At 35.9% G+C, this 55,884-nt stretch carries 60 protein-coding genes, 2 tRNA genes, 3 pseudogenes and 1 riboswitch; of the genes and pseudogenes, 15 read left to right on the top strand and 50 right to left on the bottom strand.

The genetic code is table 11. The features are described from left to right. Positions 1–529: 529 nt before the first annotated feature. The 11 genes from NQ185_RS18660 to NQ185_RS18610 form a co-directional block, all read right to left on the bottom strand. The gene (locus NQ185_RS18660; protein ID WP_257583564.1) at positions 530–1,063 is read right to left on the bottom strand and encodes a helicase; all 534 of its coding nucleotides are present in this window, start codon (positions 1,061–1,063) and stop codon (positions 530–532) included. A gap of 434 nt (positions 1,064–1,497) precedes the next feature. Continuing rightward, positions 1,498–1,959: a DUF2628 domain-containing protein gene (locus NQ185_RS18655; protein WP_257583563.1), complete on the bottom strand. Its 462-nt coding sequence runs from the start codon at positions 1,957–1,959 to the stop codon at positions 1,498–1,500. Positions 1,960–2,130: 171 nt separating this feature from the next. After that, complete coding sequence (locus tag NQ185_RS18650; RefSeq protein ID WP_257583562.1) at positions 2,131–3,153, bottom strand: DUF4871 domain-containing protein; 1,023 nt, start codon at positions 3,151–3,153, stop codon at positions 2,131–2,133. 1 nt (position 3,154) lies between these two features. Beyond that, positions 3,155–3,697: a sigma-70 family RNA polymerase sigma factor gene (locus tag NQ185_RS18645; RefSeq protein ID WP_257583561.1), complete on the bottom strand. Its 543-nt coding sequence runs from the start codon at positions 3,695–3,697 to the stop codon at positions 3,155–3,157. 404 nt (positions 3,698–4,101) lie between these two features. Continuing rightward, positions 4,102–4,749, bottom strand: coding sequence for a hypothetical protein (locus NQ185_RS18640; protein WP_257583560.1), 648 nt, complete (start codon positions 4,747–4,749; stop codon positions 4,102–4,104). A gap of 162 nt (positions 4,750–4,911) precedes the next feature. Next, positions 4,912–5,424, bottom strand: a complete 513-nt coding sequence (locus NQ185_RS18635) for a GNAT family N-acetyltransferase (protein WP_257583559.1) — start codon at positions 5,422–5,424, stop codon at positions 4,912–4,914. Between the two features lie 131 nt (positions 5,425–5,555). After that, positions 5,556–5,972 (bottom strand): NUDIX hydrolase, encoded by a 417-nt coding sequence (locus NQ185_RS18630; RefSeq protein ID WP_257583557.1) that lies wholly within the window; start codon positions 5,970–5,972, stop codon positions 5,556–5,558. Between the two features lie 121 nt (positions 5,973–6,093). Further along, positions 6,094–6,528, bottom strand: a complete 435-nt coding sequence (locus NQ185_RS18625; protein WP_257583556.1) for an NUDIX hydrolase — start codon at positions 6,526–6,528, stop codon at positions 6,094–6,096. A gap of 205 nt (positions 6,529–6,733) precedes the next feature. Then, positions 6,734–7,486, bottom strand: a complete 753-nt coding sequence (locus NQ185_RS18620) for an SDR family NAD(P)-dependent oxidoreductase (RefSeq protein WP_257583555.1) — start codon at positions 7,484–7,486, stop codon at positions 6,734–6,736. Positions 7,487–7,927: 441 nt separating this feature from the next. Beyond that, a complete protein-coding gene (locus NQ185_RS18615) occupies positions 7,928–8,503 on the bottom strand; it encodes a histidine phosphatase family protein (RefSeq protein ID WP_257583554.1) in 576 nt (191 codons plus the stop codon). Positions 8,504–9,269: 766 nt separating this feature from the next. Then, on the bottom strand, positions 9,270–9,584 hold the full coding sequence (locus NQ185_RS18610; RefSeq protein WP_257583567.1) for a GNAT family N-acetyltransferase: 315 nt from the start codon (positions 9,582–9,584) through the stop codon (positions 9,270–9,272). Here NQ185_RS18610 and NQ185_RS18605 point away from each other — a divergent pair. Further along, positions 9,530–9,676: pseudogene (locus NQ185_RS18605) on the top strand (LysR family transcriptional regulator); the annotation flags it as partial. The gene NQ185_RS18610 and the pseudogene NQ185_RS18605 overlap by 55 nt on opposite strands. A 326-nt stretch (positions 9,677–10,002) precedes the next feature. On the opposite strand, the gene NQ185_RS18600 reads toward NQ185_RS18605, so the two are convergent. The 3 genes from NQ185_RS18600 to NQ185_RS18590 all read right to left on the bottom strand — a co-directional run bounded on the left by NQ185_RS18600 (position 10,003) and on the right by NQ185_RS18590 (position 11,545). Further along, positions 10,003–10,467 (bottom strand): hypothetical protein, encoded by a 465-nt coding sequence (locus NQ185_RS18600; protein ID WP_257583553.1) that lies wholly within the window; start codon positions 10,465–10,467, stop codon positions 10,003–10,005. Positions 10,468–10,653: 186 nt separating this feature from the next. Then, positions 10,654–11,091 carry a VOC family protein gene (locus tag NQ185_RS18595; protein ID WP_257583552.1) on the bottom strand — a complete coding sequence of 146 codons (438 nt, stop codon included), beginning with the start codon at positions 11,089–11,091 and terminating at the stop codon, positions 10,654–10,656. Next, entirely contained in the window at positions 11,078–11,545 is a 468-nt protein-coding gene (locus NQ185_RS18590) for a hypothetical protein (RefSeq protein WP_257583551.1), read from the bottom strand. Before NQ185_RS18590 ends, NQ185_RS18595 begins: the two co-directional genes overlap by 14 nt. Positions 11,546–11,748: 203 nt before the next feature. On the opposite strand from NQ185_RS18590, the gene NQ185_RS18585 reads away from it, so the two are divergent. After that, positions 11,749–11,883 carry a YjcZ family sporulation protein gene (locus NQ185_RS18585; RefSeq protein ID WP_257583550.1) on the top strand — a complete coding sequence of 45 codons (135 nt, stop codon included), beginning with the start codon at positions 11,749–11,751 and terminating at the stop codon, positions 11,881–11,883. A 346-nt stretch (positions 11,884–12,229) separates the two neighbouring features. On the opposite strand, the gene NQ185_RS18580 is transcribed toward NQ185_RS18585, so the two are convergent. Further along, on the bottom strand, positions 12,230–12,712 hold the full coding sequence (locus NQ185_RS18580; protein WP_257583549.1) for a DUF4367 domain-containing protein: 483 nt from the start codon (positions 12,710–12,712) through the stop codon (positions 12,230–12,232). A 96-nt stretch (positions 12,713–12,808) separates the two neighbouring features. After that, positions 12,809–13,216 (bottom strand): NUDIX hydrolase, encoded by a 408-nt coding sequence (locus NQ185_RS18575; RefSeq protein WP_257583547.1) that lies wholly within the window; start codon positions 13,214–13,216, stop codon positions 12,809–12,811. A 322-nt stretch (positions 13,217–13,538) separates the two neighbouring features. On the opposite strand from NQ185_RS18575, the gene NQ185_RS18570 reads away from it, so the two are divergent. Then, positions 13,539–13,670, top strand: coding sequence for a metallophosphatase family protein (locus NQ185_RS18570; protein ID WP_257583546.1), 132 nt, complete (start codon positions 13,539–13,541; stop codon positions 13,668–13,670). Positions 13,671–13,730: 60 nt separating this feature from the next. Continuing rightward, the gene (locus NQ185_RS18565; protein ID WP_257583545.1) at positions 13,731–14,537 is read left to right on the top strand and encodes an AAC(3) family N-acetyltransferase; all 807 of its coding nucleotides are present in this window, start codon (positions 13,731–13,733) and stop codon (positions 14,535–14,537) included. 358 nt (positions 14,538–14,895) lie between these two features. Here NQ185_RS18565 and NQ185_RS18560 read toward each other — a convergent pair whose 3' ends face one another. Then, entirely contained in the window at positions 14,896–15,897 is a 1,002-nt protein-coding gene (locus tag NQ185_RS18560) for a phosphotransferase enzyme family protein (protein ID WP_257583544.1), read from the bottom strand. A gap of 327 nt (positions 15,898–16,224) precedes the next feature. After that, positions 16,225–16,593 carry a VOC family protein gene (locus tag NQ185_RS18555; protein WP_257583543.1) on the bottom strand — a complete coding sequence of 123 codons (369 nt, stop codon included), beginning with the start codon at positions 16,591–16,593 and terminating at the stop codon, positions 16,225–16,227. 175 nt (positions 16,594–16,768) lie between these two features. On the opposite strand from NQ185_RS18555, the pseudogene NQ185_RS18550 reads away from it, so the two are divergent. Beyond that, positions 16,769–16,997, top strand: a pseudogene (locus NQ185_RS18550) (IS110 family transposase); the annotation flags it as partial. Between the two features lie 53 nt (positions 16,998–17,050). Here the strand turns inward: NQ185_RS18550 and NQ185_RS18545 are convergent. Next, positions 17,051–17,440: an alpha/beta fold hydrolase gene (locus tag NQ185_RS18545; protein WP_257583542.1), complete on the bottom strand. Its 390-nt coding sequence runs from the start codon at positions 17,438–17,440 to the stop codon at positions 17,051–17,053. Positions 17,441–17,840: 400 nt separating this feature from the next. Between NQ185_RS18545 and NQ185_RS18540 the strand changes: the two genes are divergently transcribed. Together NQ185_RS18540 and NQ185_RS18535 are read left to right on the top strand one after the other, a co-directional pair. After that, the gene (locus NQ185_RS18540) at positions 17,841–18,341 is read left to right on the top strand and encodes a hypothetical protein (protein WP_257583541.1); all 501 of its coding nucleotides are present in this window, start codon (positions 17,841–17,843) and stop codon (positions 18,339–18,341) included. A 476-nt stretch (positions 18,342–18,817) separates the two neighbouring features. Continuing rightward, the gene (locus NQ185_RS18535) at positions 18,818–19,255 is read left to right on the top strand and encodes a GNAT family N-acetyltransferase (RefSeq protein ID WP_257583540.1); all 438 of its coding nucleotides are present in this window, start codon (positions 18,818–18,820) and stop codon (positions 19,253–19,255) included. Positions 19,256–19,894: 639 nt separating this feature from the next. Here NQ185_RS18535 and NQ185_RS18530 read toward each other — a convergent pair. Together NQ185_RS18530 and NQ185_RS18525 are read right to left on the bottom strand one after the other, a co-directional pair. Then, complete coding sequence (locus NQ185_RS18530) at positions 19,895–20,710, bottom strand: hypothetical protein (RefSeq protein WP_257583538.1); 816 nt, start codon at positions 20,708–20,710, stop codon at positions 19,895–19,897. After that, the gene (locus NQ185_RS18525; RefSeq protein ID WP_257583537.1) at positions 20,703–21,242 is read right to left on the bottom strand and encodes a sigma-70 family RNA polymerase sigma factor; all 540 of its coding nucleotides are present in this window, start codon (positions 21,240–21,242) and stop codon (positions 20,703–20,705) included. The genes NQ185_RS18530 and NQ185_RS18525 overlap by 8 nt, the downstream gene beginning before the upstream one ends. A 328-nt stretch (positions 21,243–21,570) precedes the next feature. Here NQ185_RS18525 and NQ185_RS18520 point away from each other — a divergent pair, with 328 nt between their 5' ends. Both NQ185_RS18520 and NQ185_RS18515 read left to right on the top strand, forming a co-directional pair. Continuing rightward, positions 21,571–23,226, top strand: a complete 1,656-nt coding sequence (locus tag NQ185_RS18520) for a S41 family peptidase (RefSeq protein WP_257583535.1) — start codon at positions 21,571–21,573, stop codon at positions 23,224–23,226. Between the two features lie 577 nt (positions 23,227–23,803). Further along, entirely contained in the window at positions 23,804–24,418 is a 615-nt protein-coding gene (locus NQ185_RS18515; protein WP_257583533.1) for a uridine kinase family protein, read from the top strand. A 684-nt stretch (positions 24,419–25,102) separates the two neighbouring features. Here the strand turns inward: NQ185_RS18515 and NQ185_RS18510 are convergent. After that, positions 25,103–26,098 carry an SGNH/GDSL hydrolase family protein gene (locus tag NQ185_RS18510; RefSeq protein ID WP_257583531.1) on the bottom strand — a complete coding sequence of 332 codons (996 nt, stop codon included), beginning with the start codon at positions 26,096–26,098 and terminating at the stop codon, positions 25,103–25,105. 395 nt (positions 26,099–26,493) lie between these two features. On the opposite strand from NQ185_RS18510, the gene NQ185_RS18505 reads away from it, so the two are divergent. Then, a complete protein-coding gene (locus tag NQ185_RS18505) occupies positions 26,494–26,697 on the top strand; it encodes a tyrosine-type recombinase/integrase (RefSeq protein ID WP_257583530.1) in 204 nt (67 codons plus the stop codon). Positions 26,698–27,483: 786 nt separating this feature from the next. Here the strand turns inward: NQ185_RS18505 and NQ185_RS18500 are convergent. From NQ185_RS18500 to NQ185_RS18470, 7 genes are all read right to left on the bottom strand, one after another. Then, positions 27,484–27,984 (bottom strand): DinB family protein, encoded by a 501-nt coding sequence (locus NQ185_RS18500; protein ID WP_257583528.1) that lies wholly within the window; start codon positions 27,982–27,984, stop codon positions 27,484–27,486. A gap of 706 nt (positions 27,985–28,690) precedes the next feature. Continuing rightward, positions 28,691–29,374 (bottom strand): hypothetical protein, encoded by a 684-nt coding sequence (locus NQ185_RS18495; RefSeq protein ID WP_257583527.1) that lies wholly within the window; start codon positions 29,372–29,374, stop codon positions 28,691–28,693. A gap of 134 nt (positions 29,375–29,508) precedes the next feature. Further along, positions 29,509–30,750, bottom strand: a complete 1,242-nt coding sequence (locus NQ185_RS18490; RefSeq protein WP_257583525.1) for an ABC transporter substrate-binding protein — start codon at positions 30,748–30,750, stop codon at positions 29,509–29,511. Positions 30,751–30,885: 135 nt separating this feature from the next. After that, positions 30,886–31,458 (bottom strand): uL29 family ribosomal protein, encoded by a 573-nt coding sequence (locus NQ185_RS18485; protein ID WP_257583524.1) that lies wholly within the window; start codon positions 31,456–31,458, stop codon positions 30,886–30,888. Further along, positions 31,439–31,897, bottom strand: coding sequence for an S-layer homology domain-containing protein (locus NQ185_RS18480; protein WP_257583523.1), 459 nt, complete (start codon positions 31,895–31,897; stop codon positions 31,439–31,441). Before NQ185_RS18480 ends, NQ185_RS18485 begins: the two co-directional genes overlap by 20 nt. A gap of 151 nt (positions 31,898–32,048) precedes the next feature. After that, complete coding sequence (locus NQ185_RS18475) at positions 32,049–32,660, bottom strand: response regulator transcription factor (protein WP_257583522.1); 612 nt, start codon at positions 32,658–32,660, stop codon at positions 32,049–32,051. After that, positions 32,657–34,465 (bottom strand): sensor histidine kinase, encoded by a 1,809-nt coding sequence (locus NQ185_RS18470; RefSeq protein ID WP_257583521.1) that lies wholly within the window; start codon positions 34,463–34,465, stop codon positions 32,657–32,659. Before NQ185_RS18470 ends, NQ185_RS18475 begins: the two co-directional genes overlap by 4 nt. A gap of 296 nt (positions 34,466–34,761) precedes the next feature. Beyond that, a riboswitch (cyclic di-GMP riboswitch) is annotated at positions 34,762–34,844 on the bottom strand. A 614-nt stretch (positions 34,845–35,458) separates the two neighbouring features. Here NQ185_RS18470 and NQ185_RS18465 point away from each other — a divergent pair. Then, a pseudogene (locus NQ185_RS18465) lies at positions 35,459–35,599 on the top strand (site-specific integrase); the annotation flags it as partial. A 906-nt stretch (positions 35,600–36,505) separates the two neighbouring features. On the opposite strand, the gene NQ185_RS18460 reads toward NQ185_RS18465, so the two are convergent. From NQ185_RS18460 to groES, 10 genes are all read right to left on the bottom strand, one after another. Further along, a complete protein-coding gene (locus NQ185_RS18460; RefSeq protein ID WP_257583520.1) occupies positions 36,506–36,808 on the bottom strand; it encodes a hypothetical protein in 303 nt (100 codons plus the stop codon). Positions 36,809–36,951: 143 nt separating this feature from the next. Next, complete coding sequence (gene mnhG / locus NQ185_RS18455; RefSeq protein ID WP_257583519.1) at positions 36,952–37,290, bottom strand: monovalent cation/H(+) antiporter subunit G; 339 nt, start codon at positions 37,288–37,290, stop codon at positions 36,952–36,954. Beyond that, entirely contained in the window at positions 37,274–37,558 is a 285-nt protein-coding gene (locus NQ185_RS18450; protein ID WP_257583518.1) for a Na(+)/H(+) antiporter subunit F1, read from the bottom strand. Before NQ185_RS18450 ends, mnhG begins: the two co-directional genes overlap by 17 nt. Further along, complete coding sequence (locus NQ185_RS18445) at positions 37,558–38,034, bottom strand: Na+/H+ antiporter subunit E (protein ID WP_257583517.1); 477 nt, start codon at positions 38,032–38,034, stop codon at positions 37,558–37,560. The genes NQ185_RS18450 and NQ185_RS18445 overlap by 1 nt, the downstream gene beginning before the upstream one ends. Before the next feature lie 46 nt (positions 38,035–38,080). Then, complete coding sequence (locus tag NQ185_RS18440) at positions 38,081–39,562, bottom strand: Na+/H+ antiporter subunit D (RefSeq protein ID WP_257583516.1); 1,482 nt, start codon at positions 39,560–39,562, stop codon at positions 38,081–38,083. Then, complete coding sequence (locus NQ185_RS18435; protein WP_257583515.1) at positions 39,555–39,896, bottom strand: Na(+)/H(+) antiporter subunit C; 342 nt, start codon at positions 39,894–39,896, stop codon at positions 39,555–39,557. Before NQ185_RS18435 ends, NQ185_RS18440 begins: the two co-directional genes overlap by 8 nt. After that, a complete protein-coding gene (locus NQ185_RS18430; protein WP_257583513.1) occupies positions 39,896–40,318 on the bottom strand; it encodes a Na(+)/H(+) antiporter subunit B in 423 nt (140 codons plus the stop codon). Before NQ185_RS18430 ends, NQ185_RS18435 begins: the two co-directional genes overlap by 1 nt. Then, positions 40,315–42,720: a Na+/H+ antiporter subunit A gene (locus NQ185_RS18425; protein WP_257583511.1), complete on the bottom strand. Its 2,406-nt coding sequence runs from the start codon at positions 42,718–42,720 to the stop codon at positions 40,315–40,317. Before NQ185_RS18425 ends, NQ185_RS18430 begins: the two co-directional genes overlap by 4 nt. Positions 42,721–43,885: 1,165 nt before the next feature. Next, positions 43,886–45,514 (bottom strand): chaperonin GroEL, encoded by a 1,629-nt coding sequence (gene groL / locus NQ185_RS18420; protein WP_257583510.1) that lies wholly within the window; start codon positions 45,512–45,514, stop codon positions 43,886–43,888. 50 nt (positions 45,515–45,564) lie between these two features. Beyond that, positions 45,565–45,852 (bottom strand): co-chaperone GroES, encoded by a 288-nt coding sequence (gene groES / locus NQ185_RS18415; RefSeq protein ID WP_257583508.1) that lies wholly within the window; start codon positions 45,850–45,852, stop codon positions 45,565–45,567. 247 nt (positions 45,853–46,099) lie between these two features. Between groES and NQ185_RS18410 the strand changes: the two genes are divergently transcribed. Continuing rightward, entirely contained in the window at positions 46,100–46,831 is a 732-nt protein-coding gene (locus NQ185_RS18410) for a CPBP family intramembrane glutamic endopeptidase (RefSeq protein WP_257583507.1), read from the top strand. Next, positions 46,831–47,031 carry a YdiK family protein gene (locus NQ185_RS18405; protein ID WP_257583505.1) on the top strand — a complete coding sequence of 67 codons (201 nt, stop codon included), beginning with the start codon at positions 46,831–46,833 and terminating at the stop codon, positions 47,029–47,031. The genes NQ185_RS18410 and NQ185_RS18405 overlap by 1 nt, the downstream gene beginning before the upstream one ends. A 12-nt stretch (positions 47,032–47,043) precedes the next feature. Here NQ185_RS18405 and tatC read toward each other — a convergent pair whose 3' ends face one another. The 4 genes from tatC to moaC form a co-directional block, all read right to left on the bottom strand. Beyond that, positions 47,044–47,796: a twin-arginine translocase subunit TatC gene (gene tatC, locus NQ185_RS18400; RefSeq protein ID WP_257583503.1), complete on the bottom strand. Its 753-nt coding sequence runs from the start codon at positions 47,794–47,796 to the stop codon at positions 47,044–47,046. Positions 47,797–47,811: 15 nt separating this feature from the next. Continuing rightward, positions 47,812–48,000, bottom strand: coding sequence for a twin-arginine translocase TatA/TatE family subunit (locus NQ185_RS18395; protein WP_257583565.1), 189 nt, complete (start codon positions 47,998–48,000; stop codon positions 47,812–47,814). A 76-nt stretch (positions 48,001–48,076) separates the two neighbouring features. Beyond that, complete coding sequence (locus tag NQ185_RS18390; RefSeq protein ID WP_257583502.1) at positions 48,077–48,739, bottom strand: redox-sensing transcriptional repressor Rex; 663 nt, start codon at positions 48,737–48,739, stop codon at positions 48,077–48,079. A gap of 18 nt (positions 48,740–48,757) precedes the next feature. After that, the gene (moaC, locus tag NQ185_RS18385) at positions 48,758–49,261 is read right to left on the bottom strand and encodes a cyclic pyranopterin monophosphate synthase MoaC (RefSeq protein ID WP_257583501.1); all 504 of its coding nucleotides are present in this window, start codon (positions 49,259–49,261) and stop codon (positions 48,758–48,760) included. Positions 49,262–49,391: 130 nt separating this feature from the next. Between moaC and abc-f the strand changes: the two genes are divergently transcribed. Then, the gene (abc-f, locus tag NQ185_RS18380; protein WP_257583500.1) at positions 49,392–51,320 is read left to right on the top strand and encodes a ribosomal protection-like ABC-F family protein; all 1,929 of its coding nucleotides are present in this window, start codon (positions 49,392–49,394) and stop codon (positions 51,318–51,320) included. 218 nt (positions 51,321–51,538) lie between these two features. Here abc-f and tsaD read toward each other — a convergent pair whose 3' ends face one another. From tsaD to NQ185_RS18345, 7 genes are all read right to left on the bottom strand, one after another. Further along, positions 51,539–52,555: a tRNA (adenosine(37)-N6)-threonylcarbamoyltransferase complex transferase subunit TsaD gene (gene tsaD / locus NQ185_RS18375; RefSeq protein WP_257583499.1), complete on the bottom strand. Its 1,017-nt coding sequence runs from the start codon at positions 52,553–52,555 to the stop codon at positions 51,539–51,541. Next, positions 52,552–53,019 (bottom strand): ribosomal protein S18-alanine N-acetyltransferase, encoded by a 468-nt coding sequence (gene rimI / locus NQ185_RS18370; RefSeq protein ID WP_257583498.1) that lies wholly within the window; start codon positions 53,017–53,019, stop codon positions 52,552–52,554. Before rimI ends, tsaD begins: the two co-directional genes overlap by 4 nt. Further along, entirely contained in the window at positions 53,012–53,713 is a 702-nt protein-coding gene (gene tsaB, locus NQ185_RS18365; RefSeq protein WP_257583497.1) for a tRNA (adenosine(37)-N6)-threonylcarbamoyltransferase complex dimerization subunit type 1 TsaB, read from the bottom strand. The genes rimI and tsaB overlap by 8 nt, the downstream gene beginning before the upstream one ends. Continuing rightward, the gene (gene tsaE / locus NQ185_RS18360) at positions 53,694–54,164 is read right to left on the bottom strand and encodes a tRNA (adenosine(37)-N6)-threonylcarbamoyltransferase complex ATPase subunit type 1 TsaE (protein WP_257583496.1); all 471 of its coding nucleotides are present in this window, start codon (positions 54,162–54,164) and stop codon (positions 53,694–53,696) included. Before tsaE ends, tsaB begins: the two co-directional genes overlap by 20 nt. 197 nt (positions 54,165–54,361) lie before the next feature. Further along, a tRNA-Asp gene (locus NQ185_RS18355) sits at positions 54,362–54,437 on the bottom strand. A gap of 22 nt (positions 54,438–54,459) precedes the next feature. Continuing rightward, positions 54,460–54,533, bottom strand: a tRNA-Met gene (locus NQ185_RS18350). A gap of 276 nt (positions 54,534–54,809) precedes the next feature. Then, positions 54,810–55,289 (bottom strand): C40 family peptidase, encoded by a 480-nt coding sequence (locus tag NQ185_RS18345; protein WP_257583495.1) that lies wholly within the window; start codon positions 55,287–55,289, stop codon positions 54,810–54,812. A gap of 354 nt (positions 55,290–55,643) precedes the next feature. On the opposite strand from NQ185_RS18345, the gene NQ185_RS18340 reads away from it, so the two are divergent. Continuing rightward, on the top strand, positions 55,644–55,884 hold a 241-nt coding region (locus NQ185_RS18340), incomplete at its 3' end, for a hypothetical protein (protein ID WP_257583494.1).

The following is a 55,884-nucleotide window of genomic DNA, read 5'->3' as shown; positions in this document are numbered from 1 at the left end:
CAGGGCGTTACCCCTTCATTTGGCTCTTCGATATAACCCTTCAGTTCCGACAGGAACTGTCTGACCTTTACCTAAGTATTGTTACCAATCTCAACTTAAGCCAGAAACATTTCGCACGACTATCGCACCATTTAGTTAAAGTACATTTCTTCACAGCCTTTCCTTGTTCTATTGTGTCCAAATTTTATAGATCTGTATTTTTGTTTTTTCTGTACAGATATCGACTTGCAAATTGTTATAATCAGCCCATTAAGGAAAAATGGATGCTAAATATTTTATTACTTTTCATCAGGTGTTGCATATCCTACATTAATTTGATTATCTAAATAAGCAACAAAATCCCGATATAAAGCATCTGTCCATTCTTAAGCTTCATACTCCGAACTAAAAATACGGTGATCCTCATTGTAGCCACCATTTATCTATTTAGCATTATCCATTTGCAGAAACGCCTGCTTTAGTTAAAGAAAAGCGGGTGATACATTCTCTAAAAAAGGATAAATTACAAATTACCATTTTCAAGTCATTTTTATTTGCAAAAGATAAAATAGTCATCGGGGTTCCAAACATACAAATGATCGGCGTGGTACCCTCGTAGCCATAATTCGCCGTTAATTCGTCTAAGGTAAAACCCTTTTGGAAAATCATAGTCTTCAGTTAGTATTTCTGATGCTATTGTGATGGAACCAAATGGAGCCTGATGTTGCCTTATAGGCTTCCCAAAATAACCTTCGGGTTGATCCAGAAACTGCAGTCTAAGGTAGGGTCCCAGCTCAAGAGGACACAATTCCAAACCAAGGTCACTCGCTCTTTTAAAGAGCTGAGCCGTAGTAGCTCCGGCAGGAAAGCCAAGATCGCCAACAGTTATTTCAACCGTCTGTATACTGTACTTTGTTTCAGATGTGGTAAATTTATTATCATTTAATAACTTTTCTCCAGACTCATTCATCAAGATAGAGTATTGTTTCATTTTCAGCATAAGCTGCGATTTTGTAAGTCCACTAACCTCTACTGTCCTCGTAATAATTGGGCAATTAGGATATACTTTTTCATTTTCACGCATTCGTACTCACTCCTAAAGTTTCATTACATAATCTTAATAACAACTAGTAGACTGTATTTTAATTTTTAACGACTCCCCATAAATTTCCTTGTTCGATTAACCTGCCTCGTTACTTCAATAAGAAAAAGCGCCCTCCGTTGTTGAAGTATTGCCCCCTTTAGTTTAAGTGCAAACTTTGACAAACTTGATTACATTATCCTAATGATGTTTCGTTTACCAAGGAACGACTTCGAGTTTCGGCCACTTCACAAACTATCACCCTTGCAGAATCGGCAAAAATCAGACTAATAGGACATGCTTTTTAGTGAAACTGTTGGTAGTTAGAAAGGTTCCATCACCCCATTTTATACTTATTAATATTGTAAAAAGAAAAAAGACAGTAGACAAACTCGAATTCTTCGGGTTTATCTACAGTCTGAGAAGGGTTTCCCCTACTAATAGAGTAATGTGCTTGCAAGGAAGCCATATGCCATATATAAAACGATTCCAATTAGTACCCCTTTGAAACTCGTTCCGCCTACACGATCAATTTCATCCCAAAAATTTTGCGAATTTCTATTAAGTTTTCTAATTTTCTTTTTTGCATGTTTGTAATAAAGGTAATTTCCAAACAAGCCCAGAAATAATCCTACTGTTCCCCATACAATAAGTACATATAAAACATCATTCATTCCTGTACTACTTGCGATAATATCAATAATGAAAAACGCTATTAATATACCAATAGCCAACCCATACATTTTGCGATAAGCTGCCCAAAAAACCGTTAAAAAGAATGCTGAGAAGTTCCAACTAGTCTTTGAAACTTCTCCCAATTCTGTTTCCCATCTTCGAAAATACAAATCTGATTTTTCCCCAACATAATATTTCAATTCTTTTTTATCTGTTTCAGACATTGCCCCATCCCCTCAATTAATTCTTAGATTGAAAAAAATAACCTTATTCAATAAGATTAATATAATTGGGTTAATTGGGAAAGGGTTGGTTTTTTGAATTCAAAGAACCCCCTTGCTGTTGCTGGTCTTTCCGTCTCCATAATTCCACTCCTTTTTGGCAATAAAATATTTCTATTCCACTATGTTATAAGCCAATATATCGAATAACTTTCCATCAACATAAAGTAATATCGCCCATTCTCCTGCCACTGGAAAATTTACGCTTGATGGTATATGAGCATCTGCTCCATTATTCGTTCCACCAAGACCTATAGACCAATCTGTTGTAAGAATCTGATGGACAGTTCCAGTTTCTTTATGAAAACCAACGACAGTTAGCATCTTTTCTTTTGGACTTTCTGTCCACCAAAGATGCCACATCCACTTTTGGTTGATGTTTACGCTTGGCATATCGGCGCCAATAACTCCCGATTTATTTTCATTACCTAAGATATTGTGATCTATATAGACAGCTTTTTGGTTCCAGTCAATCTTTTCAAAGTCACTTTTTTGGACAAAATTAGGTATATTTATTGGTAAAAATGTTTCTTCCTCAACACTTAATACAACATCACCATACAATTTATTATTTAAATAAACCTGGTATTTCCAAATTCCACCTTTTGGTAAAGTTAAAGTGGTAGTAAAACTATCCAAACTCGAATAACCGGGGGAAGGTTCGGAAATCTTTTCTGAAGTTAATACATTAAAACGCTCACCTGTCTCCTTATGGATCGCGTATATTTCTATATATTTTCCCTTATAGGCATCAAAAGGTTCCTTAAAACTAAACAAATAGCTTAAAGGCTTTCCAGCTGACAGATAAGTATGTGGGAGGACAGTAAATAGTATCTTGCCATTTCTTTTGTATACCTTTCTAATCTCCCATTCACTTTTAATATCCTCGTTTGTCCCTTGCTTTCCGCCATCTTTTGAGGATAAGTATAGTGTTAATTCAGAAGAGAATAGCAGGACAAATAAAAATACTGCCGCAGAGGAGATTAAGTAAATATATAACTTTGGCTTTCTATGCACAGTTATTTTTTCCTGTCGTACACCGGCCCAAATCTTTTCTCTCTGTATTTCTGTAAAACGTACCCCTTTGTGAGTGGAAGAATTCATTGCTTTTCGCAAGTTCCTAAGTTCTTTCTCCATTTTATCGCCACCTTTCTAGTAATATTTTCAATTTCACCCTTGCCCTGCTCATTCTAGTTTTTATCGTATTTTTATTTATCTTCAGGATTTCACTAATCTCTTCAATTGATAATTCTTCATAATAATATAGAGTAATAACTTCACGATATTTAATTGGCAGTTCTAACACACAAGTAGATAAATATTCTTCCTCACTATTCTTTATTAGAACCATTTCCGGTGGTAATTCCGATGATTTTGTAAATGTAAGCAAGTTAGAATTCGTAACAACTCTTTTAAAAAGCGAACTCTTTAATAAATCTTTACACTTGTTTATCGTGATCCTAAATATCCAAGCTTTAAATGATATAATTTTATCGATGTTCTCATATTCTTTATAACAAGCAATGAATACATCCTGTACTATATCCTCTGCAAGATTCCAATCCTTTGTATAGTTATAGGCAAGCTTAGTTAACCTATCTCCATATTCACTCATAATCCCTTCAAACCATACATCTTTATTTTCTGGAAATATATTATCTTTGCTAATTACTTTACTCAAACTTATACCACCCCATTTCTCACTTACTGCTAAGACGACTGAATCAAGCTTAGGTTTCATTTTTCAGTTAAAAAGAAAAAAGCCACTCATTAGAGTAGCCTTAACATTAAGTTCTATGAAATAAATCTCTTTTCTTTAACCTTTTTTACGCCTTCTGTTGCTCGGTAACAGCTGCAGCAGTCATTGTAAAGGTCTAGCATCTGTTGAACAAGCACCATAAATTCCACTTGGGAACCAAGCTACATAGTATGCTGTATGCATAAACAAAATTGCACTACAATTGTCATTAAGCATTTCCGATTAATCATAGTCGATTAACGCATCCCTTTACTTTAAGTACATTCTGTCACAATAAAGATTATCTGAATAAAATCCTCAACTATTCCTATTATATAAAACGGATCTTAGTTAACTTCAATCTGTATTAAATTTGTATCAAGGTTTAATCGTTCTTTCAATTCATCCGTAATATTAAAGGAAATCCGTTCTCCTGCTTTGACATTTGTTGTTTCATAACCTTGGGCTGTACTGACAGTGCCATCTCTTCCAGCTGCTGTCCAATCTGTAGTATCAAAATTTAATATATGGTCAATATAGTTCCCATTAACTTTTCCCTTTTCTAACCAATCAGGTTGTAAAAAATCGTACCCCATACTTCTTTCCGATAATAAGATTTCCATATTGCCTGAAGCAATAGACATCTCTCCATTTTTGGGAATAGATTCACCATTAACTTGTAAATCATATATAAATTGACTTCGGGAAAACTCCAACATTTCTTCATCCGAAAAATCTTCTGATACTTTTTTAATAACATCCACTAAATATTGATTTTGCTCATTCAAAAATTCTGTTTGCCTTTGCAGCGAATCTATTTCATTTATGTATTCTGAAATATTTACTTCCATATTTTTTACATCGATATCAACTTCATCTGTCGAAGTTGGCTTAAGTTGTAAATCATCACTATTATTGCACCCTAATAATATGGTACTTATTAATAAAAACGAAAATGATAAGATAATAACTTTCGATTTTCTAATACCTTTCATATAGATATATCCTTTCCCCTTATGTAATGTAAATAAATGATTTCAACACTTCTTTTATAAACCTTCCCCGTTCGTACAATATCTTCAACAAAAATAAGCGATAATCCTTCTTGCATTACCGCTCCAGTGAACTAACTCCCATTTCTCATTGCATTTATAACTTTAATTTGATTGAAAAACCATAACTGGTCCATGCCACAGTTCATTTTCTAACATCTCTTCTTGATATGAAGAGTCTTTCGTAAACTCTGAAATTACTTTTTTCCAAAAAGTATAAGCAGGTTTATTTTCATAAGTTTGCCTCACTTCCCATACCCCCTTAAACTGTTCAAATATAGAAAAGGCAACTTGCCTGCCAATACCTTTACGTCGAAACTTTCGCATTATGAAAAAGTCACTTATCACGTTTGTTTTTTCAGCGTTACTTAGTTTTGTGAAGTCTCTTGGTATATCAAGGGAAATTAATGCGAAACCCGCAATTTCTCCGTCAACTTTAACTATCAATGGACGACGATGATCTTCTGTCCATTGATGATCAAGGTACTTATACAAATATAGACCGTGCTGACCTAATATGTAACCATCAAATTCACTACTGTCATAACGATATAATTGAATTAAATTAGAAAGAACCACTTTATCCTCATAAGGAACAATTGATAATGTTATATTCATTAGAAATCTTCCTCCGAAATCTCATTAGCTTAAATCTCTTATCTTACATTAATTTTGACGTAGTTTGACATTTATCCTTCGTTGCTTCAATGGGGAAAAAGCCGTTCTTCGTTATTGCAGCAACGAGATTATTATAATAGTTTCTCACCAAGTTTTATATTTTCTTTTAAATATGCGGGCAATCCATCGTGTGATAATATCTCTTTTGTTGTCATCCATATGACATCATCAACTTCTTCCGAGCTTTTAGCAAATGGTTCACCGGATTTATGACGACATATAAAAACTATGTCAATAACATGAAGCCCCGAATCAGTAACAAAAGAAGAGCTATTTACATATCTTAGATCTGTCACTTCGATCCCTACTTCTTCAAATATTTCTCTTTTCAGAGTTCTTTCTAAAATATCAGAAGAATTCCCTTCAATTTCACACTTCCCACCAACAAGAGAAAGAGAGCCTCCTGCGTGTTCCTCTTTTTCACTTCTAAGGATCAGAAGCCATTTGTTATTTCGATGAATTGCACCTTCTACATTTACAATGAACATTCAATTCCCCCCAGACATATATTCATACGCATTTTTTATAATCTTCTTAAGCTTCTTTTCAACAAAAAAGAGCAATTCTCCTTCTTGAAGAAATTCACCCCGATACTTGAATACGTTATATTTATTTGCGTAACCCTTCTTTTATCGCCCAATAATGGTGTTCATGGATTAGAAGTTGTTCAGCATTCACCATATCAATCCAACTAATGTAGTGGTCTTCTTCTATCGGTTCCTGAACCTTGTCCGACAATACAATTAAATAAAAATATCCATTATTAAGTAGTGGCTCATCTTTGGTTGATTTGAAATATTTCATAGCGTTACCAATATAAGGACCTATCGCTATCTTAAATCCCGTTTCTTCTAACATCTCTCTTTCTAAGCAACTTACATTATCTTCGCCGTTTTCAATTCCGCCACCCGGTAAAAAATAATCACCTTTGGAATTTCGTACAGTTAAAACTTTATCCATTGTAGAATTAAAACAAATAGCATAAACCCCTTTTCTTATTGGATAATCATATCCATCTATCTTCTCCCCAAAAACTTTAACCACTATTTCACCTACTATATGACTATTCTTGTTATAACTAACTGCCCTATTAACATTTTAATAAGAAATAATTTACTATATGGAGTAAATTGTTTAATAGAGAATCTAAATCTTCAAGATAAACGTGTTTTTACTTTTTTTATTTCAGATGCAGAGAGACCATAAAAAGTTAAACTCTTTATGGTCTCATATAATCATATTTATCAAGTTAAATTGTGTAAGGATTTGCTTCTATCTTTTCTGCTTTTTCCACCGCTTCTACAAGTGACAAACCATAAAAATTCGAAGCGTGGAAAAACCTTCCGCTCTTCTTATCATCTACAAAAGCACCGACTGCAACGCCAGGAACAGCGCTTTCTACAGAATTAGGTGCTTGTGAGCCTCCTAAATCTGTTTTACACCAATTCGGATCCGTGATATTAATCATCACATTCGTTCCTTCCAGTCTTGATGCTAAATCTTTTGTGAATTTATCAAGTGCTGCCTTACTTGCCGCATAAGCTGATTGCTCCGGTTCATTTTTTATTCCACTTGTTGTGTTGATCACACGACCAAAGCCACGTTCAATCATCTTTGGAATTAATCGATTACAGATTGTAACAATAGAAATAAAATTAATTCGGAAGCTCATTTCAAAATCTTCAATTGGCGTTTTCCAGTAATCTTTTCGGTAGGCTATTTGTACAGCAGCATTATTGAAAACAATATCAACAGCTGTCCCTTTCGCTTCAATTTCATCAAGCATTGCAACCACTTCATCATGATTAGCAAGCTCCGCTTGAACTGTATAAGCTTCAACACCAAGTGCCTTTACCTCTTCCAACACTTTTTTTGTATGTTCTAGACTTCTACTATGTAAAATAAGGTTACAACCTTGTTTTGCCATAAAAAGAGCTGTTTGATAACCCACACCTCTACTTGCACCAGTAATCAGTGCCCATTTTCCTTTTACATCTATCATAGTAAACCTTCCTTTTTAAATGTATTTTCATTTCACAGATTGACTAAAACATCGATCATATATCAACCAACTGCCATATTCATAGAACCTCCAAGAATGTTCTAATTTGATCCTTTCAATTTTTTAACCGCTATCCATTGAGAAAAGTCTTACAAAAAAAGTATATGATGTCCATTATTTTATTTCAATTACTGAAATTTTCTTGCGATAATTAAATGAACAATAGATACTTTATAATTTATAGTTACTATATGATAAAGAAGGGCAATAGGAACAAGTAAAGAAATCATTGCATAAACGGTCAATTTGTTCCGCCACTTTAGTAAAAAACGACTCTCATAAACTAGAAAAAAGTGCATCTCCATCTTGAAGGAGGGCACCCATTACTTTTAATAGATTTATTCACCTATCAACTTCTATGAATTGACTGAAAGTATCTCTTTATTCATTTGCTAGGTGTTTTGCGCAGTTGAAAAGTTCACATTTCCAATCTGAACCATTGAAATTTATTGTTGTCATGGATGTATTATGAAAAAACACAATATTTGTAGAAGGGATTAATTTCTTTAATGTATTGCCGATTAAAGCTCCATGACTAACAACCAATATTCTTTTGCCTTTAAATTTATTCATAATTTCTGTTAGAAATGAAGTTCCTCTAAGGGTTATCGATTTATCATCTTCAATTCCCAGGGATAAACTTTCCCACTCACTCCCCCATCTATTTATTCTCTCTTCAAGAGTGGTTCCTTCTGTTTCACCTTTATGCATTTCTCTTAATCTGTGATCTGTTTGAACGTTCAATCCAAGTGTTTGAGCCAGAATTTCTGCCGTTTCTTTAGCTCTTGAAAGATCACTGGAAAAAATCAGATCCCATTTCTCACTATTCAATCGATTTGCCAATGCACGGGCTTGTTTACGTCCCTCTTCATTTAGTGGTATGTCACTCTGTCCTTGTGCTCTTCTTTCAGTATTCCAGTCAGTTATCCCATGTCTAATCAAAACAACTTGAGTCATAATATCGAATTTCCCCCTTATTTATAGCAGTATAGATGTAAAACTCAAACCGTAAAAATAAATACCTAATACAATCTGGAAATCGTTCCCTATTAAAAAAGGCTGCTGAACAGTCTTTTAAAAAACTCATTCATTTCTTCCACTCATACTCCATAAGATTGGCTGCTTCCATAGCTCTTTTTTCCCCTAATAGCTTCCCATCGACATACAAGGACATATCGATACATGCGGAACCCCCTGCCGATAGAATAACTTTCCGTTATCCCTTTATAGAAGGAAACAGATTTATTAGGGAAAGTTATTTAATTCTAGCAGTTACTAAGTGATGATAATTAATTAGCTAATCCCATTGATTTGTAAATTCACCGTGTCCACATCCAACATCAAGAATACGAAAATTGTCATTTAAATACGATTTAATCTTTTCCACTAACATCATAGATGCTGTAGGTTCTTCGAATAGGAATTTCCATGGATAATTGCATTTTACACCTAGTTGAGAATACCATTTGTCGCTATGGGGAGGTATCCATTCTGGATGTTTCATCACATCATACAATACTTTTGGATTACCATTTCTTTTTAATCCCTCCAGACACAAGGTTATCTTGAATATTCTGTTTTCTCTTTGAATCCCTTCTTTATGTAAACTAGGTAATACAAAAAGCAATTAATATCAGTTTATATACAGCTTGTGTGGGCAAAGTAATTCATTAAGCTTACTAAACATACGGCGAAATCATACATCAATTTAATAACAGAGCACCTATTTCGATCTTCCCTTCAATTCTTTTCTATATTCACATAAAAATCGTTCAACGCCTGGATCCTTTTCACCCAAGTTTGTTATTATGAAGCCATATTTTCGATAAAAGTCCACTGCATCTTTATCCGTTTCAGCACTAATGAATGGATATTGTTCAGATAAGAAGTTAATCATTTTGCTACCAAAACCTTTGCCTCTTTGTTCTGAAGATACAGCAATATGTCTAATTACACATTCTTTAGAATTGATAATTTCTATACCTATACATCCTTCCCCGGCAAGTTCCAGACTTGCACGTAGATAAACATATGGCATGTCATAAAGACAAGTGGCTTTCACCAATCATATTATCTTTCATAGAAACAGCAAAGGAGGTTATAGCTATAGAGGAGAATAAAAATTTTTAGCCTATTCAGCGATATTTTCCTTACTTCTGTTGATTATCTAATTAGAACTTTTTATCATCAGAAAATTCAATACTTACAGACAGTAGTAAGGTATCTTGGTGTGATAACTAAGGTGCCTTAATTTTGCTCTTTTATAACAATGAGCTATTTTTTGAAGTTTCACTTAATAGAAAATTCTAACAGCCATTTACTAAGGGTTCGTGAATAGTTTAACTTAAACCATACTACATAGTTAATACAACAAGAAAAAGATGTTCTTGTGACAGCTCTGATCTTTAACTCTTGCACCCGTTAGTTCAATATGAATTTATAATAATGGAGGACTATCAGATAGACAAATCGATAAATTCTAGTTCAGTTTCTGCTTCTGCTTTCGAACTATAAACGGTAATTTTATCATAGGGTTTCATGTTGTCTTGCCACGTTCCTATATTACTCAGAAAGTCTTTTTCGTTTTCAGAAATTATAAAGCACTCTAAATCCCTATTGATATAACAAATTGGTGCGTCACTTTCCGAATCACACTGTTGATAAACAGTTCCGATAAATCCACCTTTACTATCTTTTGCCATAATATCTACATGTGGAACCGTAAAAAACTCTAAATGTGGAATATCATCGTCAAAGATAAATTGAATATCATAATCGCTAGCACATTTTTGATACTCTTCATTTTTATAGTGAGCACTCATAGGAAAAATTGTTGTCCCTGCTAGTATAACTTCAGTATCTTCTATATTTACACCCACGGCTCCAATTAATTCTGTTCTATCTAGATAAACTTTTCGCATATAAACCCCCGTTTAATCTATTTTAAAATAAATGCTCATTACTTTTGTGATTTCTTATTGAACCTGCTCCGTTAGTCCAATAAAAATAAAAGGTCGTAATCTACTCTTCCTAACTCATGCACAGGTTAGTTTAAGTAGAAATCTTTAAAGTTAGAGATCTAAATCATTTAAAGTCCCATTCAATATTTATCTGATTTTCTCCGCCAACTCTAAAATAATTCCCTCTGGACCACGAACGTAGCATAACTTATAACTTTCTTCATATTGCTCTATCTCACTAAAGATTTCCGTGCCCTTCTCTTTCAATTTTGCAACAATAGCTTCAATATCTTCAACAGCAAAGCAAATATGTCGGATACCCAGCGTATTTGCAAAAGGTTGCTGAATATCTTTTTCATCTGACGGCGTATAATATTTGACTAACTCTATCCATGTCTGACCATCTGGCATCCCCAATCCTACACATGCCGTTTTAACATCATTAAGCCCAACTATTCTGTCCAACTGTTCTCCATCCAATTCCCATTCCGCTTGGACTTCAAGTCCTAAATCAAGAAAAAACGCTTTAGCCTTTGAAAGATCATTTACGTTTATACTCACATGATCTATTCTATTGATCTTCATAACTCATACCTCCTATGTTCCTGTTATTTAAAATACCTGTATTCGTGAAAGGTTTGTTTGAATTTCTATTTCGCTTAAAACAGAAATATCCTTCTTCAATTAACGCCCCCGATAGTTTAAGTGCATTTCTCCACAACTTCACCTTACTTATTCCTTTAGTTAACAAGGAATAGCTTATAATATACACTTTGTTTGCAGTGCGACTTAACTTTGGGGCTTCGTAATCCAAATCAACCTTGTAAACTGTTAGAGTACAACCTTCAAATCCTTCACTTTTCGCCACTGCTTCCCCATACCATTCTCCATCATCATTAACCACGATTTTTATTGTCGTTAATGTTTCTTTAATTAATGGCACGACATAATTACTTGTTTTATCAACATCATTACTAGCTTGATTTAAAAATTCATCTACATCTAAAAAATTTATTACTTCACTTAAAACCATCTCCATCCCAATTTTCCTAAAAAATATCAAGTACATCTCTCTTCATTTCTATCACCTTTACTTTCTTCGCTTTTTTTGTCTCATCCGTCACCATTTCTAATAAATAACCATTTTTCGCCTTGTCCGCATTTCACTGACTCTTTTATCTTCAATTCACATATACTGAAGTATCCTTTCGAATGGCGATTAATATAAAAGGATGTGATATTATGAGAGGCTGCGGAGGTTACGGTGGCTATGGTGGTGGCTATGGTGGCGGTATGGGATTCAATTTTGCGTTGATCGTTGTACTGTTCATTTTGTTAATCATTGTTGGTACAGCGTTTGTGCATAATAACTATTAAAGCTAAGGACGTACCAAAACTATCCAAAAATATACTACTTACCTCACGAAGAGCGCTTTAGCCAGGCGCTCTTTAACCATCTAAATTCTCCAGTTAAACATCCCCCTAAAACCAAAAAATTCTAGCACTTATTCGTTGTATTTGTGTCGCTCTTTATGTCAACAGTTCAATACATTACACTCCCAGTTTTAGAATTATGATACTTGTTTATTTCTTAAATCATTACAAATATACCTTCTTTCGTTAACTATCTTTTTACTAAAAAAAGCATTACTCTTTTTCCAGTAACGCTTCCGTTAGTGTAAGTCCATTTTCCCACAAACTTACCTTACAATTTTAACTTGGATTAATTCATTGACCGGGCAATATCTATCATTTGTGCTTTTGTTAATATAGAACTATTCATCTGTACATAGGTACCGTTTTGTACCCAATTCAATAAGCCTCCAGTAATGATATTCCCATTTTCATCAACTTCGCCATTATCTTCCCATTCCTGAAAATATCCTTTGTTTCCGTTGATATCAACTTTCTGCCTATAAGGAAAATCCTCGTCAGATAATGGAAACCCTTTTCTCAAATGAATAGCAACCATCAACTTGGTATCGTTACTGTCCATATAATGTAGCATTAGCCAAGGAGATGTTTTGGTATCTAATGTCCAATCATCTGGAATCCTTTTTGGGGTTAAAACAGTAAAATCAACTTCCTTCTTTATTTCAGATATAGTTTTGCTGTTGTGATTATACTTAATTTCCTTAGCAGTACTTACTATGGGGTAACTATATAACAGGTTTTGAATGATGAACAAACAAGTTAAAAATCCCAATTCACTACCTCCACGTTAACTCGAATTTCAGAAGTAGTTTCTCCAAACCAGCGATACATTATCGTATTAACCTGCTGTATAGTTGAATAAGATCTGTTAAAACGAGATACAAAAAGGATGTTCTCCCTCATCTACTATTTTTATTATTCGTTCTTTAAAGTTTGACCATGTGACCATTTGCAAGGCCTCTTCAATGGAAAAGAAACCTACCTCTAGACTTTCACTACTGGTTTGTAATTCCCCACCTATTACTTTTCCTTGCCAACAAGTCGCACAAACACTTGATGTTAAATTGTGATAAATCCCACAGAACTTGATTATCTCTATATCTATCCCTGTTTCTTCTTTTACTTCTCTGATAATTCCATCTTGAATGGTTTCCCCTAATTCAATTATTCCACCTGGGAATTCCCATCCCCTACGAGGACCTCGAATAAGTAAGATTTTTCCTTCATCATTAAAGACAACCGCTCCAGCAGAAAGAGTGTGTTTAGGACTAGACACGTTATCATACCACCTTTTTACAAGTTTTAATTTTTTTGTCCTATTAACCTCAAATTCTTGTATTGTTCTTTTAACATCATTTCCACTTCCTACATAACATTCAATTTCAAGATGCACTATGTCATTTCCTTCCTTAGATACTTATATTTGTGTTAATCCAACTGTGTTTCTTGTATTAACGGGAGGTTTAATAAAAACCATAGACAAACGACAAGAGAAGGAAATTTCTTTTCTATTAAAGAATATGTAATTCATTACACATTGTTTATTTGCTAACATATGCAGCTATAGTAAAGGGACTTTTATTTCAGGAGAGATAGAAATGCGAATTGGTATAATAACAGATATCCACGATAATGCAGCTGCACTAAAAGCCGTACTTGACGAACTTAATCATTCGAAACTTGTTATTGAAACGAATATACATTTGTTCTTCAACGAAGAAACAAGTTGATTAAAGCTCGGTTCAAACATTAGTCGTGATAATACTTTTTTAGGAGGCGTAAGTGCTGCAATGTATAAAACTATTCCAGACACTTTAATTAATTTGGGACATCCAAATAAACCTGTATGTCTACATACATCGTTACGTTCTTTTGGATGGGTTGAAGGGGGAGCAGAAACGATTATTAATTCCTTTCTAGACCTAGACTGCACAATATTAGTTCCAACATTTTCTTATGATTTTTACGCAGCTCCCCCTGAGAATCAAAGATTAGTACGTAATGGTTGCGGTGACTATAGTTCGTTTATTAATAATTCAGATACTAAAATATTTACTACTGATACTAATTTAATAGATGAAGACATGGGTGTTATCCCAGAAACGATCCTAAATATGAAAGGTCGTATACGAGGCAATCATCCTATAAACTCTTTTACAGCCATTGGTCCTCTTGCAGAAGAGTTAATATCTGAACAGCATCCTACAAATGTTTATGGACCACTTAAGAAACTCGTTGAATTAAATGGTAGTGCTATACTCATGGGAGTGGGATTAGAAAGCTTAACTTTGCTTCATCTTGCTGAGGAAATGGCTGGCAGAGAATTGTTTCGGAGATGGGCAAAAGATTCTAATGGTTCCACAATAATGGTTGAAGTCGGGGGATGTTCTGAAGGTTTTCATAAATTCAATCAAATTCTTTCAGACATTACCAAGGATGTAAAAGTTGGTAAAAGCTCTTGGCGGATTTTAGAAGTGGAACCACTGCTAGATGTGGCACAACAAGCAATAAAAGAGAACCCACAAATAACTCATTGTGATGATCCCGATTGTGGACGATGTAATGACGCAGTAGAAGGAGGACCAATACAACTTTAATTAGTTATTAAGCTAGAACATAAGTTATGAAGTTGATAAAAACACTTAAACTTTATTTTCCGATTACCCAGAAATCATCATTTTGAAGGCAAAATAAAAGAACCAATTTTAGTGTTGAATAGGATCTTTAATATTTTTCGGGAAATGGTATTTCTTTTAAGCGGCTTTCCTTGCGTTCTCCTTTCTTTGTAACGTTCATCCTCTGCTTAAGGTAGTAGAACCTTTCTAAAAGATTCCGTCTATTAATAATTCAAATAATCATAAAGCAAAAAACTCTTCTTTTATCATGAAAAAGTAGAGTTTTATTATAATATGATATTTCTTAGGGTTGTTGGGTAAACGTGTCGACTTAGTCGTCCTATATCAGGTTACTAATCAAATCAGGATCTACAATCGCCTCATTTTTTTCAATACGTTCCTTGATTTCAGCAATCCAATGCTGAATTCGTTCTGTTCGTTCCTCAGCAGGCACTTTTTTACTAAAAACAGAATATAACTCAACATCCCTTAGCTTCAAAAACAATGGAATCGTTTCGATACATTCTTGTGAAAGCTCATTTTCCTCACGATATCCTTCCAGAAAAGCTTGCATGAACTCTCTTGCAAATTCATTGCGCTCCTCTCTAGTTCCATATAAATGCTTACTAATGAGAGAATAATAAAGCGGAATGGCAATATCCGATGCAAAAAAGTGATAGCTTGCATCATCAAAATCGAAAATATGAATTGAATCTCCATCATAGAAAAAGTTTCCAGCATGGATATCTGTATGGATAAGTCCATAAAAATCTTTCATTTTTGGCAATTTCTCGATTTCTCCCACGACATTACGAGCTGCTTTCAAGGCTTCCTGGTCAGACTCAGAATAGTAATATTCTAAACGCAATAAATCATTTTCATACCATTGATAACGTGGTTGTATGTTCTCTCCTAGTTGATAGTTTTTTGTAAAATGATGCATTTTCCCAATCACCTTTCCCCAAATATGGAAAAGCTTCTCATCAAAATCAACTAGCTTCACAGGATTTCCCGGTGCTTTTTCAAACAAAGAGGCATAGAAAACGGAATCCTCTGCCTGAAATGCCTCCACTGTATTTCCGTTCGAAGATAGAAACACCGCTGGAATACTGATTCCACAATCATGTAAATATTGAATCCAATCCAACTCCGATTCTAATTCCTTTTGCTTACGATGTGAGCTATGCGTAACCCTTAATATTTTTGCTTCTCCCTCATGATAAACTTCAAAAGCATAGTTCTCAAAATCACCGAGCTTTTTAAATTTAGTGTCTAAATGAAAGGTACTCAAGATTTTATTCATGATTTCAGAAGTGAATTGTTTTTCTACTAAATGCTCCAAGTTTGTTTCCCCCAATGTTCCTGTGATAACCAAATTATATATAACGAAAGGTTATTTCGCATGCTTATTTTTATTCTCTGAGACCCATTAAGTTCACTTCCTTTTTCTCCGTCAAAAATAAAACAAAAATAATACCTTTATATTTTTAAACCTCCGTTAGTTCGGAAAAAATGAAAAAGTCCTCCATCAGTTCAGTATCCTGATGGAAGACCTTTAACAATAAAAACTTACCAGAAAAATTTGAGCCACAGCGATCACTTCAAAAGTGAGCCACCCCATTCTGTTTTATTACCATATATGAGCCTCACAAGTGTAAATTCACTTACCCTATATCGCTTCGCCGAAGTACAGCGTGTGTCCTTGGTCGTCCTCAATCACAAATTCCCTCGTGCTCCAGGATGTCTCGTGCAAATCCTTTACCAGATTCACCCCATTGTCCTTTAATACCTTGGACAAGGAAGTTGCATCGTCAGTTTCCAGGTAGAGATGGAAGTGCTCACACTGACTGATATAAGCGATGGACGGGTCCTGCACATCTACTTGCTTGAGGTGGAAGATCTGATTGCCTGCACGAATGCCAGCATAGAAATTCTGATGGCGGAATGCGAGTTCCATACCCATCTGCTTAGTGTAGAAGCGTATGGAACTTTCGAGGTCAGTGGTTCGTAATTGTGTAATGACACCTGAAATTTTCATTGTTCTCCTCCTAATGGATCCAATTCTTTTAATTATTTTTTAATAATAACTTCTTCATTACTATTAAAAAATCCTGTTTAAATTTAAGTTGCATTATAAACTTACTAGGTACAAGCGAGCCAATCATATATGCCACCAAAATGTTCTGCTATAATTCTTTGAATAAGATCGAGGATATTTATTGATTATCATAAATCCATTAAATTCATATAAGGCTAGAGGATCAAGTTAAAGAAAAGTAAAAACAGATGCCATTGATGAATATCTACTTTGTGAGTTGTTCTATAAAAAGGAGTTTTTGGTGACTTGTATTCGGTGGTGTCTCTTCTACTCCTTTGGAGTACCCTTCTTCTGAAGATATTCTGAGAAACAGTGAAGAATCAATCGTAAACAAAATCTCTGATTTATATATACTGTTTTTTTTAGGGGGTGGCGTTAGCAAAGTGTTAGCACTCGATTAAAAAGTTTTTAAGAGTTCTATAGCATCGAATACTTTCTCTGGATGGTTTTCTGGAATCATGTGCCCTACATTAGGTAACTTTAAAACCATTGAATTAGAAAGGTCCCGATGAAGCCTTTCCCCCATTGAGATAGTACGAAATGGGTCCTTGTCTCCTACTACAATAATAGTTGGTTGTTTTATTTTAGGATAATGCGGGCTGGGATCTTTAGAGGTTTTTGGGAACGCAAGAATATCCTCTCTGTTTGCTTTAAATTGCCCCGGTCTTCTCCACATGGCAAGAAGCTTTTCCTCATAGCCATCAGGTGGTTCTTCCGGTGAAAAGGTTTGCCTTGTTGATACTTTCCCCATGTTTTTCCCAAGGGATGTTGCTAATAAAGTATTCATAATAATATCACCCACAACAGGGGTCGTAACTATTTTTGAAAGGATATCCGCATTTTCAGCAGGATATCCCAAATTTCTAAAAATTATTTTCTCCACGTAACGTAGAAATAAAAAAGAACCCCCCACAAGTTCAATGAACTTATGAGAAGCCATCGTAAAAATACTTTATGTTAGCATTTTTTACACTAAAATGCTTGTAGCTTTGAATTAAGTCGTACCATATGGAAAAAAGTTAAACTCTTTTCTCCATGTAATTTTGAAGAGATTTCTTATGTTAAAATTAATATAAGATTTTACCACCAACGGGCCATTTAATGGAGTCGCACTTCATAAAAAACACAGAGTATCCAAAGCTTTGATAGTATTTTTAAACAAAATACTATTACGGGAGGTAAGAAGTATGTCTTTATTTTCACAAACGATAACTAACTTTTGGTGGGGGCAATTCTTGAACGGAGACGTCCTCTATAGTGATGAGGTTTTTACTGCTGCCATCAATCCTAATCTGAGCATAGACAGACGGGTCATGATGCTAGAAACTTCAGACGGAAAGGTTATGGCGGTCCTGACGCCTGCTATGGCAGATAAATTAGGCTTGTATCAACTTAAATATCTGTCTAAGAGGACCTTCCTGCAAAAATTGAATGTAGAGGGAATCATACTGCATGGGGCAGATTATCTTTTTTACTTTTCCGAAACCGATAAAAACGCATTGCTACAAGAGAATATGGAGAGTGGGTTGCAACAATTAACAGAGAAAGATGATGCTGTTTTCTCCGAATTCCAATCCTCTGCCTCAGAACAAGACTTGGATAATGCTTATGTGGAATTGGATCACTGGGCGGTGTTCGGCTCTTTTGAACAAGACCGCTTGGTCAGCGCCGCAAGCATGTATCCCTAGGGGAATGCACAAATTGCGGATCTTGGTGTATTGACTCTGGCTCCTTTTAGAGGAAAAGGGCACGCCCGCAAAGTGGTACGTTCAATCTGCAAATACGCCTGTATTCATGGATACGAACCCCAGTACCGATGTCAGCTTGATAACCAGGAATCTGTGTCTCTAGCTAAAGCTGCTGGTTTGACGTTATTTGGAAAGTGGGATGTGATATCTCCCGACTCCAATGATTAAGAGCTACATTTAGGGGGAACATAAATATTCTTTGAAGGATATACATTTGATTTAAAAAGCATAAGTGAGTAACTGGTGCGTATTTGAACAATAATTAAGTAATTTTAGGATGGAGTACATATTTTAGTTATTCCATTTAAGGACGAGTTAGTTCAATAAAAAAATAAACTAATCGACCGTATTGTATTATATTTCATCTCATTATTAATTTATACAATAAATATTATAAAAAGAAGAGAGGGAACAATATGATAATTAGAACTGTAGAACACTATGATTTAAACAATTTAACCGATTTAATGTATCAATATATCGTAGATTTTTATAAAAGACCTAAACCACCGATTGAAAAGATACATAATTTAATTGAAACATTAATTGAAAAGAACAAAGGTATTCAATTTGTTGCTGAACAAGATGGTAATCTTATTGGCTTTGCCACATTATATTTTAGTTTTAGTACAACGAAAGCAGATAAAATAACAGTTATGAATGATTTATTTGTGGTAGAAAACTTTAGAGGGACAGGAGTAGCCCAAGAATTGTTTAAAAGTTGCGAGACGTTTACAAAAGAAAATGGATATGCAAGTATGTCCTGGGTAACCGCAACTGATAATTACCGTGCCCAAAGATTTTATGAAAAGATGGGTGGTTCTCTTGGAAAGTGGTTGAACTATTCGATATAACCCAAAATGACATTATCGGAAAACACCTCTAAGGTCTTATTTTTATACAATTTTGTTTCCTTGGATAATTTAGTCGATCTGACTTATTCCTATATATATATCTTTGTTGGCAGAAGCGGTGTGAAACTGAAGCGAATCATGGAAGATTAGGGCATGCTAATGATGAGATTACTAAGAGAATATACTTGCACATTACCAAGCTAGTATGAGAAAGAGACGCCCTATTATGAATTAAGTACTTCAAACCTAATAGCAGAAAAACATCCTTCACCCATAGATTGAGTAAAGGATGTTTTTTAATGTTATCACAATGCTGCCAAAAACAGGTTGGCATCCTCGCTTAAAAGGTTCAGAGAACGACTTACATCATGCACCCTAACATATTCACTTCCATACATTTTTATAAAGTAATATAATCACTGATAAATAATGTATTTGTAACTTCTTATAATAAGATTACTTCTACCAATTTATCCTGTTTCATATATGATTGTAGCTGATATGTTGTTGCCAAAAGTTGCTTTGCTTTATTGTCTTTTTTTCGAAATCTAGGAACTATCTCAATGATTCTTATTTCACTAACATTTTCTCCTTTATTTCTTATTCTCATTTTTCACGGTTTCGCTATGGCAATAATTCTCATTTGAACACATCAAAAACTACGCTCTCACCATCTTCATACTGGCATATAACGATTTGTAGGTTTTTCATATTCCAGTCTGAAGAGCGTAGATAGATAAACGAATTATCCAATTCTACAATATTGTCACCTGTGAGATATAGTAAATCGAAATATTTATCGTATTGCTCATTGTAACCAGGTGTTTCGATATTTACAGGACTATATAAGCTTGATGGTTGTCGTGTAGTTTTTTTGATTACTTTCGTATTTATATTGTATTGATCGGTATATATAAATTCATTATTCATATCATCATTTCCAATAAAAATTGTTTTGCCATCTTCCGATACAGTTGCCATCATCGCTGGAATTCCATATGACTTAATTTGCTCATATGAAATTCGATTTGTAACTATCGAATCCTGCATATTGTATACCACTACTCCAAATGTCCCCTGCATAACCACTATGTTGTTATCCGCATATAAAAGTCTGGGCATTTCGGAACCAATATTCATTTGTTCAATGTCAGACATGTCTACCGATAATTTTTCACCCTTAGGTAAAGTGATATTCTCATTACCAGAACCTTCTAAAGCATGCTTGTTTTCTAGACCAACAGTTGGACCTTTTAGAAAAGATAAGCTTAATATGAGTAAAATAGTCGCAGCCGAAGCCAAAACTGTCCAATATAATGAATTAAACTTTTTTGATTTGTAATAACCTTGTTGAATTCTTAGATGAATTCTTTCGCTTTCTTCCGTCGAGAATTCAACATTTTCATTCAAATAACTTTTTACTTTATCTGATATCTTCTTATCAAAGTTATCCAAGTTTTCTCCCCATTTCAAGTTTATTTTGGAGCACTTCTTTTCCGCGCAATAGTCTTGATTTAACCGTATTTATACTAATATTTAGGACATCGCTTATTTCCCTCATATTCATTTCCTGATAATAATAAAGAATAATAACTTCTTTGTATTTCCCTGAAAGGCTAGCAATTTGTTCTATTATTTCACTAGAATGTTGTTGCTGAAAATACACATTTTCTGATGATTGACTTGTATTCAATGAATAAGTTTTTGGTTTATAAATAAGATTCTTAAAACTCCATCGCTTACGATAATCTTTACATTTGTTGATTGTGATTCGAATCAGCCAAGTCTTATAACTAGCTTCATGCCGAAACTTGGCCAAGTTTTCGTAACAAGATATAAAAACTTCCTGAATAATATCTTCACATTCAACCTGATCGTTTACATACAAATAGGCGATCCGTTTTAACTCTGATCCATACTTCAGCATCAACTTATGTAATAGGACATCCTTAGCTATTTCCAAATCATCACTTTCTTGAATAAACAACGCTGCCCCTCCCTTCAAAAGATTAGACGAATGTAATGATAGCTTTGACCCGTTAATTTTATTACCATTTCTTTTATCGTAACCTAACTAGTAATTTTATTTAGAAAGGTTGAAAAATAAAGGATGACTAGTCAGTTTTTTTGTGCTATAAAGATAAGGCGCTGAATTTTTTTATAATTAAGAAAACGATACCAGCCTCTTTCTACATCCACAAGGAAGTTCATCAAATGCATGGGCACATGGAAATATAATAGGTGATTGAAATATTTATATTTTTGAAGGAAAGATCGAAAATGGTCCATATCCTACTGCGAAGGGGTGTTCATGCTTGTCTTTGTTATTTCCTATATTTATATGTTTTTTTCTAGTTTACAATTTAACTTGTTGGGCAAAAACTAAACCTTTAATAAAAAATGCACTTTTGTTTATAAGCCTCATATTATTAATTTTACACCATTTTATAGATAAAAAATGGTTAATAGACAATGGTTTCTTTTCTGAAACTAGATATGTATTTACTTCCATTTGGGTTAGTTTTTATTTCATACTGCTTGTTAATATTATTTTTGAAACATTTGAGTATAAAAATAAAAAACGAATGAAAAGCCATCGAATAACTTCCTTAATATCTTTCACAATTATTATTTTCACAAGCTACCTTTATTTCCAAATAAACACAGTGCTTCCAAATACAAAAATAGTTTGGATAACCGAAAACGAACGAATCATCAATTATGAGAGCCAGGATTGGTTAACATCATTCCTAAAAGTTAATGAATTACTAAAAAAAGAATATCCTTTTAGTGAAAGAAAACAGTTGGATTATGATCGACTTGAAAGAATCTACCTACCCAAAATTGAGGAAGCACAAAAACGCAACGATAAAAGCGGCTATTATCAAACAATTACTGAGTTTTTACATGAGTTCAAAGACGGTCATGTGTTTTTTAATGGCGATCATACTTTGAATGAGATATATAATAGGAATGCGGGTGGCAGTTTTGGAATAAAGCTTGATAAAACAATAAATAACGAAATAATTGTTATTGAGAGTTCAATAGACGAAATACCTGTAGGTTCTACTATTAGCGAATGGAAAAATAAGCCCATTGTTGAAGCTTTGGATTCGGTTTCTACTATTTTCAGTAATAGGGTCCCGTCAACTACTACAAACATGATGTATGCTAAATTAAATCTTCTTACAAGAAGTTCTGTAGGAGATACAGCCAAAGTTACCTTTACAAAACCAAATAATGAATTGAGTACGATTACTCTAGTTAGTGCAAATAATAATGCAGCAACTACTAATAAACCTGCTTGTCCAGTAGAATATAAAATATTTCCGAATACAGCATATATAAAGATTCACGAATTTATACCGACTATTAGTTGTTTACATCCTGAAAAGGAAGTTGAAAAAGTCATTCGGAGTATAAACACTAAAAATATTAAGACTCTTCACATTGATGTCAGAGATAATAATGGTGGATACGATAAACTAACTGCTGATGTCCTTGGAAGGTTTTTAAAACAATCCACATTTTTTGAGAAAATAGCAGTATATGACGAAAAAACAAACAAGTTTGAAAGTGCAAAAGAGCATGTAGTAACAATTGAACCAAACAAAGTTCAATATAGTGGAAGGTTATTTATATGGATAAACAATTCAACATTTAGTTCGGCTGAAGGTTTTGTTCATATTCTTAAATCTAGACCGAATACAGAGATCGTAGGCTTTGATGAAACTTATGGCGCATTCGGCTATGGACAAAAACAGGTCCTGCTTCCGGAAGGATTATCATTTACTTTTCCATTCGGGCGCCCATTAGATATAAATGATAAAATTCTGATAGAACCTGATAAAAACCAAGTCGGCGGTGTACTACCTACTATTAAAATCATAAAAACCAAAGAAAACCTTTTAAATTATCATCATTCCGATATAAGATTTATGTTTTCACTTATTGAAGATATTTCCAAGTAAACTTTTAACGAGACGAACAGAATCGCTGACGCGACTTAATCACGACCCAAGTGATGATTTATTCACTTGGGTTTTTACTCTCCTGTCGTATTGTTCCATTAAAAAAAGGACAGACTACGTCCTCCTCTTCATTTTGTTCTAATCGAAATGAAACTCCTCTACCATTTAATCTGGAACCTCATCTTCTTTTCCACAATATATACATTTAAAAATAATCATGGATATCCATCCCCCACGGGGGCAAATATGCATGATTAATAAGGAATAATAAGTAGTTGAACCCTAATACTTTTTTGTAAAGATCCCTCTCCCTTGTTAAAATAAATTAAATCGGGGATATTGAAAGGGGATAAGGATCCTAGATGTGGACGAGCTTGTAATGATTAGGAATTGAATAGGCTATTTTCACTCTCTTTAAGAGGGTTTATTTAACTATCTATAATCATTCAAGGACTGCATTTTTGGCTCAATAACCCTAGTTAGAGTATAAGTGCCTTTGTGTACCTTTCTCTTTTGATGGGAACATTTATATCTCCTGTTGACCATATTTATGCGTCCTTCGCTTGGAGGGGCTAATTTGAAAAACAATCATTCATTAAACAACTTGAAGGATTCTGTACAATCTATCGTCCTTACTATTAAACAAGGTCTAAAAGATCGTAATCTTCCTTTGGTGGTGTCTTTCGATGGCGGGAGTGGTTCAGGAAAATCTACGTTAGCATTTGAAGTAGCTTCATCTGTAAAAGCAACAATTATTCATTGCGATGATTTCTTCGCAGTAGAAATACCTGATCATGAATGGGATATTTATTCAGTTGAAAAGAAGTGCCGTCTATGTATTGACTGGGAAAGGGTACGTGCTGAAGCATTGCTGCCTTTACTTGCGGGCGAAAAAGCAGAATATCATCCTTTTTCATTTTCAACTATGAATGGATTGTCATCTGAAGTGGTAGTGTTGGAACCTTCAAAGGTAATCATTCTTGATGGTATATACAGCTCACATTGGTTATCCCAATTGACTAATCTTACAGTTTTAGTAGATCTAGCTCCTGAAATTCGACATAAGAGACATAATCTTAGAGAGGGAACTGAAGATAAAGAATGGCATTTACGATGGGACCCGGTAGAGGACTATTATTTTTCTGTTCTACGTTCTCAAGATTCATTTGATTTGGTAGTCGTGAATGAATGACATAACAATATTCAATTAACGGTTGCAGTTTTCACTTAACCAATTGAGCAAAAGTGCTAGATTGTGGAATGAAGGGCTTAGAGGTGATGATGGATATTTTAAAGCTTTTTGTTACCATGTAATACTGGAACAAATCATGAAAGATTGGGATAGTAGAAAAACATCCTTCACACATAGATGGAATGAAGGATGTTTATTAAATGATTTCAAAATGTTACCGAAAACAATTTTGGCATCTTCAAACTCTTGAGGCTCGAGGGTCAGAGACGACTTACATCATGCCACCCGTAACAGAATTGCTTAAATATCCCTCTATATAATTGTTAAAATACGTATAAATCATAGGTTCTAATATTTCAAACCAATACACCTTTTACGGTTATATACTGATTAATTTATAATTTGTTGTTAAAATGTTGTTGGTATGTTGTTATAGCTTAATATCTAAGGCAGCTTTTTTCCTCTTTAGTTATTCATCTCAATGTTTCCTATTCCCATGCCAAATACGCATTCGTTTCAGAGAAGTTATTTTTACAAATTGACAGATTTCTAACAAGACTATCTTAAAATTAGCAAATAAAAAGACTAAGCTTCTGTAACCTCCTTTTTGGTTACTTAGCTTAGCCTATAAACAAACTTCATTCACAGTAAAGCGTTTTTTCTTGTAAACAAATTTTGTTGATCCTAATTATTTGCAATTGTTATTTCTGTTGTGTCAATCTCGATCTCATCTATTTCTTCAAGGATACGCTGGGCCATTCGTTTGTAACCAGTTGTGTTTGGATGAAAGTGATCATCAGCTAGTAGTTCGGTATCGGAAGGAACAAAAAGGTCTGCTGTTGGAATATAGCTGACATGTTCAAATTCTTCTGTAACAGCTTTTCCAGCCTCGTTCCAATTTGTCATAATCATCCCTAACTCTCCGATGTTACTAAAGTATTGTTCAAATGGGTTATAAAACCCAATTAAATAAATGTGGGCATCCGGGTTTAGTTCCTTCGTTTTATGAAAAATAGCTCTCAATCTCTCCTTAAACTCTTCTCTTTCCCTATTGAAAGGTTCCGTTGTAAGGTTCAAAAAGTTGTCCTTTACCACCTTCATGACATCGTTGCCGCCAATAGTTATTAACATAACGTCCGCCTTCTTAATAGAAGAGGCAACGTCATCTTGGTCCAGCCGTTTAAGCAACTGATCTGTACGATTTCCTTTTTTACCATAGTTTTCAATACTTATATTTAATTGATTGTCTTCAAAAGTATGATTGAGAATACCGACATATCCGCTGCTTTCGGTTTGATCCCCTATTCCTTCCGTTAATGAATCACCGATGGAGACAATCCTGAGATCCTTTTTAAACAAACTTATGGTTCCTTTAATAGCTTCCCTTACCTTTTCTGTTAATTTTTCCGTAATGGTTTGGCTATTATTTTCCTCATCTGCTGATTGCTGTATCTCTTCTTCTGTTGCAGGAACGATCTCAGCCACTCGTTCAGTACTGGTTTCATTAGGTACTTCTTTCCCTATAGCTTCCTTATTTTCCTCGGTCGGCTCCTTAAAATCCTGCCGTTTTTCCGTCTCACTTACTTGCCTCGTTTGAGTGAAATGGGAATAATACAAAAAAGGAAGGAGGCCCACAATAAGCATACAAGCAAGTATCATGATATTTTTTTGTCGCTTCATGTTGATACCACCTATCATTAAACGAAATTAATATTCTTAGAAAAAAATTCAACTATAGTTCTTTCATTTTAACATGGATAGCATTATAGCAAAAGTGACCTAACTATCACAATCTTATAAAGCAAAGCCCTAATTGCAATGGGTTAATTTACGACTGTTATAGTTATTCAATATAAGAACAACCGTGTTATATAATATGGTGTCAGAAAAGTTTCGTCAACTTGTATTGGCAAAGACCGTCAGAGGAATTACGCCATTATCACAGTTATGGCTTATGCTGGATTGCGAATCAGTGAAGTTCAATATGCTTGGAGTTTTGACTTATTAGGAGAAGAAGCAAAAACAGTACCTTTTTACGAAAATGGAATTAAGTTGGGGGTGTCTTCGATTATAATATGATATTTCTTAGTCCGGTTGTACGCCATAACAATGATAATAATGCATCCATTAATAAGCATGCTGCCCCACATATATTTAGACATACTAATATCAGCATGGTGACAGAAGCAGGAGTAGATCTCCCTATAATAATGCAGCGAGTGAGGCATAAAGGTATAGAAACTGCAGTTGGTATTTATACACATTTTGCAACAAAATGAAAAAAGTCGCCCCCTATAAAGTCGAGGGACTTTATTGAGGCATCTTACAAAAAGCAATTCAATAAAATAGCTCTTCAAAAATAATGAGAGATTTCTGTGATGTTTTTGCAGATACATCACTTTTTTTTGGTTAAAACCTTGATACACCAACTTTTTATTGTGTAAAATTCATCATTCCGCCCATTGAACTGAAAATATATCAAAATAAGAATAAAAAACTTTAAATTAATATTGTTTTTTTCTGCTTCCTTAACGTATTTTATCTTGCTGAAAATCTCACCAGGACAAATACGAGGACAAACAACAATTAATTAAGTATAGTTCTGGATATCAATGGACTCAACTCTTTATAAATCACAATTAAATACAAATATAAAAACTCCATTTTAGAAAAAGTCGGAATCAAAATGAATTTACTCTTTTGATCAGAAAATCAAAGAGCATCCAACTTATTCAATAGAATATCAAAATCGAGTAAAAAACAATTATAAAATGAAATATATAAGATAGTTTCTATTTGATAGTATAAAGAATGACCAACTGAAGGTTAGATATGATAAAAGTTATATAGGAAATCAGATTTCGTTATTGTGATATATCACAATTAAAAAGGGATATTTGTATAACTAAAAAATCTATGGGTTCAAGCTGGAAAATGCAAAAAGGGCTAAAGAGTAGTAAGAAGGATATATCTAATTGAATATCATGTAAGTAAAAAATACTCTTATTTATATGGTAAATTAACTTTTATAGAGATAGACCATAGGCTCGGCCGACACGCACTCGTTACTTAATAAACCTTTGTTCTAATTCAACCTTTTGGCGCAAGTGATGACGAAAATGCATACCAACCAAATCATACCATTCCCTTGCATTCAGCCAGCCGAACCCTCCATGCTCGACTTTATAATTTGGGTTTATATTATCCACTTTCGATTCCCATTTGCCCAACCTAAGAATTACTTGTTTCATTCTGCTAATAAGTTCGTCCTTGCTATTCGAATTATTAGGTGGAGTATTTAGTTCATCAGGTAATTTAATTTTAATTGGTGGAAACCCTCCGTTCTTATATAAATGCTCACCAAACTCCGTTTTCCCTAGGGGTTGTTCATCATTTAAGGTAGCACATGTTTCCATATTATCTAGATACTCATGGGCAACAAGAATTAAATGGTCATACATTTGTCCAATAGACCAAACCCCTTCTTCCGATTTATATCTTAGCTGTTCCAATGAATAATTTTGAAGCTCGCTTTTGTAAGTATTAATCAGTTTAAGTTCGGTCAATTTAATTCCTCCTTTGGTACCTTTTAACTCAAATCTGAAATTTTTTGCACTTTTTGTATATATAACTAATTATTCAATATACGATTACAAATACCTTCTTTCACATGTTCCGTTAGTTTAAAAAAGAACCTCACAATCTCCTCTATATTTAACCATAACTATCCAATTTTGTTGAAAACGTTCCTCAACAATCTGGCCTGTTTGTGGAACAAGAAACAATCCTGCATATCAACATAGGATTTTTAATCAAACTTTATTATAAACGTCGTAACTTTATTGTTGCTTTATAATAAAGTTTGATTACAAGCCAGGAATGTTAGTGGATCAATACTCTTACTATTTTGTTTTTGAAAAAAAATTGTTCAAAACGCTGATTTTTGACATTCTTAGGATTTATTTTTAATAAAAAAGCTATATCATTTCAGTAATCCAGTCGCCCCTATGCGAATACCTTCCCACAGAAATCAAAGATGGATTTTTGATCCAAATAGAAAAAGCTTCCCACTAGTATTTTTACTAAAAAGAAGCCTTTTTTGGTCAAAAATATGAGGGTATAATAATTAAGTCGTAAACTTTGGACTTCATACAGCTAGTTGAACTTCGTGATTATTTTTTAAAAATGCTATAACCTTATAACCCCTTAAAGAACACCGTATTTAATTATCAGATGTCCCTTGTAATTGCTGATATTTTTTCATCCTTTCATTCACTTCATTCCGCATATTGGATAAAGATTGTAATCTGAGCATATCCATCTGTTGATTTTGGGACTGAACCTTGATTTAGAGCTAACTACTGATGTAACTCCCCCGACTATTGATATACTTTGTTGGGTGATGGCTGCAGCTAATCGGCTATTTGCTGCATTTCGCATTTGTTCTGCGGCTGTTTGCAGCTCCGCTATTTGTTTATTTAATTCCTGTTGGCGTGATTCTAGAGCCGCCGATCGCATTTCCGCACCTAATTTTTGTAATAGCGCCATCACGTTTTGTAAGTCATTATCATTTCGTATGGCTTCCTCTGTTACTTGCGTGGCTTGCAATAATTTATTTAAATCTTGTAAATTTTGCTTTCCATCTCTCACTATATCAAGCTGATTTTTCAAATAACTATCTAATAACCGAATTTGATCCAATTGGACTTGCATCATCGCAGTTTGTAAGTCATCTTCTCTTACGCTAACAAGACTAGCGCCATTAACACTAGCCAACATTTGCTGCTGTGATTGAGTATTCATATTTTCGTAAGCTCTAAGTGCTTCCTTCATTTCATCTTCATAACTAACTTCTTCAATCGCATAACTTTTTTCATTCCCAGCCCCAAAAAAGACTGCCAAAATGGTGGCTAGACACACACAGCCTACGCCTATTTTGCGAATCCACATGTCCATCTTCTTCAACACCTTTCATTATTTACAAAAGCTTACAACTGGAATTTTCAGATGCAATATATGAGCCTAGGAACCTGTCCCCATGGCTCACTGGTTCAAGTGGGCCAAGGGACCTGTCCCCAAGTTGGTTGTCCCTAGTTGGGAGAAATATATCCTGGGAAGCCTGGATTTCTTAAATATTTTGCGGTTTGAATCCAATTGTATGAACCTTCATTATCTTCCTGGACTTGCCATATATCATAATGGTAGTATTTGCGATCACCTTTTTCGTTTAGTTGCGTCCAGCCTGTTACACCTGCATAATTCGCTGACCCTTCTATCATGTGATTCAGCAATTCTTCTCTGTCAAACGGGTCTTTATGTTTATTAATCACAGAAGCTAGCATGCCTGGAATATCATAAGCAAACAGTGCATCTGGAAGAAAATCTCCATTTGTACCGGTTTCCAATTCAGATTGAATCGTGTTAAACAATGGTGAATCAGGAATACCAAATGTCACTCCTGTTAAATTTACTTGTGCTGCCTTTTCTGCAATTTTCTTATCTTTTAAAATGACTGGACTTAGTGTAACAGTATCCGTTCCGAACCAGCGGATTCCATCCATACTCTCTTCATTATCACTCATTCCGAGCATATCGGCTACTTCATCAAATGCAACAAGAACAACGGCAATCCGTTCCTTTTCCATTTCCAAACAATTCACTGCATCGGCAATTTTTTTCGAAACAAGTTCCCAATTTGTTTCCTTTGGTTGATATGTTACTGGCTCTGTAACCGTTCCATAAAGTGATTCAAATTCTTTGGTAAAAAATTTAGTTAATTCACTGCCATAAATATCATTTCGAAAAACAGGAACAACCCCATAAATTCCTTCATATTCCAATAATTGTGCTAATGCTTTAGCTTGTTCAGTATCATCGGGAACCATCCGAAAGACACTATCCCCTTCAATTCTAAGTGCAGGTGAAGTGCTACTATAACTGATAACGATTGCACCTTGTTCAGACGCCCATGGTTGTATACTTTCTACTTCAGCACTTGAACCAGCAATAAAGATTTCATGCCCTTCTTCCCATAATTTCTTTGCTTTTGAAAGAGCAACTTTTGGATCACTCTGACTATCCTCAACTGTAAGTTCAAATTGCAGATCTGATCCTTCTTCTTCCCAATTTTTATTAGTATCTTCCACACCAATCTCAATTGCTAGTTTACGAATTTCCCCTTTTGATCCTAACCCACCACTCAACGGTAATAATGCCGCCAATTTGATAACATTTGTATCCTTTTGAGTCTCCTGAGCAGAACAACCATTGACTAAAATCAGAAAAGATAAAAAAAGAATCCAAACTAAGACAACATAAAACTTCCCCTTCATCAGTCCAAAATCACTCCTTCTCACAAACGCTCAACCTATGTCTATTTCTAACATGAATCATTCAAAAATTGCTTACCCCAGCTTTCCTTATGCGATCATTGGTAGTGTTTTAATGGGATTTGGCTCTGCGTTCTGTTAGCGCATATTTCCAATGATGGACGATCTGTTATCTTGCATTTTCTTAATAAAGTTCGTCATTATATCAAACGCTTCTTGGCGCTTATTGGAAATAGATTGCAATCTAAGCATGTCCATTTGCTGGCTATTGGACTGGGCGTCCATATCCCTTTTCAATTGATTAATTGTTTCTTCTAATTCTTGGGTTTTATCCAACGGTCCCTCTGCATGTCTTAATTCAGCTAATTCCGCTTTAGCAGCGCTCATTTTTTCACTTAATTCGTCTATCTTTTGATTTCTTTTTTGCACCTCGTTAATCTGGTTTTTCAATTGTTCATCTAATAATCGAACTCGCTCCTGCTGAACTGACATCAACACAGTCTCCAAGTCCATAGCAGATATATCGATACTTGATACTTGCAATCCAGCCATAAACTGCTGTTGTGATTGAGCGTTCATTTTTTCGTAAGCTTCGCTAGCATTCTTAACTTCATCTACATTACTATTCGCATGGCTTTCTTCAGAAAAGGCTGCAAAGGTTATTGCTATAATCATACTTCCTATTCCCAAGTTACGAATCCACTTGTTCATACGCTTCTTCCCCTTTCATCATTTCAATCATCATAAGCATTCCATCCCCTAGCAAGACAGGATTATTCATAACGTTAACAAATTCTTCCTCTGTAAGTGTGTCAAATGATGGTTCATTGCTGCACAACATATGGGTGTGCGGCCTCTGAACACTACTATAGAGCTGTTGGTTTTCACTCAGGTCCTCTAATGTCCATTGCATCGCACGAACAGACATTATAAGCGCTTCTAACCAAGTTATTTCTTGATTTGGTTTGAACATTTGATCGCCATATCCGTCAGAAATTCCTAATTTTTGTGCGAAAGCTACAGCATTTTTCGCCCTCTCATCTATATCTATTGCATCAACAAACATTGGTTCTAACGACTTTTCTTCTGATAAAATACGATTTGTTGCATTTATCAGCTTATAAGTAAACTTAACAAATTGTTTTGCCAAGTCTATAGACTCTGTTCTTTGGCACTTTTGTTAAAAAGTATATCCTGCATCCTTTCACAGCAAATGTAACTAAAGTCATGGTTTTCGATACTTTTTGACAAAAAAAAGGGCCTGATGGCCCCACTGATTCTAATAACATGCAGGAGGGGACTTAACCCAACATCCCAAGCCCCTTGGCAACGACTGTAGCCTGAACTCTATTCTTTACTTGCAGCTTGCTAAAAATGTTAAGTACATGGTTTTTAATTGTTCCTTCAGACAACTTATAAGTGACAGCAATGTCCTTGTTAGACATGCCCTTACATATCAAACGCAATACTTCCAATTCCCTTTTTGTCAAAGGTTCAATAAGGGAAGTAGATGTTGCCGATGAAGTTATTTCTATTTTTTCCTTTTCGGCGGCTCTTTCCTCTGTGAAGATTCTTTCAAGTGTTCTGCCTAGCCTTTCTTGAGAAAGGGGCTTTACGATGTAATCATAGGCATACACATCAAAAGCAGGTAAAGCATAGTCTTTATGAGAAGTCACAAAGATCAGCTTAATTTGCAAGTCGCTCTCTCTTAACCGTCTTGCAAAGTCAATCCCATTCTCCCAAGGCATACTAATATCAATAAATGCCACGTCAACTTTATTTTTCAGCAGAAAAGAAAATGCAGGTACCGTATCCTTAAAACTGCCTATGATTTCAACATTATTAATCTTGCCCAGCATTCGTTTCAAGATCAAGTGCATTGCCACTTCGTCATCGATTATGACTACCTTCATCCTGTAGACCTCCTTTTCGCATGCCCGTCAGAGTGTTCGGTTCTTCCTGTGGGAGTTGGAGTCGAAAAATAAAAGGTGCTTCCAAGGTTAGGGGAGCTTTCGAACCACATTTCCCCTCCATTTATTTGTACAAATTCTTTGACTAGAGTAAGTCCGAGCCCAATACCTTTTTCGCCAGCTGTTCCTATTGAAGATACTGGATATGGCTTCTGTAACAATCCATACATTTGCTCAGGAAGAATTCCTTTACCGGTATCGGCAATCGATACAATCACTTTATCTTCTACCTGATTAGCATTAATATGGATACTTCCTTCATAATCTGTAAATTTAATAGCATTTGATAGAAGGTTCCTAATAATCAAATCGAGCATTTCCTTATCAGCGTACATGATCATATCCTTCTGTATATCAGAAGTGATGTTGATACGTTTTTGCTCACTTTGTATACGCAACAGACCTATATTTTTCTTTACGGCTTGAGATACGTTCCATATAGCTGGATTAAACATCATCCCGCCTTGTTGGCTCCGAAACCAATCTAGTAAACTTTCAACAAGAATAAACGTATTTTGAATTTGCTTTTCCATTTCAAATGTGATTTCATCGTGCATATTTCCACAATCCTGCATTTCATCTTTCAAAATCTCCATTAAACTAACAAGTATCGTAAGTGGGTCACGAATATCATGGGCAATAACTGTGAACATTTTATCCTTAAAGGAATTAAGTTCGCTCAACTGCTTTGAATTGGTAAGCAGTTTCTCCTCTGTCAGGACTGCGTCCGTTATATCGTTTAACATTAGCATACTTCCAACGCGCTTCCCTTTCTTATCATAAACATCCGTCATAGAAACTTGATAATATTTGTGATCCTTTTGGTTTATTATCTTTAGTTTCTTTTCTATAGAAACCCTACTAGTAATGATTTCAATCATGCTTGGGTAGGGGGTAAATACTTGTGCAGCTGACCGTCCAATCACTTTCTTATCATTTAACTCTTTAAAAATCTTTTTTGCCGAATGGTTAAAGCTTGAGATGCTATTATCTAAATCAAGTACAATAACCGCATCTTTCATCGATTCAAACACCTTTTTTAATGCATGCGGGACTAATTTCATCATGTTGAATTGATAAATTCCCCAAATAAAGAATACACCCAAAAAAAGAAATCCGAATGGAGAGATATCGATAGGAGTGCTCAGAATTCCACTTAAATATAAAAGTGTAATCCCGTATGGTCCACATGACCCTATCATGATCAAAACCACCTGTTTCTTCATATGGACGGAAGCTTTTAGGTACATCCGGAATAACAGTCCCATCCCTATAAAAAACAAAATGTAAGAATAGAAGACGTGGAGCATATAAAATGGACCGGCAGTCGATAAAACCAGGGGGAATCCTTCTGACTTGTCAATCACCATATTGCTGTAAAACAAATGATGCCATTCGTTTGTATAATGACTTATAAATGTAAGTATTGGAACAATCGCCAGTAATGAAAAAATCCATTTTTGAAGAACCTTTCTGTGGTTCGTATATTGCAACACCATGATAAACCAGATAAATGTGCCAAACGAAATACCTATGTACTCAACCTTAAGCCAAAAGCGTATTTGTTCCAGGTTTGAACTTATTATTTCAAATGCATATCCAAAGGAATAGAATGCCCCCGCGCACATACCAAAGAATAAGCTGACAGCAATAGGAAATTCTCTTTTTCTCCATGCGAGGTAAGCAATGTATAGCAAACAACAAGTTATTGCCATTAGCAGGATAAATAAATACTGATTGTAGCTCATTCGTCAGTTACCTCCGCACCATTTCATTTTTCATCTTTTTATATCTATTCATGGTCAAGTAAAGTCTGTATCATCCATGCTTCCTCACCGCTATCATGTATAATGGCACTGTATTTTGGAAATGGCATGAGTTTCAGGACCTAGATATTCCTTTAATCTTAAAAGGCTCATATCCTATATTTCTTTCATTGTTCAATTCATAAATTTGTTGAAAAAAATGATAAAACTGCTCTTTTTGTATAGAACGTCAGAGGTAAACCTATGAAAACAGGTACACCTTTTGGAGTCTACTTTCCTTCGGTAATTTAGCCACTTGGCAAAATTGCTTTAGGTCCGTAGCTTTGCGTCCTTATCTTCAATAAGTTTCCCATTATCGAGAATTTTTCTATAATTCATTATAACAAAATATTACAAATATCATAAATTTATGATAAAAAATACAACTTTTCATAATTTTTTAACCAAAACTTACAAAAAAATATTTTCATTGCAAAATGTTATAGAATCATCAATTTAAAATCGTTGATGAAATTTTAAAGGAAGAACCATCTTTATTCTGGTGAAAAGTTACACTCTGCCTTATTTGAGTTAATTGATCTACATACTTTTGATATAGAATTTTTATATGGCTTGCCATTATCTATTATAATGATGACACCCAAACCGTCATGAAATAGATTTTGAAGGCTGATTGTATGGTGATTGGTACGCAGATATATCAGGCGTTGATTTCTATGGGTTTAAAAAACCTGTTAGATCTAATTCCAGAGCTAGCTTTTTAAATGAAATGTTGTCGGGTATATTTCTAATACCGGTTCGGATAAAATTTTATGATTGCAAAATTCAATTAGGAACAATCATTCACTTTCTTAGTGGGAGTATCCCTCCAATGAAAGTTGTTTTCCCCCTAATACGAGTCTTTACTGCAATGGTAATATTGGGGTAGTGAGGTTAACGTGCCAGGTGATATGAAATTCTATTAAATGGGGGGATTTGGGAATTAAAGAAATTCAGCAACATTTAGGACATACTGATATAAATACTACAATGAATATTTATGCTCATATGACGACCAATATGGAAGAAAATGCCTCACAACAGTTCAGTAAACTGATGCAAGACCTTCTTCAATAAGGGGTGTATTCCGATACAGGAGGACAAATCCGATGACATTTCTCCTAAATCATAGAGCAAAACCTTGATATAAAAGGGTTTAAACACCCTATTACAACATTGCGCCCATTTAATAACCTTACAAACACTCAAAAACAGGCACTTGAAAGCCTAATAAATCAACGTTTTTGTTTTTAGTTTTCGTAGTCACACATAATCAGTTGTTTCATAACCTTTTCGGATACTTTTCGGACACTTAATGGCTTCACAGCACCTTTTATCTCACTTTCCTTAACGCGTTCTCCCTCCTTTGTAACGTTTAAATTTTGCTCAGTGTAGTTGACGTCACAGAAACGGAGAAAACTACTAAAACATCTAAATCTTTATATCCATTTTCTTCAATATAAGCTTTGAATTCTTTCATGGTGTGCAAGTCGCAGGTTCAATTCCTGTCTTCTCATTTTACAGATTGCGTTTAATCCTTTAACATCAGGGGATCGAGCGCTTTTTATATTGATACAGTTTAGTTGATATATAAATAACACAGACGTTTTGGGGTTTATTGATTTTCTCGCAGATATTGTCAGTTGTGTAAAAAATTCAGTATTTAATGATATAATAAACATTTTGGGCATTATTTAGCTGAAAAAAGATAAACAAAACACTCAATTAAAGAGTGTGGAAAAATTTATAAATGTAATTTACCTAATATAATTTTTATCTCACCTAAATGTTAATTGTGAATGGACTTTCCTAGTTCAGATGTTCTGTCTAGCCAATATTATTTCTTATACTAGATCAAGTGTTTGTTTTTAAACCGATCTTGAGTAGCAAGACTCCTTTTCCACACAAAATGAACGTTTTTATATTTTATTTATTTATAATCACTTTGCAGTTTGTTAAAAACGTTTAATATTGGTCTATAAATTAACTCCTTTTTATATAATGTCTAGCCTTTTCCACAAAATGATATGGGTCAGTATTAACTTCAAAAGCGAAAACACCTTGATTTGTGTGTAAATAAAGAAAACCGAAGTTATCAGAAAAGCCTTTATAAGTAACATCAAATACATTTTCATTTTTAAATTGATGATTTGAAGTTGAAATTTTGTTTTTGTATAAATCTATACTGTGCTCTGTCTTCGTATACTTTTGTTGATTGAACTCTATTGTTCGTTTGACTTTAATATAAGTAATAGATGCGATTATTTCATCGTTTACGCTATTCACTATTGATCACTCCCACTATTGCTGGTGGATATTCTCTTTTACATTTTTCTACTTAAATTGTATTGATTAAAATATGAAAAATATAAACATGGCTTAAAAAAGCTGTCGGGACTGAAGTGAGAAAAAATCCAGACAGCTTATTCTTATTTTTTGGACATCAAATCATCTTGTACACTTCGCTCTGATAATTTTACACCTGTATGATAAGCAGCTCTGCTAATTAAATGGCCAGCAACTGGGGCAGTAATAAAAATGAATATGATGCCAAGGACTACCCTCGCATTGAATTCACCATCATTTGAATAAAAGTAGATCAATGTCCCAACAAGGGTAAATAATACACCGAGTGTAGTAGATTTAGATGCTGCATGATTTCTTGTATACACATCGGGCAATCTTAAAATTCCAATAGCAGCAACAATACTTAAAAAGGTGCCTATTAATACACAAATCGCAATCGTCCATTCAACTACGGCGTTCATATTCGATAATCTCCCCTTTTTGCAAGAATTTAGAAAATGCAACCGTTCCAATAAAGGAAAGAATCCCGAATAACAATATGACATCTAAGAAAGCCTTCGTGTGAAATATCATTGACGTAATTCCTGTAATTGCCGCCAAATTGATTCCCATTGCATCAAGTGCAACAATTCTATCAGGTGTTGACGGACCTTTAATCACTCTAATTAATATGATCACTGAAGATAAGGAGAATCCGATCAGGGCAATTTTCAAAACGATATCCAACATTAGCGGCTCACCTCCATAATCGCTTTTTCAAAAGAAAGTCTAATACTTTCTATAGCTTCTTCTGCATCTTGAATATCTATGGCATGGATGTAAAGTGTTTTATTATCCTTAGACAAATCGACAACAAGTGTACCAGGGGTTAATGTAATTAGATTTGCTAAAAGAGTAATTTCCCAATCGGATTTAAGCTTTGTTTCTAATGCGAAAATACCTGGACGAATCGTTAATTTCGGATTCAAGACTATTTTTAATACTGCTAGATTGGAAAGAAGCAATTCTTTTAGAAAAAGAAGAACGAGCCAGACCACCGCAAATACCTTATATAAATAAAATCTTGATGAGAAAAATCTACGCATCACAAAAATAATGAGCAATCCTAGTACGTAACCAATAATAAACGTAGACAGCGTGACAGAACTCTCAAAAAACATCCATAACGATGCCATTAAAGCATTCAATAATATTTGAAAAGCCATCATGCATTCCTCCTTTGCGCCGTCGAAAAATTTTGCTAAAGCATGTTTATTTGTTTAAAACTGCCTCGATGTAAAGAGAAGGATTAATGAGTACATCTACAGCCTGGGTAATATACATATTGACATGTTCTGAGAATACTCCATAAGAGATGGAGGCGATCATTAGCACGGATATAGGAATAAGCAATTTACTAACACCAATATTTGAGTTAACTTTGCTGCCTTTCGGATCCCCCCAGAAACTATTGATAAATACCCTCATCAAAGAATACAAGACGAATAGACTGGAGAAAAGAATGACCAGTGCGCCAACAATATCACCCTCCGCAAAACCTCCTCTTGCTATCAAAATTTTCCCGATAAAACCACTTAATGGTGGAATACCTGCAAGTGCAAGAATTGATAGAAAGAATATCCAGCCAAGCAGTGGGTAATGCCTTATTAATCCGCTAAATTTTTGATAACTGCCCGTTCCAGTTATTGCTACGATAACTCCTGCGATCATGAACAGTGCTGCCTTAATGATCATGTCATGAATTAAATAGAAGACAGACCCACTCAATGAGTCAGCATTCATCGTACCGATTCCATACGTAATAATTCCAATCGCGACAACTATATTGTAAATAATAATCTTTTTAATATCTTTATATGCAATCGCAGCGATAGATCCAAGAACGATCGTAATCAATGATAAGATAATAAGAAGTTCATGTGTAAATCCTTGATCATGATAAAAGAAAAGCGTATACGTCCTTAAGATGGAATAAACTCCTACTTTAGTTAACAAAGCTCCGAATAATGCAATTATCGGGGCAGGTGGTGCATAATACGAACCAGGTAGCCAAAAGAAGAGCGGGAATATCCCTCCTTTTAATCCAAAAACGATCAAAAAGAGGACCGCTACGACAGTCATGATCCCTGGTTGGCCAGCTTCCGCAATTCTTTCGGATATATGGGCCATGTTCAATGATCCGACCATGGAATAAAGATACGCTACTGCAATAACAAATAATGCAGATGACGTAACATTCACAAGCAAATATTTAATGGATTCACGCAACTGTATTTTCGTGCCGCCAATGACCATAAGCACGTAGGAGGACATGAGCATTACCTCAAAAAAGACGAACATGTTAAAAATATCCCCTGTAGTAAACGCTCCGTTTACACCTACCATTAAAAATTGAACGATAGAATAGTAATAAAATTTTTCACGTGCTCTGCCAATTGTTCCAAAGGAGAAAAGAATGCAACAAAGTGCAATAAAAGAACCAGTTGCAACAAGCAGGGCGGACAGCATATCAGATACAAGTGTAATACCGAATGGAGCTGGCCAGTTTCCGAGATTTAGCGTTTGTATTCCGTTTTGATCTATTTTATGAAGCAAAATCAATGAAGTAATGAATGTACCGGTCATGGAAATAGCAGAAATCCACCGCTGAATAGTGACTTTCTTTGCAAAAAACATCAAAATAACCGCAGTGATAAGTGGAATGACAATCGGCAATATTAATAAATTAATCATCTGTTTCTGTACCTCTCATCTCATCTATGTTGTCTGTGCCAAGCTCTTGATAGGCACGGTACGCTACAACGAGGAAAAAAGCTGTTACACCGAAACTGATGACGATTGCTGTTAGAATGAGTGCCTGTGGAATAGGGTCTGTATATGCTTGGGCATTTTCTCCTAGCAGCGGCACGGTACCTCGCTTTAATCCGGCCAGTGTCAGCAGCATCAAGTGAGCTCCGTGGCTGAGCAAACCTGTACCGATAATAATCCTGAGTAAACTTTTTGATAACATTAAGTAAACGGCACTTGCAAATAGCAGGCCAATTACGATAGACATTAAAATTTCCATTATTCACTCTCTCCTATCGTTTGAATAATGGTCATCGTAGCACCAACGACAACTAAGTATACACCGATATCAAACAATACAGCCGTATGCAGGGAAGTTTTTCCAAGTAACGGCAATGTAAAATAACCAAAAGCGTGGGTGAGGAAAGGAACATCAAAAATAAGTGCCCCCACACCCGTACCAATTGCAAATAACAGTCCAACGGCGATCATTATTCTATAGTCAACAGGCAAGCTGTTCGCTACAGTTTTTATATCATACGCGAGCAATAACAACACGATAGCGCCGGACGTCAGCAGTCCACCGACAAATCCGCCCCCGGGATTGTAATGACCGGCGAAAAAAATATGGAGAGAGAAAAGCAGAATGATAAAAGAAACAATTTTAGTTACCGTTTGTAAAATAAGATCATTCGTATTCATTCAGTTTTCCTCCCTGAAAGCCTTAATCTAACCATGCCATATATGCCAAGGGCCGCAATACCTAATACAGCTATTTCAAACATCGTATCAAATCCGCGGAAGTCAACTAGGATGACATTTACCATATTACCACCGCCAGCTTTTTCTGCAGTATTTTCAATATAATATTGTGCAATTGAATCAAAAATTTTCGTACTATATGCCGATAAAGCGATCAAAGTCACAACGATTCCTACACCAGCAGCGACAACCGCATTGGTTAGCTTAAATTTTATACGCTCTTCCTTCCTACTCATTTTCGGCAAATGATAGAAGCAGAGGAGAAATAATGCCACGGAGACCGTTTCAATGACGAGTTGTGTCAACACAAGATCAGGTGCCCTGAACAGTACGAAAAATAGTGCGACAGTATATCCAATTGCTCCGAGCGCTACAATCGATGTGAGGCGTGATTTTGCCATTAGGATTGTGAGTGATGCCACTACAATAATAAGCGCTAGCACGATTTCATATAATCCAATTGAAGCTACGTTAGACGTGTCAATCGCAAAAGCATCCTTCGTAAAAATTGAAAAACCAAGAATGCCAATTAAGCCAACAAAGATATAAATCATATATGTTCGAATGGACCCTGTCATATATAGATTTGTTGCTTTATTAGAGCCTGTTTCCGTTCGAATCAATCCTGAATTGTACATATGATTTAACGTAAATTGTTTAGGCAATATTTCATATATTTTTTTCCATTTAGGTAACGTGATATAAAGCAATATTCCGATTAAAACAACTCCAATTGTCATGAATAATGCTGGAGAAAAGCCGTGCCATAAAGAAAAATGGACATCAAAGGCTTGTCCCGCATCGATTAGGCCTGGCATGATCGATGCTGCTGCGGGTTCAATAATAGAATTGGAAAGTACATTCGGAAACAAGCCAAAACCAATCACAAGCGTAGCTAATATGATTGGAGAAATGAGCATGCCAATCGGTGCTTCATGAGGCTTTTGCGGTAATTTTTTGGGCTTATACTTGCCTGCAAAGGTCTTGAATATGAGAATCATACTGTAAATAAAAGTGAACACACTTGCTATCCATGCAAGTACAGGGAAAAGCACACCCCATGTATTCATTTGGAAAATATTTAGTGACAGTAAGTAAACCATACTTTCAAGAAACATTTCTTTGCTCAAGAATCCGTTAAAAGGAGGTAAGCCTGCCATTGAAAATGAGCCAATTAAAGCAATCGTAAACGTAATTGGCATCACTTGCATAAGCCCGCCTAGCCTACGAATATCCCTTGTACCCGTTTCATGATCAACTATGCCTGCGACCATGAACAAACTACCTTTGAAAGTAGCGTGGTTAATTAAATGGAACACGGCTGCGACTACTGCTGCCATGTATATATTATTATCTAGCTCTTTAAAGTGAAGGGCAGCTGAGCCGACACCGAGCAAAGACATAATTAAGCCAAGCTGACTCACTGTTGAAAAAGCAAGTATTGCTTTTAAATCCGTTTGTTTTACTGCATTGAATGAACCCCATAAGAGAGTTAATATTCCTATACCGCTAACGAGCCAAAACCATGTCCCTTGTTCAGCAAAAATCGGACTCATGCGGGCTACCATGTAAATGCCTGCTTTGACCATCGTAGCTGAGTGTAAGTATGCACTAACAGGGGTTGGAGCTTCCATCGCATCCGGAAGCCAAATGTGAAAAGGAAATTGCGCAGATTTTGTAAAAGCACCAAGAAGAACTAACACAAGTGCTGCAATAAATAACGGTTCTGAACTTATTTCGCTTGCCATTGAGATGATTTCTCTTACACTAAATGATCCTGTCATCACATGCAGGAGGAGAAAACCTCCAAGCATGGCAAGCCCACCGAATACAGTGATCAGCATAGATTTTTGCGCCCCATACCGTGAACGTTCTCGCTCAAACCAGAATCCAATCAGCAAAAATGATGAAAAAGAAGTCAACTCCCAAAAAGCATAAAGGACGATTAAGTTGTCAGAAAGCACAACACCGAGCATTGCTCCCATGAACATAAGTAAATATACATAGAAAGTGCCGAGATTTTCCTTTTCTTTCGATAAATAAAAGATCGAATAAAGTACAACTAAAGAGCCAATACCTGTAATGAGCAGGGCAAATAATAGTCCAAGTCCATCCACATAGGCTGTGAAATTAATGCCTAGTGAAGGAATCCAATTGGCAGTTTCTTGAATTGTTCCTTGATTTTTCATTGCTGGAATAAGCTGAAAAAAGTAAATGAACAACGCTGCCGGAAGTAAAAGAACAAACCAGCCCGTATGAAAACTCTGAAACCTTTTATGCAGGAAAGGAACAAGAAATGCCAATAGTAGTGGCGCCACAATAACAAGATGTAAAACAGACAAAAAAACTCCTCCTTAAAATCTTCCTTTCAATAATTATTAGCACGTGATAAGGCTATATGGAGCAATTGATATATTAATTTAACCTGAATTCCACCCTTCATGCGTTTATTTACCAAATGAACGCAAAAGGAGCCTACCACCAAAGGACATAATAATCCCTTGGTGACAGACTCCTCCAAATAAGTTCATATTTAATTATAATTATCATAACATATGTTTAGAGCGAAAGGTAGATGAATGACCAATTTAGTTTTATTTCATTTGCAGCAAGAGATTCACAATTTTAATAGATGACTGCAAGTTGTACTTCTATTCCGGCTATTATTCTAATGCCTGTTCTTCTCCACCAGATTGAAATGTCATTATAGCTATAGAAGAGGGTACCTTTTAACCCTCTTAACACTATTTTCCGATTACTCAATAATATTTATTTATTTCCTTGAACCATTATCTATAATAATTAAATTCTTAAACAATATTAAATGAAAAACTATAATTGAACATAATATAGCCTGTTAAATTGAGATTACAAATTGTTTGTTTTGAGTGTACTCAATTTGAATTCTTGTAGAAAACCACACTCAGACGCAAAAGTTAATTTTAAAAAAGCTTTCTTTAAGGAAAACAAAGAGAAGACCTGTCGTAAATTTTATTAATATTTTTGGTTGCATTCAAAGATCTTTAAATACAACAAAAATTCTACAAATAATCATTAAGACCATTTAACATCTTAGAAAATTAAGCAATTATCTATTATTATTTTCTTGCTTCAATCCTCATTAATCTGCCCCTCTTAAGGAGAAATCACGTCAAACTCAATAGAGTAGTACCTTTTGAAACACAATCCGATAGACTCCAATTTAGGCTTTATATCCATTATAATACTTGTATTACAATCTAATTGTTGTAAATGGTTATGTATAGTCTTTGTTACCGATTTATTTTCAAAGCTTATTTAAGGTGTTTAGTCATACAAGAATAAACCAGGAAAACAATTTGAATTCAATTAAAATGTAAACTGATAAAAAAAGAGGTCTTTCATTAAGTAGAAATATAATGAAAGACCTCTTATAAATTTATCTAACTGATATCGAATGTTTTTTCGGACACTAGATGGTCTAGTTACAGTAATAAACCTTGGTATTATAAGGTTTTTATACCGTAATTACATCATGCCGCCCATTCCACCCATTCCGCCCATATCAGGCATTGCAGGTGCAGCTGGTTCTGGCTTGTCAGCAACTACAGCTTCAGTAGTTAGAAGCATTGCTGCAACAGATGCTGCGTTTTGAAGTGCATAGCGAGTAACTTTAGTTGGGTCGACGATACCAGCGTCGATCATGTTAACCCACTCGTTAGTTGCAGCGTTGAATCCAACGCCAATTTCTTCTTTTTTCAGACGCTCAACAACAACAGATCCTTCTAGACCAGCGTTGTGTGCGATTTGGCGTACAGGCTCTTCAAGGGCACGTAGAACGATGCGAATACCTGTTGCTACGTCGCCTTCTGCTTGAAGACCAGCTACTTTATTGTATACATTCACAAGTGCAGTTCCGCCTCCGGAAACGATTCCTTCTTCAACTGCTGCACGAGTTGCGTTTAATGCGTCTTCAATGCGAAGTTTACGCTCTTTCAATTCTGTTTCAGTTGCTGCACCTACTTTAATGACAGCTACGCCGCCAGCAAGTTTAGCCAAACGCTCTTGTAATTTTTCTTTGTCGAACTCGGAAGTTGTTTCTTCCATTTGTACACGGATTTGGTTAACGCGTGCACCGATGTTCGCAGAATCTCCAACACCTTCAACGATAGTTGTATTTTCTTTAGAAACAACTACTTTCGCTGCGCGTCCAAGAGAATCGATTGTTGCAGATTTAAGATCCAATCCAAGCTCTTCAGTGATTACTTCACCGCCTGTTAAGATGGCAATGTCTTCAAGCATCGCTTTACGACGGTCACCAAATCCAGGAGCTTTAACTGCTACTGCATTGAATGTTCCACGAAGTTTGTTCACAACAAGAGTTGCAAGTGCTTCGCCTTCAACGTCTTCAGCGATCATCAATAGCGGCTTGCCTTGTTGAACAACTTGCTCAAGAACAGGAAGAATTTCTTGGATGTTTGTGATTTTTTTATCAGTGATTAAGATATATGGATTATCAAGAACGGCTTCCATTTTATCGGAATCTGTTACCATGTATGGAGATGCATATCCACGGTCGAATTGCATACCTTCCACTACATCAAGCTCCGTTGTGAAGCCTTTTGATTCTTCAATTGTAATAACACCGTCGTTGCCAACGCGTTCCATTGCTTCTGCAATTAGTTGTCCAACTTCTTCGTCGCCTGAAGAAATAGCAGCAACTTGAGCGATTGATTCTTTATCTTCAATTTGCTTAGAAATTGCTTGTAATTCTTCAACTGCAGTTGCAACAGCTTTTTCGATGCCTTTTTTAACGCCAACAGGATTAGCTCCAGCTGTAACGTTTTTCAAGCCTTCACGAATCATTGCTTGAGCAAGAACCGTTGCAGTTGTTGTACCGTCACCTGCTACGTCATTTGTTTTGCTTGCAACTTCAGAAACAAGCTTCGCACCCATATTTTCGAATGCATCTTCTAGTTCGATTTCTTTAGCAATTGTAACCCCGTCGTTTGTAATCAGTGGAGAACCAAATTTTTTCTCAAGAACAACGTTGCGTCCTTTTGGTCCCAATGTAACTTTAACAGCATCTGCTAATTGGTCTACACCGCGAAGCAGTGCGCGACGAGCATCTTCTGAGAATTTAATATCTTTTGCCATTGAATAATGACCTCCTCATACGTTTTTATAATTAAAATTAAGAATCAGACTTACTTTCCGACAACAGCTAAAATGTCTGATTCACGTAGAATCAAATATTCAGTCCCTTGGTATTTCACTTCTGTGCCAGCGTATTTTGAGAAGATGATTGTATCTCCTTCAGATACATCTAGAGCAACACGCTCACCGCTTTCAAGAACACGGCCCGTACCTACAGCAACAACTTTACCTTCCTGCGGTTTTTCCTTTGCTGAATCAGGAACGATAATACCACTAGCTGTTTTTTCTTCCGATTCTACTAGCTCAATAATGACGCGATCACCCAATGGTTTTAACAAGTGAAACAACCTCCTTAAAAGAATATGTATTTATTTTTTATTAGCACTCTAACACATTGAGTGCTAACACAGTTATTATCATAATAAATTCACTTTTGATTTGCAAGTCCTAAGCTCTATTTATCAATAAAACTTTTTCAGCAAAGCTCTACATAATTTTTAAAAAGCATCCACATTTGAAGCGAACCAAGTTTATTAGTAAAATGAAGGTTGTCTTGTGTTAAATTAATGAAGGGAAATTTTGTTGATGAATAAAAAGTATCTATATATATTGATAACCTACATTGCCATGCAGCTTTCTGTATTTATTGGAATGCCTCTGGTAGCTTTCGCCGGGGTACTATTGTTTCATGTAGATTTAGCCAAAATGGAGATATTGGCAACAGGAATATGGGTCGTTTTCAGCTTTTTTGTAGGATTAATTATTATCCTCCTCATCTTAAGAAAGTCGGAGCCATATACAAGGGTTGAAAAAGGTGAGCCAATGCCTGTAAATCAAGCGATTATTTGGGCAATTGGAGGGATTTTTATTGCATTCGTTGCTCAAATGATCGGTATTTATATTGAAACAGCACTTGGAATAAAGCCCGGTTCCGAAAATACTGAACACATTATGAGCTTAATAAAACTAGTTCCATTTGTTGTTTTATCTACTTCGATTTTCGGTCCAATTTTAGAAGAAATCGTCTTTCGAAAAGTCATTTTTGGAATGTTATATAATCGTTTTCCTTTCTGGGTGGCGGCATTATTAAGTTCGCTAGTATTCTCACTTGCCCATTTTGATCCAATGCATATCATTTTATACGCGGCAATGGGCTTCACCTTTTCCTTTTTGTATGTAAAAACGAAACGAATTATCGTGCCGATTATTTCTCATATGATGATGAATACCATCGTGACGGTTGTTCAATTTAAATATATGAATGAGCAAGCAGGGATATTTGAGTGGGTTCACGGTTGGATTGGAGGGTTTTTCTAATGAGATCTCCGTTTTTTTCAGGAGTTATCTATTTATTTCTTGGTGGAATTTTTACATTTTTTGCGTTCCAGCAAGTAACTATGAATGATTGGAATTTTTTCGTTTATGTATTGCTCATTTTAGCTACGTTTGATTTTGGTGCGGGGTTTAGGCTGATTGCTTTGCATTTTAAAATAAAACATAAGCAAAATAAGAAGTAAAAAAGAGGATGCCTAAGCGTCCTCTTTTTCTCTTTGTTCCGCTTCCGCAGCTTGAGCTTTTTTATAACCTATGCCCGCAATCCATACACTAATTTCATAGAGTAGTAAAAGCGGCACAGTTACCATTAAATGAGAGACAATATCTGGCGGTGTAATAAGAGCGGCGATGACAAATAGGATAAAGTAGGCATACTTCCTAATCTTTTTCAGAAGCATCGGTGTTACGATACCTAGTCTAGTTAAAAATAGAAGGACGACTGGCAGCTGAAATAACAGTCCGAAAGGCAGTGTAATTTGAAATAAAAATTGAAAGTATTCGTTGATTCCAATTGTTGATTGAATTCCCATATTGCCGGACAAGCCGAGCATGAACTTCATAACAAAAGGAAAAAGAATAAAATATGAAAAAGCTAGGCCCGCCAAAAATAAAAACACAGAGGCAGGAATGTATCCCAATGTCACTCTTCGTTCCCTTTCAAGAAGCCCTGGGCTCACAAATGACCATATTTGATATAAAATCACGGGGGATGTGAAGATTAACGCCAAAACAAATACCATATTCATATACACTTTAAAAGGATCTGTGACACGAAACGCATTCATTGTCAGTTCCTTGGCTGAAGCTGCATTTTGAAGAAGATTGATCAATGGTTCCACTATAAAAAAGCCACCGATAATGGCCAATACAAAGAAAACGACTATGATCATCAGCCGTTTTCGTAATTCGTCTATATGTTCTAAAATCGTCATTTGATTCTGATTCATAACACGTTCATCCTATCAAAGGCTTGAGTCTTTTTTCTGATCCTTCTCTTTATCTTTCTCATCATCATCCGCCAAGCCTGCTGTAGCATTTTTAAATTCTCGAAGTGTTTTTCCAGCTGCCTTCCCTAACTCAGGCAATTTTTTGGGGCCAAATATTAAAATCGCAACAAGCCCGATTAGGACTGCACTAGTTGGTCCTATCATACCTAATACCATTTGCGCCCACCTCCTTATTCATTTATTGTAAAGGATGATATACCGTTTGGCTATTCTTAATCCGTTATTCTTGTGAACTTTCCGTGTCTTCGTTCGGATAATTTTTCAAAAAATAAATGAGTGACTGAAGCTCTACTGCAAGGTCAATGTGATGAACCCTTACAGACGCGGGAACTGCAAGTCTTGCCGGTGTAAAATTCAATATCCCTTTTACACCTGTACCTTCAAGCCGGTCGGTAATTTGCTGTGCAGAATTGGCAGGCACCGTTAAAATGACAGCCGAAATTTCTTCATCTTTTAGCCTGTTTTCCAGCTCAGCCATATCGTAAATTGGCACACCGCTAATTGGAGTTCCAATCTTTCTCGGATCGACTTCGAAAGCCATTGAGATTTTCGTATTATTATTTTTAAGAAAGTTATAATTCAGGAATGCCGTTCCTAGATTACCAACACCGATAAGCGCCACTTTCGTCAGTTCATCTTGATCTAATGTCTTGCTAAAAAAAGACAAGAGATAGTTTACATTATACCCATATCCTTTTTTTCCTAATGCACCAAAATAAGAGAAGTCGCGGCGAATCGTTGCTGAGTCAACTTTTACCGCTTCACTTAGTTGTGCAGAAGAAACTCGTTGCTTTCCAGATGCATGCAAGTTTTTAATAAAACGGTAATAAAGAGGCAGTCTCTTTGCAGTTGCATGTGGTATTTTCGTTGTTTCGTCGTTCATACTTAAACCTCCAGACCTTCACTCACTATCGTGAGATTGTCGTTTATAGTCTTTTCCCTTCGTTCCACCTGTTTTCTCTATAAGAAAAGTTGGGCCGATGATCATTCCTTTATCAACGGCTTTACACATATCATAAACCGTTAATGCCGATGTAGATACAGCAGTCAGGGCTTCCATTTCAACCCCGGTATTTCCTATCGTTTTTACAGAAGCCTGTATTTCTAGCAGCCAGTTAGTATCTGTTTTTTGTATCCATTTAAATGAGATGTCTATTCCCTTTAATGGGATTGGGTGGCACATAGGTATTATTTCCCATGTCTTTTTCGCAGCCATGATGCCGGCAACTTGGGCAACGGCCAGCACATCACCCTTTTTTATTTTATTTGTCGTTATATGTTCATAAATAATCTCATTTACTTCTATACTTGATTGGGCAATTGCCGTTCGCGTTGTTTCAGGTTTATCACTCACATCAACCATCTTTGCGCGTCCCTCTTCATTAAAATGAGTTAAATGATTCACAGCCAACACCTCTCTATTATCATACACTATTTCATTCAAGCTGTCTTTTTTCTCAATGACTTATGAATGAGATATTGCCGAAAGTATTGATTATACGGTACACTGACTATGAAACTAGAGGTGAAAAGTAATGATGCTGCTACAAATACAGCAACTGACAAAATACTTCGGCGCGGAATTAATATTATCGAATATAAAATTAGAAATCCAAACGAAAGATCGTATCGCCCTTGTTGGACGAAATGGTGCTGGAAAGTCCACATTGCTAAAGATGATTGCAGGACATTTATCCTATGATTCTGGCCAGATTGTAAAACCAAAAGATGTGTCGATTGGTTATTTAGCGCAAAATACCGGACTTGAGTCTACATTATCGATTTGGGATGAAATGCTTTCCGTATTTGATTATATAAAAAAAACGGAAGAAAATCTTCGAAATATTGAGCTTGAACTTGCGGAAAGCTTGCATGATGGACATGCAGAAAAGCTATTAAGAGAATACGATCAGCTTCAAATCAAGTTTGAAGAAACCGGAGGATATCAATATGAATCCGATATTCGTTCTGTCTTGCATGGCCTCAGGTTTTATGAGCAAGACTACTCCACACGAATCTCAACATTAAGTGGTGGGCAAAAGACGCGTCTTGCCCTTGCTAAATTATTATTAACAAAACCGGATATATTGATTCTTGATGAGCCTACCAATCATTTAGATATAGAAACTCTTACTTGGCTAGAACAATATTTAGTAGGCTATCCAGGAGCCATTTTAATCGTCTCACATGATCGTTATTTCCTAGATAAAATAGTAACACAAGTTTATGAGCTGTCCATGCATGAATTAAAGAAATTTTATGGCAACTACAGCAAATATTTAGTGCAAAAAGCGGAAAATTATGAGCGTGAATTGAAACTATATGAAAAGCAACAGGATGAAGTTGCAAAACTGCAAGATTTTATTCAGCGTAATCTAGCTCGAGCTTCTACCACGAAAAGAGCACAAAGCAGGCGGAAGCAGCTTGATAAAATGCAATTGATGGACAGACCTGCAAGCGGCGATAAGTCCGCTTCCATTTCCTTTGGCATTGAAAAGCAAAGCGGGAATGATGTGTTGCAGATAAAAGATGCAGGCATTGGCTACGGGCATACGCCTTTGTCGAAAGATATTCGTTTTTCCATCTATCGCGGTGATAGTATCGCATTGGTAGGGCCAAACGGGGTTGGCAAGTCAACGCTTTTAAAAACAATCATTAAAAAGTTAAAATTGCTATCGGGGACGATTGATTATGGGACAAATGTCGCAATTGGCTATTACGATCAGGAACAAGCAGAGCTATCCTCCAATAAAACAGTCTTACAGGAGCTTTGGGACAATTATCCACTGAAAGAAGAAAAGGAAATCCGCACGATGCTCGGCAATTTCCTGTTTAGTGGGGACGATGTGCAAAAGACAGTCTCTACTTTAAGTGGTGGTGAGAAAGCCCGGCTTGCACTTGCCATTTTAATGATGGAACAAGCTAATTTCCTTATCCTTGACGAGCCGACGAACCATTTAGATTTAGACAGTAAGGAAGTTCTTGAGAATGCACTTGTGGATTACCCAGGCACTATTCTTTTTGTCTCACATGATAGATATTTTATTAATAGAATTGCTTCTAAAGTCGTCGAGCTTTCCCCGAACGGGACGATCGAGTATCTTGGAGATTATGATTACTACGTAGAGAAAAAAGCAGAGATGCTAGAAATCGCCAGGCTAGATGCGGAAAAATTGCAATCGAAAACGCAAATAGAAAACCGTGCGGCTAAAACGACTTTCCAACAAGACAAGGAAATGAAAAGACTAGAAAGACAAAGAAAGCGGCGTGTTGAGGAGATCGAGGAGCGCCTCGGTATCCTAGAAGAGAAAATGAGCGAACTTGAAGAGCTTCTTTGTAAGCCTGAAATATTCGAAGATCACGAAAAGGTAATGAAGATTAATGAACAAATTGAAGAAATTAAAATAGAAATGGATCAGCTGTTAGAAGAGTGGGAAGAAGTATCGGAGCTTTTACAAGAATAGCACCTGGATATGGGTGCTATTTTATTTCCACAAACTTATTCACAGAAAAAATCCCGGTATAATAGTTATCCCGAGACTTTTCCACATTATCCACAAGATAAGTGATTTTTATCCACAATTAAGATGAATAGTTGCGATTGCCCATTTTCTAAAGAATATTATCCACAACTTATCCACAAAACTAAAAACCCAATGATCCTTCACATTGGGTTCAAAATCTATTTTTCTATATCCAAACCTGGGTGGGCATTCATTTCCATTGTGCCTCTTTTCCCCATTTCAAATAATATGCTGCCAGCTGCGGCAATCATTGCTGCGTTATCTGTGCATAAAGAGAGTGGCGGAATGATAAGCTCAATCTCAGGTAGGTTTTTAAATGCCGATGTTAAAGAGTCCCGTAGTCCTTTATTCGCTGCAACACCGCCAGCTAATAGCACTTGACGCACATTATATTCTTTTGCTGCCCGGACAGTTTTTTCAGTCAAAACTTCAACAACGCTCTCTTGGAAGCTTGCCGCCAAATCTTCAGGATTTACCGTCTCGCCTCTTTGTTCAGCATTGTGAAGAGTGTTGATAACGGCTGATTTTAGACCACTAAAGCTAAAATCATAAGAACCTTCTTCAAGCCACGCCCTAGGTAAATCAATCGTAGGCTTTCCTTCATGTGCGAGCCGGTCAATATGTGGACCACCGGGATACGGAAGCTGCAAAGTTCGCGCCACTTTATCATATGCTTCCCCGGCCGCATCATCAAGGGTTTCTCCAATTACTTGGAACGAGCCATGCTTTTCCATATAAACAATTTCCGTATGCCCACCGGAAACGACAAGGGAAATTAATGGAAATTTCAACTCCGTTATTAAACGATTCGCATAAATATGTCCTGCAATATGATGAACCGGCACTAGTGGAATTTTATGTGAAAACGCAAGCGCCTTTGCTGCATTTACCCCGACAAGTAAAGCTCCTACTAGACCCGGTCCTTCCGTTACAGCAATGGCATCCATATCTTTTATAGTGAGATTTGCTTGTTGAAATGCTTCTTCTAATACGATAGTGATTTGCTCTACATGATGCCTAGACGCAAGTTCTGGTACGACACCACCAAATCTTTTATGACTTTCAATTTGCGAAGCAACTACATTTGATAGGATTTCCGTACCATTTTTTATAATGGATGCTGCAGTCTCGTCGCAGCTTGTTTCAAGTCCTAATACAATTAAATCTTTTTTCATATTTTCACCCACATCACAATGGCATCTTCATAGTTGTCTGTATAATAGTTCTTTCTGATGCCGCCTTCTTGAAACCCCAACTTTTTATAAAGGGATCTCGCTGGAGTATTACTGACCCGTACTTCTAGCGTCATCGTTTTCGTTCCCGCCTCTTTTGCCAGAGACATCATTTTTCTTAATAATGCTTCCCCAAGCTTACGTCCACGAAATTCGGGAAGGACCGCAATGTTCGTAATATGCGCCTCATCCATAACAAGCCAAACGCCGCAGTAGCCAGCAATTTCTTTGTTGTATTCCATTATTAAGTAAACAGCAAATCGATTACTTATAATATCTTGATAAAATGCTTCCTTGGGCCATGGTACAGTAAATGACTGTTGTTCAATTTTAACTAAACTTTCAATATCATATTCCTTCGCGATTCGAAACGAAATACCACATGTATCCTGCTGATAATCAATCATTTCTTTGCTCCTGTTTTTCCAGCCATTTCGCCTCTGCCTCCACCAAGCGGAGATAACTCGGGGTGAAAGAATGTATATCTACGGCTGGAAGATTTAACCCCATCATTCCAAGCTCGCCTGGCCTTGGATTTTGTTCCGGAATTTGTGAAAAAACAGCTTTTTCTTGGAGTATGTCTTGGAATGTTTCTTTATGAAGAGGCACATCATTTCCAATAAACAAAATGGATTCCTTATGAGTATTAAGTGTCTCGGCCCAGTCACTTGCCAGAATATTTCTGTCTTCCAAAACTTTGACTAGAACTCCATTTTCATACTTATATAAGCCCGTATAGATTAGCCCTCTTCTTGCATCAAATAACGGACAAATCAGCCCTGAGAAATAACGGGCTGATTGCGCCAGTATAGCGAGACTTGACACTCCCACTAAAGGAATTCCCAAACTCCATGCCATTGTTTTCGCAATCGTCACGCCAATTCGTACGCCTGTGTAGGAGCCCGGTCCTTGTGCCACTACAATTTTACTCAATTCGGATGTATCCGTCTCACAATCCAAAAGCAATCGTTCAATGGCTGGCATGACCCGAACACTATGATTTTTTTTCATATTTGTAATATATTCGCCAATAATTTTCTTTTCACTTAATAATGCGATACCTAAACAATCATTAGAAGTATCAATCGCTAAGATTTTCATTGAATAGCTCCTTACATAACGCTTCATATCTTGCACCGGACGATTCAAACTTTAAAATTCGTTTATCTTGGCCGTCGCGGAATATAAAAATCGAGAGATGTTCAGATGGAAGTTGTTCCTCTATAATATGAGCCCATTCAATCACTGTTACCCCATCATTATAAAAATATTCATCGATCCCCAAATCTTCAAAGGCATCTCCAACTCGGTATACATCCATATGATAAAGCGGAAGCCTTCCGTTATATTCTTTTATTATGGTAAAAGTCGGGCTGTTAACGTTTTTTTGAATCTCTAACCCAGCAGCTAAACCTTTTGTAAAAGTGGTTTTTCCTGCTCCCAGGTCGCCTTCAAGTAAAATAATATCATTTTTCTTAAGCAATTTGCCTAAGTTCTTTGCAATCTCATACGTATCTTCGGGTCTATTTGATGTAAACTCAATGCTTTCCATTCGAGTTCTCCCTTTTAGTACATAATAATATTAGAAAAGTTCAAGCGCCTTGCTCATCGGTGTATAAGTCCGCAGGATGTTGGTCCAACGACGATAGGGCAAAGCATAAATTAAAAAGTATAGGCTTAAATAAACTTAAACTTTTTTTACCTATGAAAAAAAACGAAACTAAGTTTCGTTTTCATTTTAAAATTATATGGCGGTCCCGACGGGAATCGAACCCGCGATCTCCTGCGTGACAGGCAGGCATGTTAACCGCTACACCACGGGACCTATCTCTAGGTGAAAAAAATGATTGCGGGGGCAGGATTTGAACCTGCGACCTTCGGGTTATGAGCCCGACGAGCTACCAGACTGCTCCACCCCGCGACGATTAGTAATATATTTCTATTGTGCAACAAAATCTATTATACCGGGTACACAATAAAAAAGCAAGTAGTATTTGTCTGGAATTAAAATATTTACTCCCAATAAAAAAATCTCCGTAGGATTCATACCTACGAAGATTAGAAATGTATAAAGGAAAAGACAACGAGGAGAGTGACCATCCCGAAAACGGACACCGCTATAAGTAAATAGATCATAAAGTGTATAAGTTCCTTTATTTTTGTCCGTTTCATGATAGACTCTCCTGTACAATATTGATTAGTTTACGATTCTTTTGGCGCCAACATATTTTGATTTCCAGTAAGTAAGATTCATCGATTGAACTTTAACTCCATTTGACGTTGCACCGATAAATTGCTGTTTTCCTACATAAATACCTACGAATGAAACTGATTTTCCATTTGTTTTGTAGAATACTAAATCCCCTGGCTTAAGATTTTTTAGTGCGACACTTTTACCTTTTTTATATTGGTCTGCACTTGTACGCGGCAAGTTTACCTTTAAGCTTTTAGCGTACACATATTGAGTAAAACCAGAAGCATCGAACCCTTTTGTTGTTGTTCCACCCCATTTAAACGGCTTCCCCTTCAATGTTTGCGCATATGCTGCTGCCTTATCTCCTTTTGTCTGTGCTGCCGCATCCGCATTCAAGCTAAACAATGATGAAAACAAAAGTGCTAATGCTGTGACCACTGCGATGATCCATGATGATTTTTTTACTGAGATACCCATTTCCATTTTACAATTCCCTCTTTCGTTTTTTGTTTTTTCTTTCTATAAACATCATAAACAATTTGGGGAGGGCAATCGTTTCTTATTGGTTAAAAATAGTTACATAAAGGTTAAGGCTTCTAAAATGGTTGAATGCGATTGGTATGGTCGATTGATTGAGGACCTTCGACATGCAAATTTATATCACTTAAGTCCTCAATCGACAGATTGAGGACCTTGGGCATTAAAAATCTCATCACTTGAGGTCTCAATCGACGAATTGAGGATCTTCAGCACCAAATGAGCAAGCCCCCCCTTAGGATACCAATGCCATATAAGATTTCATAAAAAAAGACACTCTCCTATGGAGAATATCTTTATTTGCCTGGCAACGTCCTGCTCTTGCAAGGGGAGTCCCCTTACTACCATCGGCGCGCGAGCTTAACTTCCGTGTTCGTGCAGCGGATCACGATGAACGGCGAATCTCTTCGTCATCTGCGCTGGTTCGATTCTCATGGGGCAAAGCCCATTCCGAGTCTCTCCCTTGATTCCTTGATCTTCTTGGTCCTCCCGATCCTGCTAACATGGTGTATGTTTCTTTTTAATGCCTTCGGCATTGAAC

Source organism: Lederbergia panacisoli (genome assembly GCF_024626525.1).
In the GTDB taxonomy this organism is placed as follows: Bacteria; Bacillota; Bacilli; order Bacillales; family Bacillaceae_C; genus Lederbergia; species Lederbergia panacisoli.
This window is presented reverse-complemented; position numbering and strand designations above follow the sequence as displayed.

What these genes read in the sequence shown, in the direction of transcription:
- NQ185_RS18430 (WP_257583513.1), bottom strand. Translation starts at nt 40,318, where the DNA reads ATGAATACGAATGATCTTATTTTACAAACGGTAACTAAAATTGTTTCT.
- tsaB (WP_257583497.1), bottom strand. Translation starts at nt 53,713, where the DNA reads ATGAAAATCTTAGCGATTGATACTTCTAATGATTGTTTAGGTATCGCA.
- NQ185_RS18505 (WP_257583530.1), top strand. Translation starts at nt 26,494, where the DNA reads ATGATATTTCTTAGTCCGGTTGTACGCCATAACAATGATAATAATGCA.
- NQ185_RS18435 (WP_257583515.1), bottom strand. Translation starts at nt 39,896, where the DNA reads ATGGAAATTTTAATGTCTATCGTAATTGGCCTGCTATTTGCAAGTGCC.
- NQ185_RS18590 (WP_257583551.1), bottom strand. Translation starts at nt 11,545, where the DNA reads ATGGAGATGGTTTTAAGTGAAGTAATAAATTTTTTAGATGTAGATGAA.
- NQ185_RS18510 (WP_257583531.1), bottom strand. Translation starts at nt 26,098, where the DNA reads ATGAAGCGACAAAAAAATATCATGATACTTGCTTGTATGCTTATTGTG.
- NQ185_RS18595 (WP_257583552.1), bottom strand. Translation starts at nt 11,091, where the DNA reads ATGAAGATCAATAGAATAGATCATGTGAGTATAAACGTAAATGATCTT.
- abc-f (WP_257583500.1), top strand. Translation starts at nt 49,392, where the DNA reads ATGATGCTGCTACAAATACAGCAACTGACAAAATACTTCGGCGCGGAA.
- NQ185_RS18490 (WP_257583525.1), bottom strand. Translation starts at nt 30,750, where the DNA reads ATGAAGGGGAAGTTTTATGTTGTCTTAGTTTGGATTCTTTTTTTATCT.
- NQ185_RS18585 (WP_257583550.1), top strand. Translation starts at nt 11,749, where the DNA reads ATGAGAGGCTGCGGAGGTTACGGTGGCTATGGTGGTGGCTATGGTGGC.
- tsaD (WP_257583499.1), bottom strand. Translation starts at nt 52,555, where the DNA reads ATGAAAAAAGATTTAATTGTATTAGGACTTGAAACAAGCTGCGACGAG.
- rimI (WP_257583498.1), bottom strand. Translation starts at nt 53,019, where the DNA reads ATGATTGATTATCAGCAGGATACATGTGGTATTTCGTTTCGAATCGCG.
- groL (WP_257583510.1), bottom strand. Translation starts at nt 45,514, where the DNA reads ATGGCAAAAGATATTAAATTCTCAGAAGATGCTCGTCGCGCACTGCTT.
- NQ185_RS18405 (WP_257583505.1), top strand. Translation starts at nt 46,831, where the DNA reads ATGAGATCTCCGTTTTTTTCAGGAGTTATCTATTTATTTCTTGGTGGA.
- NQ185_RS18615 (WP_257583554.1), bottom strand. Translation starts at nt 8,503, where the DNA reads ATGACTCAAGTTGTTTTGATTAGACATGGGATAACTGACTGGAATACT.
- NQ185_RS18660 (WP_257583564.1), bottom strand. Translation starts at nt 1,063, where the DNA reads ATGCGTGAAAATGAAAAAGTATATCCTAATTGCCCAATTATTACGAGG.
- NQ185_RS18570 (WP_257583546.1), top strand. Translation starts at nt 13,539, where the DNA reads ATGCGAATTGGTATAATAACAGATATCCACGATAATGCAGCTGCACTA.
- NQ185_RS18390 (WP_257583502.1), bottom strand. Translation starts at nt 48,739, where the DNA reads ATGAACGACGAAACAACGAAAATACCACATGCAACTGCAAAGAGACTG.
- NQ185_RS18545 (WP_257583542.1), bottom strand. Translation starts at nt 17,440, where the DNA reads ATGAATACTTTATTAGCAACATCCCTTGGGAAAAACATGGGGAAAGTA.
- tatC (WP_257583503.1), bottom strand. Translation starts at nt 47,796, where the DNA reads ATGAATCAGAATCAAATGACGATTTTAGAACATATAGACGAATTACGA.
- NQ185_RS18555 (WP_257583543.1), bottom strand. Translation starts at nt 16,593, where the DNA reads ATGAAAATTTCAGGTGTCATTACACAATTACGAACCACTGACCTCGAA.
- NQ185_RS18640 (WP_257583560.1), bottom strand. Translation starts at nt 4,749, where the DNA reads ATGAAAGGTATTAGAAAATCGAAAGTTATTATCTTATCATTTTCGTTT.
- mnhG (WP_257583519.1), bottom strand. Translation starts at nt 37,290, where the DNA reads ATGAACGCCGTAGTTGAATGGACGATTGCGATTTGTGTATTAATAGGC.
- NQ185_RS18445 (WP_257583517.1), bottom strand. Translation starts at nt 38,034, where the DNA reads ATGGCTTTTCAAATATTATTGAATGCTTTAATGGCATCGTTATGGATG.
- NQ185_RS18440 (WP_257583516.1), bottom strand. Translation starts at nt 39,562, where the DNA reads ATGATTAATTTATTAATATTGCCGATTGTCATTCCACTTATCACTGCG.
- NQ185_RS18635 (WP_257583559.1), bottom strand. Translation starts at nt 5,424, where the DNA reads ATGAATATAACATTATCAATTGTTCCTTATGAGGATAAAGTGGTTCTT.
- NQ185_RS18410 (WP_257583507.1), top strand. Translation starts at nt 46,100, where the DNA reads ATGAATAAAAAGTATCTATATATATTGATAACCTACATTGCCATGCAG.
- NQ185_RS18395 (WP_257583565.1), bottom strand. Translation starts at nt 48,000, where the DNA reads ATGATAGGACCAACTAGTGCAGTCCTAATCGGGCTTGTTGCGATTTTA.
- NQ185_RS18345 (WP_257583495.1), bottom strand. Translation starts at nt 55,289, where the DNA reads ATGGAAATGGGTATCTCAGTAAAAAAATCATCATGGATCATCGCAGTG.
- NQ185_RS18655 (WP_257583563.1), bottom strand. Translation starts at nt 1,959, where the DNA reads ATGTCTGAAACAGATAAAAAAGAATTGAAATATTATGTTGGGGAAAAA.
- NQ185_RS18540 (WP_257583541.1), top strand. Translation starts at nt 17,841, where the DNA reads ATGTCTTTATTTTCACAAACGATAACTAACTTTTGGTGGGGGCAATTC.
- NQ185_RS18565 (WP_257583545.1), top strand. Translation starts at nt 13,731, where the DNA reads ATGTATAAAACTATTCCAGACACTTTAATTAATTTGGGACATCCAAAT.
- NQ185_RS18470 (WP_257583521.1), bottom strand. Translation starts at nt 34,465, where the DNA reads ATGAGCTACAATCAGTATTTATTTATCCTGCTAATGGCAATAACTTGT.
- NQ185_RS18600 (WP_257583553.1), bottom strand. Translation starts at nt 10,467, where the DNA reads ATGCGAAAAGTTTATCTAGATAGAACAGAATTAATTGGAGCCGTGGGT.
- NQ185_RS18650 (WP_257583562.1), bottom strand. Translation starts at nt 3,153, where the DNA reads ATGGAGAAAGAACTTAGGAACTTGCGAAAAGCAATGAATTCTTCCACT.
- tsaE (WP_257583496.1), bottom strand. Translation starts at nt 54,164, where the DNA reads ATGGAAAGCATTGAGTTTACATCAAATAGACCCGAAGATACGTATGAG.
- NQ185_RS18495 (WP_257583527.1), bottom strand. Translation starts at nt 29,374, where the DNA reads ATGGACATGTGGATTCGCAAAATAGGCGTAGGCTGTGTGTGTCTAGCC.
- NQ185_RS18475 (WP_257583522.1), bottom strand. Translation starts at nt 32,660, where the DNA reads ATGAAGGTAGTCATAATCGATGACGAAGTGGCAATGCACTTGATCTTG.
- NQ185_RS18620 (WP_257583555.1), bottom strand. Translation starts at nt 7,486, where the DNA reads ATGATAGATGTAAAAGGAAAATGGGCACTGATTACTGGTGCAAGTAGA.
- NQ185_RS18610 (WP_257583567.1), bottom strand. Translation starts at nt 9,584, where the DNA reads ATGCCATATGTTTATCTACGTGCAAGTCTGGAACTTGCCGGGGAAGGA.
- NQ185_RS18630 (WP_257583557.1), bottom strand. Translation starts at nt 5,972, where the DNA reads ATGTTCATTGTAAATGTAGAAGGTGCAATTCATCGAAATAACAAATGG.
- NQ185_RS18535 (WP_257583540.1), top strand. Translation starts at nt 18,818, where the DNA reads ATGATAATTAGAACTGTAGAACACTATGATTTAAACAATTTAACCGAT.
- NQ185_RS18485 (WP_257583524.1), bottom strand. Translation starts at nt 31,458, where the DNA reads ATGAACAAGTGGATTCGTAACTTGGGAATAGGAAGTATGATTATAGCA.
- NQ185_RS18450 (WP_257583518.1), bottom strand. Translation starts at nt 37,558, where the DNA reads ATGTTGGATATCGTTTTGAAAATTGCCCTGATCGGATTCTCCTTATCT.